This window comes from Selenomonas sp. FC4001 (assembly GCF_000701565.1).
Classification (GTDB): Bacteria; Bacillota; Negativicutes; order Selenomonadales; family Selenomonadaceae; genus Selenomonas_A; species Selenomonas_A ruminantium_B.
This window is the reverse complement of sequence record NZ_KL370793.1, coordinates 355566-413004: the sequence shown is the minus strand read 5'-3', so window position 1 is coordinate 413004 and position 57439 is coordinate 355566. Positions and strand designations below refer to the sequence as shown.

56 protein-coding genes and 2 other annotated features (1 of these 58 running past the window's edge) are annotated in these 57439 nt (G+C 51.7%); of the genes, 46 read left to right on the top strand and 10 right to left on the bottom strand.

Annotation, left to right across the window (positions count from 1 at the left end; all coding sequences use genetic code 11):
• From rny to T320_RS11680, 6 genes are all read left to right on the top strand, one after another.
• Positions 1 to 133 carry the 3' end of a ribonuclease Y gene (gene rny / locus T320_RS11705; RefSeq protein WP_026761171.1) on the top strand. Its footprint begins 1415 nt before the window's first position, so only the last 133 of its 1548 coding nucleotides appear in the window; its start codon lies off the left edge, out of view; it ends in the stop codon at positions 131 to 133.
• A 71-nt stretch (positions 134 to 204) separates the two neighbouring features.
• On the top strand, positions 205 to 747 hold the full coding sequence (locus T320_RS11700; protein ID WP_037356048.1) for a hypothetical protein: 543 nt from the start codon (positions 205 to 207) through the stop codon (positions 745 to 747).
• A gap of 12 nt (positions 748 to 759) precedes the next feature.
• Positions 760 to 1539, top strand: coding sequence for a TIGR00282 family metallophosphoesterase (locus tag T320_RS11695; protein WP_177241795.1), 780 nt, complete (start codon positions 760 to 762; stop codon positions 1537 to 1539).
• Positions 1540 to 1683: 144 nt separating this feature from the next.
• Entirely contained in the window at positions 1684 to 1944 is a 261-nt protein-coding gene (locus T320_RS11690; protein WP_014423788.1) for a stage V sporulation protein S, read from the top strand.
• Between the two features lie 32 nt (positions 1945 to 1976).
• Positions 1977 to 2813 carry a PHP domain-containing protein gene (locus T320_RS11685; protein WP_026761168.1) on the top strand — a complete coding sequence of 279 codons (837 nt, stop codon included), beginning with the start codon at positions 1977 to 1979 and terminating at the stop codon, positions 2811 to 2813.
• 15 nt (positions 2814 to 2828) lie between these two features.
• Entirely contained in the window at positions 2829 to 3662 is an 834-nt protein-coding gene (locus T320_RS11680) for an Asp23/Gls24 family envelope stress response protein (protein WP_037356045.1), read from the top strand.
• Positions 3663 to 3842: 180 nt separating this feature from the next.
• On the opposite strand, the gene T320_RS11675 is transcribed toward T320_RS11680, so the two are convergent.
• Positions 3843 to 5063, bottom strand: coding sequence for an HAD family hydrolase (locus T320_RS11675; RefSeq protein WP_051608752.1), 1221 nt, complete (start codon positions 5061 to 5063; stop codon positions 3843 to 3845).
• 215 nt (positions 5064 to 5278) lie between these two features.
• Between T320_RS11675 and T320_RS11670 the strand changes: the two genes are divergently transcribed.
• Positions 5279 to 6694: an alanine/glycine:cation symporter family protein gene (locus T320_RS11670; protein WP_177241794.1), complete on the top strand. Its 1416-nt coding sequence runs from the start codon at positions 5279 to 5281 to the stop codon at positions 6692 to 6694.
• A gap of 272 nt (positions 6695 to 6966) precedes the next feature.
• On the opposite strand, the gene T320_RS11665 is transcribed toward T320_RS11670, so the two are convergent.
• Positions 6967 to 7503, bottom strand: a complete 537-nt coding sequence (locus T320_RS11665; RefSeq protein ID WP_081824827.1) for an LptA/OstA family protein — start codon at positions 7501 to 7503, stop codon at positions 6967 to 6969.
• Between the two features lie 122 nt (positions 7504 to 7625).
• On the opposite strand from T320_RS11665, the gene T320_RS11660 reads away from it, so the two are divergent.
• From T320_RS11660 to T320_RS11620, 9 genes are all read left to right on the top strand, one after another.
• Entirely contained in the window at positions 7626 to 8642 is a 1017-nt protein-coding gene (locus T320_RS11660; protein ID WP_037356615.1) for a deoxyguanosinetriphosphate triphosphohydrolase, read from the top strand.
• Positions 8643 to 8795: 153 nt separating this feature from the next.
• Positions 8796 to 10598, top strand: coding sequence for a DNA primase (gene dnaG, locus T320_RS11655; protein ID WP_037356612.1), 1803 nt, complete (start codon positions 8796 to 8798; stop codon positions 10596 to 10598).
• A 41-nt stretch (positions 10599 to 10639) separates the two neighbouring features.
• Complete coding sequence (rpoD, locus tag T320_RS11650) at positions 10640 to 11782, top strand: RNA polymerase sigma factor RpoD (protein ID WP_026761162.1); 1143 nt, start codon at positions 10640 to 10642, stop codon at positions 11780 to 11782.
• 69 nt (positions 11783 to 11851) lie between these two features.
• A complete protein-coding gene (locus tag T320_RS11645; protein WP_037356039.1) occupies positions 11852 to 12541 on the top strand; it encodes a tRNA (adenine(22)-N(1))-methyltransferase in 690 nt (229 codons plus the stop codon).
• Positions 12535 to 13338: a Nif3-like dinuclear metal center hexameric protein gene (locus T320_RS11640; protein WP_037356036.1), complete on the top strand. Its 804-nt coding sequence runs from the start codon at positions 12535 to 12537 to the stop codon at positions 13336 to 13338. Before T320_RS11645 ends, T320_RS11640 begins: the two co-directional genes overlap by 7 nt.
• 25 nt (positions 13339 to 13363) lie before the next feature.
• Entirely contained in the window at positions 13364 to 14293 is a 930-nt protein-coding gene (locus T320_RS11635; protein WP_026761159.1) for a YitT family protein, read from the top strand.
• Positions 14294 to 14365: 72 nt separating this feature from the next.
• Positions 14366 to 16840: a leucine--tRNA ligase gene (leuS, locus tag T320_RS11630; protein WP_037356020.1), complete on the top strand. Its 2475-nt coding sequence runs from the start codon at positions 14366 to 14368 to the stop codon at positions 16838 to 16840.
• Between the two features lie 133 nt (positions 16841 to 16973).
• Entirely contained in the window at positions 16974 to 18431 is a 1458-nt protein-coding gene (locus T320_RS11625) for a nicotinate phosphoribosyltransferase (RefSeq protein WP_037356018.1), read from the top strand.
• Positions 18431 to 19285, top strand: a complete 855-nt coding sequence (locus tag T320_RS11620) for a shikimate dehydrogenase (protein WP_037356016.1) — start codon at positions 18431 to 18433, stop codon at positions 19283 to 19285. The genes T320_RS11625 and T320_RS11620 overlap by 1 nt, the downstream gene beginning before the upstream one ends.
• 66 nt (positions 19286 to 19351) lie before the next feature.
• Here T320_RS11620 and T320_RS11615 read toward each other — a convergent pair whose 3' ends face one another.
• Entirely contained in the window at positions 19352 to 20443 is a 1092-nt protein-coding gene (locus tag T320_RS11615; RefSeq protein ID WP_037356014.1) for an HAD family hydrolase, read from the bottom strand.
• Between the two features lie 170 nt (positions 20444 to 20613).
• On the opposite strand from T320_RS11615, the gene T320_RS11610 reads away from it, so the two are divergent.
• The 12 genes from T320_RS11610 to T320_RS11555 all read left to right on the top strand — a co-directional run bounded on the left by T320_RS11610 (position 20614) and on the right by T320_RS11555 (position 30369).
• A complete protein-coding gene (locus T320_RS11610; RefSeq protein WP_037356001.1) occupies positions 20614 to 21618 on the top strand; it encodes an extracellular solute-binding protein in 1005 nt (334 codons plus the stop codon).
• 3 nt (positions 21619 to 21621) lie between these two features.
• A complete protein-coding gene (locus tag T320_RS11605; RefSeq protein ID WP_037355998.1) occupies positions 21622 to 23154 on the top strand; it encodes a sensor histidine kinase in 1533 nt (510 codons plus the stop codon).
• Between the two features lie 5 nt (positions 23155 to 23159).
• Positions 23160 to 23915: a response regulator transcription factor gene (locus T320_RS11600; RefSeq protein ID WP_037355995.1), complete on the top strand. Its 756-nt coding sequence runs from the start codon at positions 23160 to 23162 to the stop codon at positions 23913 to 23915.
• Positions 23916 to 24089: 174 nt separating this feature from the next.
• Positions 24090 to 24641, top strand: coding sequence for a translation initiation factor IF-3 (gene infC / locus T320_RS11595; protein WP_037355992.1), 552 nt, complete (start codon positions 24090 to 24092; stop codon positions 24639 to 24641).
• Between the two features lie 30 nt (positions 24642 to 24671).
• Positions 24672 to 24869 carry a 50S ribosomal protein L35 gene (rpmI, locus tag T320_RS11590; RefSeq protein WP_026761150.1) on the top strand — a complete coding sequence of 66 codons (198 nt, stop codon included), beginning with the start codon at positions 24672 to 24674 and terminating at the stop codon, positions 24867 to 24869.
• A 50-nt stretch (positions 24870 to 24919) separates the two neighbouring features.
• A complete protein-coding gene (gene rplT / locus T320_RS11585; RefSeq protein WP_014424100.1) occupies positions 24920 to 25273 on the top strand; it encodes a 50S ribosomal protein L20 in 354 nt (117 codons plus the stop codon).
• Between the two features lie 169 nt (positions 25274 to 25442).
• Entirely contained in the window at positions 25443 to 25982 is a 540-nt protein-coding gene (locus tag T320_RS11580) for a hypothetical protein (protein ID WP_037355989.1), read from the top strand.
• The gene (locus tag T320_RS11575; protein WP_037355985.1) at positions 25972 to 26385 is read left to right on the top strand and encodes a hypothetical protein; all 414 of its coding nucleotides are present in this window, start codon (positions 25972 to 25974) and stop codon (positions 26383 to 26385) included. The genes T320_RS11580 and T320_RS11575 overlap by 11 nt, the downstream gene beginning before the upstream one ends.
• A 54-nt stretch (positions 26386 to 26439) precedes the next feature.
• The gene (locus tag T320_RS11570) at positions 26440 to 26916 is read left to right on the top strand and encodes an ABC transporter transmembrane domain-containing protein (RefSeq protein ID WP_197019429.1); all 477 of its coding nucleotides are present in this window, start codon (positions 26440 to 26442) and stop codon (positions 26914 to 26916) included.
• A gap of 42 nt (positions 26917 to 26958) precedes the next feature.
• Positions 26959 to 27837, top strand: a complete 879-nt coding sequence (gene galU, locus T320_RS11565) for a UTP--glucose-1-phosphate uridylyltransferase GalU (RefSeq protein WP_037355974.1) — start codon at positions 26959 to 26961, stop codon at positions 27835 to 27837.
• Between the two features lies 1 nt (position 27838).
• Complete coding sequence (locus T320_RS11560) at positions 27839 to 29074, top strand: DUF445 family protein (protein ID WP_037355970.1); 1236 nt, start codon at positions 27839 to 27841, stop codon at positions 29072 to 29074.
• The gene (locus tag T320_RS11555; RefSeq protein ID WP_037355967.1) at positions 29071 to 30369 is read left to right on the top strand and encodes a DUF445 domain-containing protein; all 1299 of its coding nucleotides are present in this window, start codon (positions 29071 to 29073) and stop codon (positions 30367 to 30369) included. The genes T320_RS11560 and T320_RS11555 overlap by 4 nt, the downstream gene beginning before the upstream one ends.
• A 48-nt stretch (positions 30370 to 30417) precedes the next feature.
• Here T320_RS11555 and T320_RS11550 read toward each other — a convergent pair whose 3' ends face one another.
• Positions 30418 to 30624 (bottom strand): hypothetical protein, encoded by a 207-nt coding sequence (locus T320_RS11550; RefSeq protein ID WP_026761146.1) that lies wholly within the window; start codon positions 30622 to 30624, stop codon positions 30418 to 30420.
• Positions 30625 to 30858: 234 nt separating this feature from the next.
• Between T320_RS11550 and T320_RS11545 the strand changes: the two genes are divergently transcribed.
• A complete protein-coding gene (locus T320_RS11545; protein WP_051608747.1) occupies positions 30859 to 31575 on the top strand; it encodes a hypothetical protein in 717 nt (238 codons plus the stop codon).
• A gap of 95 nt (positions 31576 to 31670) precedes the next feature.
• Positions 31671 to 31937 (top strand): hypothetical protein, encoded by a 267-nt coding sequence (locus T320_RS11540; RefSeq protein ID WP_051598614.1) that lies wholly within the window; start codon positions 31671 to 31673, stop codon positions 31935 to 31937.
• Between the two features lie 110 nt (positions 31938 to 32047).
• Here T320_RS11540 and T320_RS11535 read toward each other — a convergent pair whose 3' ends face one another.
• Entirely contained in the window at positions 32048 to 33346 is a 1299-nt protein-coding gene (locus T320_RS11535; protein ID WP_037355964.1) for an aspartate aminotransferase family protein, read from the bottom strand.
• Between the two features lie 27 nt (positions 33347 to 33373).
• Positions 33374 to 35323, bottom strand: coding sequence for a peptidase U32 family protein (locus T320_RS11530; RefSeq protein ID WP_037355961.1), 1950 nt, complete (start codon positions 35321 to 35323; stop codon positions 33374 to 33376).
• Between the two features lie 292 nt (positions 35324 to 35615).
• Here T320_RS11530 and T320_RS11525 point away from each other — a divergent pair, with 292 nt between their 5' ends.
• The 6 genes from T320_RS11525 to T320_RS11500 all read left to right on the top strand — a co-directional run bounded on the left by T320_RS11525 (position 35616) and on the right by T320_RS11500 (position 42246).
• Complete coding sequence (locus T320_RS11525) at positions 35616 to 35798, top strand: hypothetical protein (protein WP_231465898.1); 183 nt, start codon at positions 35616 to 35618, stop codon at positions 35796 to 35798.
• A complete protein-coding gene (locus tag T320_RS11520) occupies positions 35788 to 36360 on the top strand; it encodes a zeta toxin family protein (protein ID WP_037355955.1) in 573 nt (190 codons plus the stop codon). Before T320_RS11525 ends, T320_RS11520 begins: the two co-directional genes overlap by 11 nt.
• Positions 36361 to 36414: 54 nt before the next feature.
• Positions 36415 to 36609, top strand: a binding site (T-box leader).
• A 63-nt stretch (positions 36610 to 36672) separates the two neighbouring features.
• Positions 36673 to 37698 (top strand): phenylalanine--tRNA ligase subunit alpha, encoded by a 1026-nt coding sequence (pheS, locus tag T320_RS11515; protein WP_037355947.1) that lies wholly within the window; start codon positions 36673 to 36675, stop codon positions 37696 to 37698.
• 16 nt (positions 37699 to 37714) lie between these two features.
• Positions 37715 to 40144 carry a phenylalanine--tRNA ligase subunit beta gene (gene pheT / locus T320_RS11510; protein ID WP_037355939.1) on the top strand — a complete coding sequence of 810 codons (2430 nt, stop codon included), beginning with the start codon at positions 37715 to 37717 and terminating at the stop codon, positions 40142 to 40144.
• A 12-nt stretch (positions 40145 to 40156) separates the two neighbouring features.
• Positions 40157 to 40420 carry a cell division protein ZapA gene (locus T320_RS11505; RefSeq protein WP_026761138.1) on the top strand — a complete coding sequence of 88 codons (264 nt, stop codon included), beginning with the start codon at positions 40157 to 40159 and terminating at the stop codon, positions 40418 to 40420.
• A gap of 104 nt (positions 40421 to 40524) precedes the next feature.
• Positions 40525 to 42246: a methyl-accepting chemotaxis protein gene (locus tag T320_RS11500; protein WP_037355936.1), complete on the top strand. Its 1722-nt coding sequence runs from the start codon at positions 40525 to 40527 to the stop codon at positions 42244 to 42246.
• Positions 42247 to 42311: 65 nt separating this feature from the next.
• Here the strand turns inward: T320_RS11500 and T320_RS11495 are convergent, their stop codons facing one another.
• Both T320_RS11495 and T320_RS11490 read right to left on the bottom strand, forming a co-directional pair.
• Positions 42312 to 43547, bottom strand: a complete 1236-nt coding sequence (locus T320_RS11495) for an LL-diaminopimelate aminotransferase (protein ID WP_037355933.1) — start codon at positions 43545 to 43547, stop codon at positions 42312 to 42314.
• A gap of 152 nt (positions 43548 to 43699) precedes the next feature.
• Positions 43700 to 45088 (bottom strand): pyruvate carboxylase subunit B, encoded by a 1389-nt coding sequence (locus tag T320_RS11490; RefSeq protein ID WP_037355930.1) that lies wholly within the window; start codon positions 45086 to 45088, stop codon positions 43700 to 43702.
• Positions 45089 to 45518: 430 nt separating this feature from the next.
• Between T320_RS11490 and T320_RS11485 the strand changes: the two genes are divergently transcribed.
• The 6 genes from T320_RS11485 to T320_RS11460 all read left to right on the top strand — a co-directional run bounded on the left by T320_RS11485 (position 45519) and on the right by T320_RS11460 (position 50815).
• Positions 45519 to 45788 carry an ACT domain-containing protein gene (locus tag T320_RS11485; protein WP_014424149.1) on the top strand — a complete coding sequence of 90 codons (270 nt, stop codon included), beginning with the start codon at positions 45519 to 45521 and terminating at the stop codon, positions 45786 to 45788.
• A gap of 24 nt (positions 45789 to 45812) precedes the next feature.
• On the top strand, positions 45813 to 47174 hold the full coding sequence (locus T320_RS11480; protein ID WP_026761134.1) for a PFL family protein: 1362 nt from the start codon (positions 45813 to 45815) through the stop codon (positions 47172 to 47174).
• Positions 47175 to 47302: 128 nt separating this feature from the next.
• The gene (gene nth, locus T320_RS11475; protein WP_037355925.1) at positions 47303 to 47950 is read left to right on the top strand and encodes an endonuclease III; all 648 of its coding nucleotides are present in this window, start codon (positions 47303 to 47305) and stop codon (positions 47948 to 47950) included.
• 104 nt (positions 47951 to 48054) lie between these two features.
• Positions 48055 to 48507: an N-acetyltransferase gene (locus T320_RS11470; protein ID WP_037355922.1), complete on the top strand. Its 453-nt coding sequence runs from the start codon at positions 48055 to 48057 to the stop codon at positions 48505 to 48507.
• A gap of 93 nt (positions 48508 to 48600) precedes the next feature.
• Positions 48601 to 48844: a binding site (T-box leader), on the top strand.
• 60 nt (positions 48845 to 48904) lie between these two features.
• Positions 48905 to 49918 carry a 3-deoxy-7-phosphoheptulonate synthase gene (gene aroF / locus T320_RS11465; RefSeq protein WP_037355919.1) on the top strand — a complete coding sequence of 338 codons (1014 nt, stop codon included), beginning with the start codon at positions 48905 to 48907 and terminating at the stop codon, positions 49916 to 49918.
• Entirely contained in the window at positions 49919 to 50815 is an 897-nt protein-coding gene (locus tag T320_RS11460; protein WP_026761130.1) for a prephenate dehydrogenase, read from the top strand. It begins immediately after the preceding gene.
• A gap of 105 nt (positions 50816 to 50920) precedes the next feature.
• On the opposite strand, the gene T320_RS11455 is transcribed toward T320_RS11460, so the two are convergent.
• Positions 50921 to 51712: a vWA domain-containing protein gene (locus T320_RS11455; protein WP_051608746.1), complete on the bottom strand. Its 792-nt coding sequence runs from the start codon at positions 51710 to 51712 to the stop codon at positions 50921 to 50923.
• 36 nt (positions 51713 to 51748) lie between these two features.
• Positions 51749 to 52129 carry a PH domain-containing protein gene (locus T320_RS11450; RefSeq protein ID WP_028129775.1) on the bottom strand — a complete coding sequence of 127 codons (381 nt, stop codon included), beginning with the start codon at positions 52127 to 52129 and terminating at the stop codon, positions 51749 to 51751.
• Between the two features lie 430 nt (positions 52130 to 52559).
• Here T320_RS11450 and thrS point away from each other — a divergent pair, with 430 nt between their 5' ends.
• The 4 genes from thrS (at position 52560) to bioD (ending at position 57258) form a co-directional block, all read left to right on the top strand.
• Complete coding sequence (gene thrS, locus T320_RS11445) at positions 52560 to 54479, top strand: threonine--tRNA ligase (protein WP_026761127.1); 1920 nt, start codon at positions 52560 to 52562, stop codon at positions 54477 to 54479.
• Positions 54480 to 54686: 207 nt separating this feature from the next.
• On the top strand, positions 54687 to 55958 hold the full coding sequence (locus T320_RS11440) for an aminotransferase class III-fold pyridoxal phosphate-dependent enzyme (protein ID WP_037355904.1): 1272 nt from the start codon (positions 54687 to 54689) through the stop codon (positions 55956 to 55958).
• A 26-nt stretch (positions 55959 to 55984) separates the two neighbouring features.
• The gene (locus T320_RS11435; protein ID WP_037355901.1) at positions 55985 to 56575 is read left to right on the top strand and encodes a biotin transporter BioY; all 591 of its coding nucleotides are present in this window, start codon (positions 55985 to 55987) and stop codon (positions 56573 to 56575) included.
• Complete coding sequence (gene bioD / locus T320_RS11430) at positions 56572 to 57258, top strand: dethiobiotin synthase (protein WP_037355897.1); 687 nt, start codon at positions 56572 to 56574, stop codon at positions 57256 to 57258. The genes T320_RS11435 and bioD overlap by 4 nt, the downstream gene beginning before the upstream one ends.
• The last annotated feature ends 181 nt before the right edge of the window (positions 57259 to 57439 follow it).

Below are 57439 nucleotides of genomic sequence, written 5' to 3'. Positions count from 1 at the left end.
CAAGGTGGACGATGCTGAAGCAGCAGCTTTGGCTCATAACATTGTCAAGAAAATCGAAGACGAACTCGAATATCCTGGTCAGATTAAGGCCACGATTATCCGTGAGACCCGCGTCGTCGATTATGCAAAATAATGTGAAAGCGCATGTTAGGAGGGTGCAGGGCGTGAGCCTTGCGCCCTCTTCGTACATGAGAGGAATAGACTATGTTAGGATTTAATCTTAGTGGGAAAACTTCCGGCAGCCGCAAGGAAATGAACACCGGGGTACAGCTGCTGGCCTCGATGCTCGTATGTTATCCCGAACTCTATGCCGTGGCCTATGAGCCACAGGATACGGAGATAACTCTGGACTTTGTGGTGAAAAAGAAGATTGCCCATGAGGAAATGGAAGAATTTGCCAATCTGGTGGATAAGAGCGTGCAGACCTATCATGATTTGCATGGCAGCGGCCCCGTGTGGCTGGCGCTGGACGCTGATGTCAACGGCTCCCGCATGACGGTGCATGTGCGCCGCCAGCTGGCCACCATGCTGCGGGGCGAGCTGGATTTATTGGCAGAGCTGTTCTGCGACAAATTCGGTGACGACCTGCAGATTGATGTGCACACATTGGATTCATTGGAGCCGGATTTTTCCAACATGCAGAGCAATGTGCTGGACCAGATGTTTGATATGGCTCAAAGCAGCCGTATCCGCGAAAAGATGATTGGTATGCGGGATAAGGACAAGGTTGTGGTCTACAACCGCTGAGAGGAGTAAAATATGCGCGTAATGCTGACAGGGGACGTTGTGGGCAAGCCCGGCCGCAAGGCGTTTCAGAAATACACGGCCCAGCTCAAGGCCGAAAAGAATATTGACGTGGTCATTGTCAACGGGGAAAACTCGGCCGGAGGCAAGGGCTATACGAGAAAGTCACTGGATGGTCTTTACCATGGCGGGGCAGACATCATCACCTCCGGCAATCATGTCTGGGACAAGAAGGATGTCTTTGAGTTTATCGACCAGGAGCCGTTCCTGATTCGTCCGGCCAACTACCCCGAAGGAACGCCGGGCAAGGGCTACTGCATCTATCCCTTCAAGGCCAAGAACATCGGCGTGGTAAACCTTTCGGGTCGGGCTTTTATGCCGGCACTGGACTGCCCGTTCCAGAAGATTGAGGAAATCCTGCGGGAACTCAACAAGGAATGTGATGTTATCTTCTTGGACTTCCATGCGGAGACCACTTCGGAAAAGATGGCCATGGGTTGGTATCTGGATGGTAGGGTCAACGCCGTAGTAGGCACTCATACCCATATCCAGACGGCAGATGAGCGCATCCTGCCGCAGGGTACGGCCTATATCACCGACTTGGGCATGGTTGGGCCCTGGAATTCCATTCTGGGCGTCAAGACGGAAATCATTCTGCAGAAGTTTACCACGGCTATGCCCTGCAGGTTTGACTTGGAGGAAAGCGGCCCCATGGTGTACTCGGCGCTGATTGTGGACATTGACGACAGTACGAACCGCACCACCAATGTGGAGCGCATCCTGATAAAAGAATAATAACAGGCATTACTTTCAAAGATTTTTTCTCATGGCAGGAATTTTTCCTTATGTGCAGAATACTAACTTAGTATCAGTTAGATATGTCATAGGAAAATGTAGAACATTGTTGCAGTTTTGTTGCAAGAGAGGACGTGTAAAGTCATGGAAATCTTGAAAGTATCTGCCAAATCGAATCCGAATTCAGTAGCTGGTGCATTGGCTGGTGTGCTCCGGGAGCATTCCAGTGCAGAAATGCAGGCCATTGGTGCCGGCGCCCTTAATCAGGCGGTCAAGGCGGTAGCCATTGCCCGCGGTTTTGTGGCTCCTCATGGCATTGACCTCATCTGCATTCCGGCCTTTACCGATATCAATATCGAGGGGGAAGAGCGTACGGCGATTAAGCTTATCGTGGAACCTCGTTGAGTGTCGCTGATTCGGCATAGGAGTGACAATAAATGGCAAGTGATTTGCACATGCACACGACCTTCTCAGACGGAAAACTCACGCCGGAGGAGCTTGTGGCAGCGGCAAAAGCTGCCGGTCTCAAATACATAGCCATCACCGACCACGATACGGTGGACGGGGTGAGCTATCTCTACGAGAACGGAGTATACCCCACGCGGGGGATACATCTAATTCCGGGGATTGAATTCAGTGCCCATCATCCGGTGCATGAAGTTCATATTCTGGGCTATAATGTGGATATTTATTATCCCGATTTGATTGACAAGCTGAATGATGTAACGGAGGCACGCTGGACACGCTTCAGCGATATGGTGGGCAAGCTGCAGGAATTGGGCTATCCCATTACCGAAGCGGAAGTGCTCACCTTGGCTGGTGCCAGTAAATCCATCAGCCGTTCCCATATTGCCCGGATTTTGGTGCGGAAGGGCTTCTTTCCCTCTGTGAGGGATGCCTTTGCGGCGGTGCTCGAAAAGGGTAAGCCGGCTTATGTGCCCCATTATCATCTGGAAGTGGAGGAAATCATTGCGCTCATCAAAGATGCCGGCGGTACGCCGGTGTTGGCCCATCCAAAACTGGTGGGGGATGATGAGCTGGTGCGTGATATCTGTCAGCGCGGCATTGAGGGGATAGAGGTATTCTATCCCCGTCATGATGCTGATGATACGGCCCGTTATTACATGATGGCCAAAGAGTTTAATCTGCTGCCTGCAGGCGGTTCCGATTTTCATGGGTATCCGACCCGCTATCCTTCGGAGGTGGGCGTATTCACCATGGAGGACAAGTGGGCAGAGGCTTTTTATCGTCCTTTAGGCAAGTTTAATAGTTAGTCAGGAGAGCTGTATATGGATGTGATTGCTTTGGTCGGGCCCAGCGGCACCGGCAAAAGTCACCACGCGCTGATTGTGGCGCATAAGCATAAGGCGGACGCCATTATCGATGATGGAATCCTGATTAAGGACGGCAAGATAGTGGGCGGTCATTCCGCGAAGAAAGAACAAAGTAAAATCATGGCGGTACGGCGGGCGATTTTTGTCCTGCCGGGACATGCCGAAGAGGTGCAGGCGGCCATCAAGGAGGCAAAGCCTCACCGCATTTTAATTTTAGGCACTTCGGAGAACATGGTGTTTAAGATTGCCAAGGCTCTGCATTTGCCGCAGATTGCCAAAATCATTCACATTGAGGACGTGGCAACCAAACAGGAAATGGCTCAGGCCCAGTTTCACCGCCTGAAGGAAGGCAAGCATATCATTCCTGTGCCCACCATTGAACTCAAACCGCATTTTTCGGGGTATCTGGTTGACCCCTTGCAGACCCTGTTCAAGCGGTCATCTACCAAGCGTCGCCGTCTGGGCGAAAAGTCCATTGTGCGGCCGGTATTCAGCTATTATGGCAAGCTGTCCATTGACGATATGGCCATCAAGTCCATTGTCGGTGCGGCGTTGAAGAAAATCGAGGCCATTACCAAGGTCGATGGCCTGCAGGTAAAACACCTTATGCAGGGCGACGAGGACCTGGGGCTGAAAATCGTCTGCGGGGTTGTGCTCACGTATGGCAATCATATTCCCACTTTGCTGGCCCAGGCACAGAAGGATGTGCGGGATGCGGTGGAGTTTATGACGGGGATGATTGTGCATGAAGTCAATATTCAGGTGAAAACATTATACGTTAAAGCATAAGTTTACATCGTGGCAGTAAGACGCCCGGTGGCCGATAATTGCTTTCCTTCGCTTAGACAGGCTTGTCAAACGCTACGGAAAGTAATCATCAGCCACCGGGCTGTTTTCATTAGCAATAGTTCTAAAAGCTGCTATATGTTGATTCCAAGGGGAGTTGACATGTCAAATTTGACTTGTCAATCAGCGCAGGGAGTTGACGGTCACCAGTATCAGGGCCAGTCCCTGGCCTGCCAATGCGCCCCAGGCGGGGAGGAAGGGGAGGCCGAAGGGATAGAGGGCTCCGGCGGCGAGCGGGAGCACCAGCGCGAAGGTGACCAGAGAAATCGCGGTGTTGAGCTTGATGCGGGCGATGGTCTGCTGGCCGATTTCCTGCAGGGCGGCAAAATCCCAGAGAAGGCCGCTCTTTAGGAAGATGGCATGAGGATTATGGCGTTGAATCGTTTGGTCAGGCTGCGGCTCCTTTTCGTTCTTCACCGGAGCCAGCTCGATGACGGCGTCTACGGCACTGGCCAGAGAGTCATCGACCTTTTCCCGGTCCACAATGGCTGTACCGGTGCCTCTAGCCTTTAACAGCTGAATTTCCCGCAGCTTGCCTTCGGTGGTCAGCTGACCGTGCGCCGCGCTCATACCAGCTTCCTTGCCAATGGCGGCAGCCGTGCGTTTGTTCTCGCGGGTCAGCATCACGGTCTGGATTTTTTGTCGCTGCAATTTGCGGATGGCCTTTAAGGTATCTTCGGACAGGGCATCGTCAATGGCGATGATGCCGCGGCAGTATTTGCCGTTGGCCACGAAGACGGTACTGTGACCTCGTTGGGTCAGCTGGTCATTTTTGGTGACGAGCTCGGCGCTGATGTCAATGCCTTCCCGTTTGAGCCAGGCAAGGCTGCCCACCCGCAGGGAGTTGCGCCCCACGATGGCTTCCACGCCGCAGCCGGGAATTTCCGTGAAGGTGCTGGCCTCCAACAATTGCAGACCGCGTTGGCTGGCGGTTTCGTAGATGGCTTTGCCCAAAGGATGGCTGGCCTGTTTTTCTGCCGAAGCGGCCAGGGAAAGCAGGGCGTTTTGGCTGACTCCTGCCGGAAAAAGATTGGCCACATAGGGATGGCCTTCGGTGACAACTCCATGACGGGCCAGAATCAGGGTATCAATGTTGCCGATTTCCTGCAGCTGGCTGTCGCTGGCAAGCTCGATGTCCTGCTTCTTCGCCTGCCGGGCTCCGCGTGTATAGGGCAGAATTTTTCCCAGTATGTAGGGCAAGGGCAGGGCAGCGATGAATACCGCCGCGGCTGCGTTGAGCACGAGCATGTCCTCAAGGCCTGTCGTGTGCCAGTAATAGCCGATACCACCCGCGAGGGCGACCGCTGGAAGGAATAAATAAAGATTGCTAAAATTTTTCTTCATAGGCATCTCCTCGTTTTCTTAATTAGGATATTCGTCATCCGAAAAAGTTTTTCCTGTTAAATGTATACATTTATGTAGAAGGGAATTTTTTACCGCGTTTATTTACAACTTAACAAGAGTCGATTATAATACTACACATAGACGTCAACGAAAGACGCTCTTCTGCGTGCTTTACAGCAGAAGAGTTTTCTTATGCTTAAAAGGGATGTGGATTTATGGATTTTGCAACATTAATGGCGGACATTAATAATTTTGTCTGGGGGCCGGTAATGCTGGCTTTGCTGGTGGGAACGGGTATATTTCTGACGGTGCGCCTGCACTTCTTACCTTGGCGCAATCTGGTTTATGCCATTCGCATGATTTTCCGTCATCGGGATGAGCATGAAGGCGATATCTCGCCCTTCCAGTCTCTGATGACAGCTTTGTCAGCTACGGTGGGTACCGGTAATATCGTCGGTGTGGCCACGGCCATGGTACTGGGTGGACCTGGTGCTTTGGTCTGGATGTGGATAAGCGCGGCCTTCGGCCTGTCCACGAAATACGCCGAGTCTGTGCTGGCGGTGAAGTATCGGGAAACCAACTCCGTGGGCGAAATGTCCGGCGGCCCCATGTATGCCATGAAGTACGGCATCAAGAATAAGTTTGCCGGCCGCGCCTTGGCCTTTCTCTTTGCGCTGTTCGTGACACTGGCTTCCTTCGGCATTGGCAACATGACGCAGGCCAATTCCATTGCGGCGGCGCTATCCCATAGTTATGGCGTGCCCAGTTATGTCACCGGTGCTGTGATTATGGTCCTGGCACTGGCTGTTCTCATTCGGGGCATTCGCAGTATTGGTAAGGTGTCCAGCGTGGTCGTTCCCGCAATGGCGGCCTTCTATTTTGTGACAGCTGGCATCGTGATTGTGGTCAATATCGCAGCTGTGCCCGCCGGTATTGTAGAAATGTTCCGCATGGCCTTTTCCTTTGATTCGGTGGCTGGTGGTGTAGGCGGCTCCATTGTGGCTTCCATGCTGACCTCCATGCGCTGGGGTGTGGCCCGCGGCGTGTTCTCCAACGAGGCAGGCTTAGGTTCTGCTCCCATTGCGGCAGCGGCAGCCCGGACCGACCATGCTTCCCGTCAGGGTTACGTTAACATGACGGGCACCTTCTTCGATACGATGATTGTCTGCATGCTGACGGGACTTGTGATTTGTTCCTCCGGTGTGCTGGGCACCATCAATCCGGCCACTGGTGAACTGTTCTCCGGAGCTGAACTCACCATTGCAGCGTTCAGCACGGTGTTTGGTGATTACGGCAAGCTGATTATTTCGATTTCTTTGAGCCTCTTTGCCTTCTCCACCATTCTGGGTTGGGAATACTATGGCGAAAAAGCGCTGGAATATCTGATTAAGAAGCGCCCCGTCATCATGGGGTATCGCATCCTCTTCGGCCTTGTGACTTTCGTGGGTGCTACCACGGCGCTCGAAGTGGTCTGGAACTTCTCCGACACCATGAACGGCCTGATGGCTATCCCGAACCTTATCTGCCTCCTGTGGCTCAACAAGGATATCGCTGATGAATGTTTTGAATTCCAGCGTGAGGTAGTGGTCAAGGAGAAGAAGGGCGAAGTTGTGGATATGAGCTGCGAATAAGTTTTTCTTAGATTACATCGTGGTGCTAAGACGCCCGCCCCGCTGATAATATTTTCCCTTCGCCATAGACAGGCTTGTCAAAAGCTGCGGGAAAACATCATCAGCGGGGCGGGCTTGGTTTTAGCCGTAATATGGAAAAATAAAAATACTCGATATTGACAAAAAAGCCCGGGACAACTATTTCTGGAGCGTTTGACAAGCCTGTCTAAGCGGAAGAAATAGTTGTACCGGGCTTTTCCGTTGCGATGTAAACGAACCTAAAATGGTGCGTACTATCTTACGACGTCGTTTTTATTGAGGTCGAACTCCAAATGGCTGGAGGTATTGCTCTTGCCTTTCTGCACCCAGAGCACATGGCCATCAAAAATCACAATGTGGGTCTGCCAGTTGTAGCGCATGTTGTCACTGTGGATAGCAAGACCGGGGCGTTCGCAGCCGCAGCGGGTGCCGAAGAACCAGGCGGTGCTTTCAGTCAGTTCAGCATACAGGGCATCCCCGGTGAAGGTCAGCTCGCCTTCGTGGATGGCGGTGCCGCCATCTGCCCAGATCTGCAGGGTAGTGGCATTGATTTTTGCGTTATTGGCGGTAATCAGCCGTTCCTGGCATTGGATGCGGACATTGCCGGTGAGTTCGTAGAGTCCATTGTCTTCGTTATACTGGCTGTGGTCAGCGCTGACCACAGGTTGATATTTGCTTTTGGCCATGTCGGCATTGAGGGTGTGCCCGCCTTCTATGTCGTTGGCAGAGCAGAGGGTGAGCAGGCTGAAAAACATACCAATCAACAACAAGGGTATGCGTATACATTTCATAAAATCACTCCCTGTTTTATTTATTGCTTGCTTTTATTTTACCGCAAAATTGTCTGTTTGGCAAAAATTGCTTAAATGGGTTATACTTATAGATAAGATGTGAACATGGAGGTGGCGTGATGATGAACGTGAGAGAGAGAATTGAAGAACAGGAGTATCAAATCCTTTCGCCCTTTGCGGCCAAGAGCCGGGAAGCTAAGCGAAAATATCCCATGGAGGAGTGCGCCTTCCGCACGAAGTTCCAGCGTGACCGGGACAGGATTCTTCATTCCAAATCCTTTCGCCGCCTGAAACATAAAACCCAGGTCTATATCGTGGCCGGTGACCATTACCGCACCCGCATGACCCACAGTCTGGAAGTTTCCCAGATTTCCCGTACCATTGCGCGGGGGCTGCGGCTCAATGAAGATTTGACGGAAGCCATTGCTCTGGGCCATGATGTGGGCCATACGCCCTTCGGCCATGCCGGTGAGTCGGTGATGGATGAGCTTACGGGGCACTTCACCCACAACGAGCAGAGCCTGCGGGTGGTGGAATTCTTGGAGCGTGGCGGTCAGGGCCTCAATCTGACCTATGAGGTCAAGGACGGCATTGTGAACCACACGGGGAAAAATCTGCCCCAGACCTTGGAAGGGCGCATTGTGCGCACGGCAGACCGCATTGCCTATCTCTGTCACGACTATGATGACAGTCTGCGCGCAGGCCTCCTAAAGCCCGGCGATTTGCCGCAGGAGGTTTATGACAAGCTCGGTCACGACACCTCCCAGATGATTACGAGCATGGTCGCGGATATGATTGTCACTTCTCAGGATGCGGATGATATTTTGCAGTCGGCGGTGATCAAGCAGGCGATGGATGTATTCCGCGAATTTATGTTCATGCATATCTATCACTCGGATAAACTTTCCCGCGAGCGTGAGCAGGCTTCCTTTGTGCTGCGGGAGCTTTACCATTACTTTCTGGAGAACTTTGACCAGCTGCCTCAGGAATTCATTAACAGGGAGCCCTGCTGGGGCCGGCAGAAGATTGTCACGGATTACGTGGCGGGGCTTACCGACAGTTATGCAGTGGCCCTGTTTGAAGAAATTTTCATGCCTCCCATGGGCCGTGCCTTAGAAAAAAATAAAAAAGGATATTGACAAACAGAGTAGAATACTATAATGTAAAAGAACTGTATGCAAAAAATGTTATAGTTTATGTAGAAATTTTTGTAAAAAAGAAGGATATCGCAAAAAAGTAGCGAATTGTATACGAGTGTCTTTTATATTAACAACGCAGGTAAGGGGATTTTTATGCACAGAGAGGATATGGATGAATTTGTGGAGCAGGTTACTGCCCAGTCCGACCTCCTGCAAGTTGTGCAAAGCTATGTTCCTTTGAAACGCAAGGGAAACAGGTATTGGGGCTGTTGCCCCTTTCATGGCGAAAAGACCCCTTCTTTTTCTGTGGTTCCCGACAAGGGCTTTTTCTATTGCTTTGGCTGCCACGCCGGAGGAAATGTCTTTAAGTTCATATCCCTGATGGAAAACATTTCCTATTTTGAAGCGATTAAGCTGCAGGCAGAGAAGCTGGGCATTCCTATGCCGCAACGGCAGAAGACGCCCCAGGAAATCGCCAGGGACAGGGAAATTGCAGACTTGCGTAAGGTTAACGAGATGGCCCGGGACTTCTTTCATAACTGCCTGACGCTGACGCGTCTGGGCGAGCCGGGGAAGGCTTATTTTGCAGGCCGGGCCATTTCGGCTGAGACAATTGAAGAATTTAAGCTCGGTTATGCCCCACAGGCTTGGGATAAGTTGTCCACCGCCTTTTTGAAGCGTGGAGTGAAGCAGGAATTTTTACTGGCTGGGGGGCTGGCAGCCGAGCGTCAAAACGGCGGGGGGATCTATGACCGGTTCCGCAACCGTGTCATGATTCCCATTGCCGACGAGCGGGGCCGGGTGGTTGGCTTCGGCGGCCGGGTACTGGATGACAGCACACCCAAGTATCTGAATACACCCGAAACCGTGCTCTTTAATAAGCGGCGCATCCTGTTCGGTTTGGACAGGGCGCACCGAGCCATCAAACAGGCAGGCTATGCCATTGTGGTGGAAGGCTATATGGATGCCATCTCCGTGTTCAGCGCGGGGGTCAAAAATGTCGTGGCATCCCTGGGCACAGCTTTTACGGCAGAGCATTGCAAGCTCTTGCTGCGCTATGCTCCAGCTATCTACTTCTGTTATGACAGTGATGATGCTGGGCAGAAGGCCACCATCCGGGCGCTGTCAATTGTGCAGGGCACCGGAGCTGCGGTGCGGGTCATTGTGGTACCCGATGGCAAGGACCCGGACGAGTATATCCGCAAGCATGGCGCGGAAGCGTTTCAGCAGTTGGTGAAGAAGGCTTTGCCTTTGGTGGAATACCGTTTGCAGTATGTGCTGAAGAATTATGACCATGCCACGCTAGAGGGCAAGGTTAAGGCCCTGCACGCCATGCTGCCGGTGCTTACCGGGATTCGGGAACCGGCGGTGCTGGGCGAGTACATCAAGCGGCTGGCTCAGAGCCTGCTTCTGGATGAAGGCATTGTGCGGGATGAGCTGCGGCGGTTTGGTCATCAACCCCTGCCGGAGGACAGTGGCCCCGCACAGCGTGAACCCATACGGCAGGCTGTGCGGCGTACCGATACTGCCTTGCAGCGGGCAGGCCGGGTGGTTATCCGGCTGGCCTGGCAGGATAGCGGCATATTGCAGCATTTTGCCACGATGGTGCCTTTGGAAAGCATTGGCGACAATTCCCAGCGGGAAATTTTGCTTATCTTGCAGGAGATAGCGGCCCAAGGGCAGAAAATTAATGATGCTGAGATAAATAGCAAACTCAGTGAGGAAGCTGTGGCGGAATTATCCCGGGCCATGGTGGAGGAACTGGGCGTTCTCAGCGAAACCGAAGCGTATGATAACGCATTGCGGGTTTTGCGCAAGGCCTATTTGAACAGGTGCTATATCGAACATTCCCAGCGGGCGGAAAGCCTTGCCCGGGCCGGGGATAGTGCCTATGTGGCAGAACTCAATCAGGCGCAAAAAATAAAAAGTGAAATGGAAGAATTACAGTTTGAATGAATTTGTATCGAACATCGAGGTCGAGGAAAGGGGTATGCTGAATGGCTGAGGCGAAAAAGAGGAAAGTCGCACAGGCTGAGGCTGGAAGTAAAAACCACAGTTCGGAGATTGTGGAAAATCTTTTGTCCAAAGGAAATAAAAACGGTGGTACATTGACATATGGAGAGCTCGTGGAAGCTCTTCAGCAGGAAGACCTGACCCCTGATGAAATTGACCGCATGTATGACACCTTCAGCCAGCAGGGCATTGAAATCGTAGACGATTCCTCTACTACTGATGTAGGGGATGAAGATATTGATGTGGACGACAAGGACACGGAGGAAGTGGAGATTGACCTCTCCGTTCCCGAAGGCATCAGCATTGATGACCCCGTCCGTATGTACCTCAAGGAAATCGGCCGCGTACCTTTGCTCACGGCTGATGAAGAAGTGGCGCTGGCCAAGCGCATGCAGGATGGTGACGAAATCGCCCAGAAGCGTCTGGCGGAAGCCAATCTGCGACTGGTAGTCAGCATCGCCAAGCGTTATGTGGGTCGTGGCATGCTGTTCCTGGATTTGATTCAGGAAGGTAATCTGGGTCTTATCAAGGCCGTAGAAAAATTCGATTACACCAAGGGCTATAAGTTCAGTACCTATGCTACCTGGTGGATTCGTCAGGCCATCACCCGCGCCATTGCGGACCAGGCCCGCACCATCCGTATTCCGGTGCACATGGTGGAAACCATCAACAAGCTGATTCGCGTGTCCCGCCAGCTCCTGCAGCAGCTGGGCCGTGAACCGTCTCCGGAGGAAATCGCCAAGGAGATGGACATCAGCGTGGAACGCGTCCGCGAGATTATGAAAATCGCTCAGGAGCCGGTATCCCTGGAAACGCCAATCGGCGAAGAGGAAGATTCCCATCTGGGCGACTTCATCGAAGACCAGGATGCTCCGGCACCGGCAGATGCAGCTTCCTTCATGCTTCTGAAGGAACAGCTCGAAGAAGTCCTCGATACCTTGACACCGCGTGAGGAAAAAGTCCTGCGCCTGCGTTTCGGCCTTGATGATGGCCGGGCACGGACGCTGGAAGAAGTGGGCCAGAACTTTGGCGTTACCCGTGAGCGTATCCGCCAGATTGAGGCCAAGGCGCTGCGGAAACTTCGTCACCCCAGCCGCAGCCGCAAGCTCAAGGATTTCCTGGACTAAGACCATGAATATCAAGGGTGTAACTTGTGTTGCACCCTTTTCTTATTGCAATGAAAAGGAGGCATCCTTATGCATTTAGATGACAGATTACAGGCGTTGGCTGACTTCGTGCCGGAAGGCAGCCGGGCTGCAGATATCGGCACCGACCATGGTTATTTGGCGGTTGCCCTTTTGCAGCAGGGCAAAGCCGATTTTGTGGTAGCCGGTGACTTGAATCGCGGCCCCTATGAAGCGGCGAAGCGTACCGTCCACGAAAACGCCATCGGCGAAGAACAGATTTCCGTGCGCATAGGTGATGGCCTGAAGGTTCTGCAGCCTGGTGAAGTGGACACCGTCTGCATTGCCGGCATGGGCGGCATTCTGATGAACAACATCCTGGAGGCCAGCCCGGAAATTACAGCAGCGCTTAAAACCTTGGTGCTCCAGCCGATGAATGGTGCCCCGGAACTGCGGGAATGGCTCTATGAACATGACTGGCATATCGTGGACGAAAATCTGGTCATTGATGACGGCCGCATCTATGAAATCATCAAAGCCGAAAAAGGTTCCCGCAGGAAACCGTCGGGCCTGGATTTGCTGGTGGGACCAAAACTTTGGCAGAAGAAGCCGCCACTTTTAAGGCATCATATCGAGGCCCTGCTGTTTCAGCAGCGGCGGATACTCAGCGGTATGGAAAAGAGTGAACGGGCCAAAGGCGATAAGCGCTTCGCCCAGGTGAAACGGCGGGTTAGAGCATTGGAGGAACGGTTGAAATGGTAAAATGCCAGGTGGTTATGGATGCTCTGGAGCGCATTGCGCCCAAGCGGCTGGCCGAGGATTGGGACAATCCGGGCCTGCTCGTTGGCGCATTTAATCAGGATATCCGCAAGATTCTCGTTTGCCTTGATGTCAGCGATAATGTGGTGGAGCAGGCCATTGCGGAAGGCGCCAATATGATTGTGGCCCATCATCCGCTGATTTTCAAAGGCCTCAAAAAAATTCGTACGGATTTGCCCTTGGGGGCGAGACTCCAGCAGCTCTTAAAGCATGATATTGCCGTGGCCGCTGCGCATACGAACCTTGACATTGCCGTGGGCGGTGTCAATGATGTACTGGCAGAGGCCATTGGCCTGAGCAAGCTGTCTACGTTCGTGATAACTTCCCAACAGGAAGATGGCACGGTGGAAAGTCTGGGTCGTTTCGGCAACCTGCCTGCGCCCATGGCAGTGGAAGACTTTGCCAAACAGGTGCGGGAGGCCCTGCCTGCCGAGCATGTGCGGCTGGTTCATGCCGGCGCACGTCCTGTGCGCAAGGTAGCGCTCTGCAGCGGCAGTGGTGCGGAATTCATCCAGAAGGCCGCCTTTATGGGGGCTGATGTCTATGTGACGGGGGATGTGAAGTACCACGAAGCCCAGACGGCTGTGGAACTGGGCATGCATGTGATTGATGCGGGCCATTTTGCCACGGAATTCCCGGTGGTTGAAGTTCTGCGGAAGCGTCTGACCGAGGAACTGGCGGAGTACCAGATGGAGGTTATCGCCGACCAGTCCTCTCAGGATTTCTTTACCGTAATATAAGAAAATAAGTTATAGGAATGAATGTATGTTGAGAAATGAATTTGCAAAACAGGCCAAGCGCTACCTGCAGATTACCCTGGGCGCGCTGATTGTCTGTTTGGGTTTCAATCTCTTTATCATCCCGGCCCATCTGTTGACTGGGGGCCTCAGTGGTATTGCGCTGATTATCTACTATCTGACCGATTTGCCTGTCGGTATGCAGAATATCGTCTACAACCTGCCGATTCTGTATCTGGCCTATCGGGTCTTTGGCCGTCTTTACGCCTGGGATACTGTTGTAGGCACGGTGGTGCTCTCGATTATTCTCGATGCCACGCACTTTATGGTGGATTGGAATGTCACCCAGGATGGCATGCTCAACGCCATCTTCGGCGGCGTGATGGCCGGTATCGGCTTCGGTATCATCTTCCGTGCTAACGCCAACACCGGCGGCCTCGATGTGCTGGGCGCCGTAGCCAAGAAGTTTTACTCCCTGGACATGGGAACCTGCATCTTTGTGATGAACTTCGTCATCGTCATGGCCTCGGCTTGGATGTTCAATATGGATGAAGCTCTTTACACGCTCGTGTCCATCTATGTGACGGCGGAGCTTACCAATCGCGTGGCCGCAGGCCTTAATCGCGAAAAGTCCATCTTTATCGTGTCTCCGGCAGCTGAGCAAATCTGTCAGGAAATCATGGAAAACGTTCATCGCGGCGTGACCTATCTCGAAGGCAAGGGCGGCTTTGCCCGGGAGCATAAGGAAGTCCTGTTCATTGTGGTGCGGCTGACACAGGTCAGCCGGGTCAAGGCCATTGTGGACCATTACGACCCGCAGGCCTTTATGATTGTCTCCGATACCTCTGAAGTGTCCGGCAAGGGCTTTACGCTGGCCTGCGAGACTTATCAGGATGCGCGGGCTAGATGGTTGGAGGAACAGGAAAGACAAAAGGAAATTGAGAGTGGACAACTCTAAGCATAGGTTGCGATTTTTGTAATATTGCGCTATAATACATCTAATTGTGAAACAACTTAGGAGGAGATTGCTTTGGATAAATACTCACCCCAGGAGATAGAAAAAAAATGGCAGGATAAATGGGAAAAGGATGCTGCCTTTAAGACGGAGATGGACGAAAATCGCCCGAAATATTACGCGCTGGAGATGTTCCCGTACCCCTCGGGCAATTTGCATATGGGCCATGTCCGTAACTACTCCATCGGTGATGTTATGGCCCGCTACAAGACCATGGAAGGTTTCAACGTGCTCCATCCCATGGGCTTTGACTCCTTTGGTATGCCGGCCGAAAATGCCGCCATCAAGAACAATGTAAAACCCTCGGACTGGACGTTCTCCAATATCGAAAACATGAAGCGCCAGCAGCGCTCCATGGGCCTGTCCTACGATTGGGACAGAGAAGCCATCACCTGCACCCCGGAATACTATAAGTGGACGCAGTGGCTCTTTGAACTCTTCTACAAGAAAGGGCTGGCTTACAAGAAAAAGGCTTCCGTTAACTGGTGCGACACCTGCGGTACGGTACTGGCCAACGAGCAGGTTATCGACGGCAAGTGCTGGCGCTGCGATTCCGAAGTACAGAAAAAAGACCTCTCCCAGTGGTTCCTCAAAATCACGGACTATGCCGATGTGCTCCTGAAAGACCTCGATAAGCTCAAAGGCTGGCCGGAACGTGTTAAGACCATGCAGGACAACTGGATTGGCCGCAGCGAAGGCCTCGAATTCGAGATGCCTGTAGAGGGCATGGATGAAAAACTCTCCGTCTACACGACTCGTCCCGATACGGCTTATGGTATCACCTTCGTGGCCCTGGCTGCTGAAAATCCGCTCGTGGAAAAAATCTGCGAGAACAACCCGAAAGCCGCTGAAATCAAGGCATTCTGCGACAAGGTTCGCAACCAGTCCGAAATGGAACGTACCTCTAGCGAATCGGAAAAAGAAGGTATCTTCACGGGCGTTTATGCTATCAATCCGTTCAACGGCAACAAGGCACAGCTTTGGGTGACCAACTATGTACTGGCTGACTATGGTACGGGCGCCGTTATGGGTGTGCCCTCCGGCGACCAGCGCGACTGGATGTTTGCCAAGAAGTATGACCTGCCGATTATCCTGACTTTGCAGCCGAAGGACAAGGAACTCAAACTCGAGGAAATGGACGCTGCCTACACGGATAAGGATGGCGTACTGGTCAACTCCGGTAAGTTCACGGGCATGGAAATCCACAAGGCCATGAGCGGTATCATTGATGAAGCCGAAGCACAGGGCTTTGGTAAGCGCAAGGTCAACTACCGTCTGCGCGATTGGCTGATTTCCCGTCAGCGTTATTGGGGCGCACCGATTCCGGTTATCCACTGCCCGCACTGCGGCGAAGTGCTCGTACCGGAAGAAGATTTGCCGGTAAGACTGCCGGAAGATGTTTCCTTCGACAGCGGCGCTCTGTCTCCGCTCGCTACGAGCGAAGCATTCGTCAACTGCAAGTGCCCGAAGTGCGGTGCCGATGCCAAGCGCGAAACGGATACCATGGATACCTTTATCTGCTCCTCGTGGTATTACCTGCGCTACACCGACCCGAAAAACGATAAAGCACCCTTTGCCAAGGATAAAGTCAACTACTGGGCACCCGTTGACCAGTATATCGGCGGTATCGAGCATGCTATCCTGCATCTCCTGTACTCCCGTTTCTTCACGAAAGTTCTCCATGATGCCGGCCTCGTAGACTTTGACGAACCGTTTGCCAACCTGCTCACGCAGGGCATGGTCCTGAAAGACGGCTCCAAGATGAGTAAGTCCAAGGGCAACGTGGTTTCGCCGGAAGAAATCATCGGCAAATACGGTGCGGATACGGCAAGACTCTTTATCCTCTTTGCCGCTCCGGTTGACCGTGACCTTGAATGGAGCGACCAGGGCGTAGAAGGTGCGTTCCGCTTCCTGGGCCGTGTATGGCGTATTCTCGACCACTTCGAAGATATGGTCAAGGCCGGCAAGGACAACTATGATGTGTCCGCGCTGACCAAGGAAGAAAAAGAACTGCGCCGCGTGCTCCATGTAACCATCAAGAAAGTTACGGAAGACATCCGCGACCGCTTCATGTTCAATACGGCGATTTCCTCCATTATGGAACTTGTTAATGCTGCGTATGCCTTCCAGGATAAGGAACTCAACGCCGGCCTGGCTAGAGAGTTTGCCGCAGCACTTATCAAGATGCTCGCTCCCTTTGCGCCGCATATCACCGAGGAACTCTGGCATAACCTCTTCGGCGAAGGCAGTGTTCATCAGCAGCAGTGGCCGAAGTTCGAAGAAGAAGCCACGAAACTTGCGGAAATCGAAATCGTCCTGCAGATTAACGGCAAGGTAAGAGACCGCATCACCCTGCCGGCTGACATTGACAAGACGGCCATGGAAGCAGCTGTCAAGGAACTGCCCCGGGCAAAAGAACTCACCGAAGGCAAGACCATCGTCAAGGTTATCTGCGTACCCAAGAAATTGGTAAATATCGTTGTGAAATAAGCGTTAGAAAAGCACATGTTCCTTTGCGCGAGGAACATGTGCTTTTTGCTTTTGCTTACCTGGTCTTAAAATGGTATAATACAATGGTATGATTTAATAGATAACGGCTTTGCCGCATACTGGAGGTGTCCTTTTGACACAGTTTGATAAACGCAATATAACCATGATGATGGATTTTTATGAAATGACCATGGCCAATGGTTATTTTCAGGACCACGATAAAGATGTACAGGTGGCCTTTGATGTATTCTACCGGGCCAATCCGGACAAGGGGGGCTTTGCCATCTTTGCCGGGCTGGAGCAGGTCATTGAGTATGTGGAGAACATGGAGTTCTCCAAGGAAGATGTAGAGTATTTCCGTCAGCAGAAAATGTTTTCGGAAGAGTTCTTGAACTATCTGGAAAAATTCCACTTCAGCGGGGATATCTATGCCATGCCCGAAGGCACGATTATGTATCCCAATGAGCCCTGCATTACGGTCGTAGCGCCGCTGATTGATGCCCAGCTGGTGGAGACGGCCATTCTGGCACAGGTTAACCATCAGTCCTTGATTGCGACCAAGGCCCGCCGTATTGTCAAGGCAGCGCAGGGCCGGGCTGTGTCGGACTTCGGTGCCCGCCGTGCCCATAACATGGATGCGGCAACGTATGGTGCCCGTGCTGCCTATATCGGCGGCGTAGTGGGAACGGCTACGGTATCTGCCGGTCAGATGTTTAACATTCCCATCTCCGGCACAATGGCGCATAGCTGGGTGATGTTCTACGGGGATGAGTTCACGGCCTTCAAGACCTATGCAGAAACCTATCCGGATGCTACGGTGCTCTTGGTGGATACTTACGATGTCATTCACTCCGGCATTCCCAATGCCATCCGCGTGGCCCATGAGATTTTAGAGCCCATGGGCAAGCGTCTCAAGGGCATCCGTATTGACTCCGGTGACCTGGCGTATCTCTCCAAGAAAGTCCGCAAGATGCTCGATGCGGCAGGACTTGAGGACTGCATGATTGTCGTGTCCAACAGCCTCGATGAATTCACCGTGGCTTCCCTGCTGAATCAAGGTGCCTGCATTGACAGTTTCGGCATCGGCGAGCGCCTGATTACGGCCAAGTCCGAGCCAGTGTTTGGTGCAGTCTATAAGCTCGCGGCAGTCGGCGAAAACGGTGAGTTTGCGCCGCGCATCAAGGTTTCGGAAAACGTGGAGAAGATTACGAATCCGGGACTGAAGGATTTGTACCGTGTTTATGATGCTGACGGCAAGGCAGTGGCGGATATGATGGCCATCTGTGGTGAGCCGATTGACATGAGCGAGCCTTTCCGCTATGTGGACCCGCAGAAACCCTGGAAGAATCGCACCTTTGAAAACTGCACGCTCAAAAACCTGCGCAAGCTCTATGTGCGTCAGGGCAAGCGTGTAGAAGAACTGCCAAATCTCGATGAAATCCGCGACTATGTAAAGGCACAGCTTGACGGCGAGATTTGGGAAGAGGAGCAGCGCTTTGAAAATCCGCACCGTCATTATCTCGATATGACACCGGATTATTATGAGCTCAAGATGGAACTTCTGTCCAAAACCCGTGAGGAGCATGCCTGATGATTACCGGAACCACCCAGAACTTAGGCGTTATCGGCTGGCCTATCGCCCATTCCCTGTCGCCCGTACTGCAGAATGCAGCGATTGACAAGTCAAATATTGACTATAATTATACAGCCCTGCCGGTGCAGCCGGAGGATTTGCCTGCGGCGGTGGCCGGACTTAAAGCCCTGCATTATCGGGGCTGGAATGTGACCATTCCCCACAAGTCCGCCATTATGCCCTTGCTGGACGAGATTGACGAGGCGGCGAAGATTATCGGGGCTGTCAATACCGTGGTCAACGATAATGGCAAATTGACGGGGTATAATACGGACTGTCTGGGCTTTATGGGGGCACTCGTTTCCCGTAAAATTGACATGTCAAATAAGCTGGCCGTGCTCTTAGGGGCAGGCGGCGCGGCCCGTGCCGTTATCTGGGGGCTTATCAAGGCCGGTGCGGGCGAAGTGGTGCTCGGCGTGCGCAATCCTGCCAAGGCCCAGCCGTTGGCAGACGAGTTTTCCTCTTATGGTAAGGTGACGGTCTGCCATTGGGAAGAGGCTGCTTTTGCTGAGAAACTGCAAGCCGCAGACCTTCTGGTCAACACCACGCCATTGGGTATGACGCCCAAGGTAGAGGAATGTCCGCCGGTTGACTGGTCAAAAGTCAAAGACGATGCTTTTGTCTATGACATCATTTATACGCCGGCAGAGACCCGCTTCCTGCGGGAAGCCCGTGAGCATGGCCATAAGACGGTGAACGGCGAGGAAATGCTGGCCGGGCAGGGAGCTGCGGCGCTGAAAATGTGGACTGGCATTGAGCCGGACCTGAGCTGCATGCAGGAAGCCCTGCGTCAGGCGTTGACGGATAAATGATTTTATAATAAAAGAGGATGTGAACGAAGTGATTTCGCCACATCCTCTTTTCATTGGGGAAGTTTTTTATTTCGAACGTTTTACGTTGTCGCCATAGATGGTTTTGAAGTCGTCCTTCATGGAGATGGAAGTCCAGCCGTGCTTTTGCGCGGAGGCTTTCATCTTGTCTGCTTTGGCCTTGTTGCCCAGCTCGCGTTCCGTATCGTCGCAGAGCAGGGTGAAGGCAGCAGCCTTGTATTTGTTGTCCGTGATGGTGTAGTCGAACATGCTGGCATCACCGGAGCTGTTGCCGAAGGCCAGGACCGGTTTCTTGCCGATTTCGCGGTGAATGAGGACAACCTTGTTGCTCTTGACATTGATGCCGACGAGTTTGTCGCCTCGTACCAGTTTGTCGCCAGGCGTATACTGATAGAAGTCAGCCCGAACATTTTCCGGCTGCTTTTCCATGCGGTAGCTGTGGTCAGAGCCAATCACATGATTGGGCTGGATGGGCATGATGTCCTGGACCAAGGTGCGGACGGTATCACGTTCGCAGCCGGACACAACATAGACGGTGAAGTTATGCTTGTCCAGATAGGAAACCACTTCGGCCATGGGCAGATAGAAGGCTTCACCGGTCTTGAGGTTGGTGAGGCCCTGAACATTACTGCTCTTCATGTACTTATCCACGTAAGCCTGATAAGCTTCCGGCGTCATGCCGGCAAAGATTTTCGGGAAAATCTGGTTGTTCTTCAGCTCATCCATTTCGTCGGTGACTTTGTGATTGGCAATGGCGGTGGCAAACTCCTGCGCCAGTTTCTTTTCTTCGGCAGAGGGCGTATAAGTCGGGTCGTTCTGCATGCGGTGGAGGCAGAGCATCCAGTCGAAGTAGAAGGGCGCCGTTTCGCACATCAGAGTGCCGTCACAGTCAAAGACGGCAATGCGGTCTTCAACCGGAATGTAGTTGGGGCTCTTCTTGTTGGTGACATCCTGCACATATTCAATGAGCTGTTTCTTAGCCGGTGCGTTGTCACTCCAATATTTGAAGTCTTTGGCCTTTTCTACATGGATGGCGGCGATTTCGCTGCGGGTGGCAGCGTCTGCATGATAAGCAAATCCCCAGCTCATGGAAGCGGCCAGCGCGCAGGCCAGAATTTTTTTCTTGCTCAGTTTCATCATTTTTCATCAATCCCCTTTGGCTTTTTGCAATGATTACGTATTGATTATAACGGTTTACTCTTGCTTTTACAATCGTGAAAAACGGATAATTATCCTAGATTTTGAACAGTTGGGCTGGATTGGTATCATCCGGGAGGAGTTTATGGTACTATAGGGGAGGAGGCTGGGATATGCGAAAAATAATTTGTTATATAATGATATTATGCTGCGCTCTGTGGGCTGGCGGCTGCGGGCAAGCAGCGGATGAAGCAGGAGAGGAACTGGTGGTGTATTCACCGCATCCCCAAAGTTTTATCCAGCCATTGGTGGATGAATTCGAGGGGCAGACAGGGATTTCTGTGCGGATTGTGACCGGAGGAACCGGAGAACTGTTGGAGCGGATTGCGCAGGAACAGCCCGGTCAGGCCGATGTCCTCTGGGGCGGTTCCATTTCCAAAGTGTCAGAGAAGCGGGCTTTATTTGCGGTCTATCATTCTCCCGAGGAGGAGATGCTTTTGCCGCAGTTCCGCAACGAAGATGGCCGGATGACTCCTTTTACGAATGTGCCCAGCGTACTGCTGGTGAATACCAATCTGCTGGGGAATATGGAAATCCGCGGCTATAAGGATTTGCTCAACAAGTCCTTGTCCGGGCGCATTGCCTTTGCAGATCCCGCGGCGTCATCTTCTTCCTATGCCCATTTGCTGAATATGCTGGCGGTCATGGGGAAGGAGGAGCCGGAAGATGGCTGGAAGTACATCCGCAAGTTCTGCCGGAATCTGAACGGCCGCCTGCTGGCGGACAGTCAGGAGGTCAGCGAAGCGGTGGCCAAAGGAAAATGTGTGGCGGGCTGCACCTTTGAGGAAGCGGCGCTTTATGAAACTGCCCAGGGACGGCCGGTGAAGATTGTCTACATGCAGGAAGGTGTGGTCAGTGAGCCGGACGGTATCTACATCTTAAAGAATGCCCGCCATGAGCAGGCGGCGCGGGCTTTTGTGGATTTTATGCTGAGCCGCAGGACCCAGCAGTATATTGTAAACCATCTCCGCCGCCGCAGTGTGCGGCAGGATGTGGCGGTACCTGCGGGCGGCCCGGAGCTGTTATCCATTGGTGAGCAGGCGGGCTGGGAAGTGCAGGGAGAACTGCTGGCCAGATTCCGGCAGTATTACGAAGCGGTGTCAGAAGGACGGGAATAATAGATGTATAACTTTCAGGATGAACTGCGGCGGGCGCTGCTGAAATATGCGCTGCTGCCGGCAATTTTGCTGGCCTTTATCAGTCTGCTCTTAATCGTCTACAGCTGGCATCATTACGTGCTGACGGGAAATTATACGGCCCGTCAGGGGGCTGCCGAGCGCATTGAGCGCATGCTGGTGGACAGTGATGAAATCATGAAGCAGCTGGAAAACCGCATCAATGCCAGTACGCTACCTTTAACGGGACAGGTGCAGGACGTCGAAGCCCGGGCAGCACTCTATGGTGTGGTTTATGAAACGGTCAATCAGAGCAGCCTGCCGCTGGAATTTTATCTGACGGATGCGGATGGCAATTTGCTCTTGGGCAGCCGCAGGCTATTGCCCCTGCCATTGCAGGATAGGAACTGGGGCTTTATGGAGCGCTTGCGGCAAAGGCAGGAGCCGGTGGCAGAATTTGTGCGCATGGGGGAGCGCCAGCAGGATTTTGTCCGGGGCAAGGCCCTCTATAAGAACAATGAATTGCAAGGCTATCTCCTGCTGGCTATTGCCGGAGAAAATATGCTGGCGCAGGGGCAAAAGCCGGGCATCAAGCTGGCGGTGACGGATGCATATTACAATCAGGCAGCTGCCCAGGGAAGTGTGCCGGTGGACGGTCAGGGAAAACTGCTGCCACTGGTCTGTGGACTAAATGGTGGTCTGGCGGAAGTGGAGCAGGAGGTCTACTATGTGACGCAGAGCCATCTGCCCTATGGCGTGCGGGTGCTCGCCATCACGCCGGTGCGCAGCCTGCTCGTGCGCTACTTTATGGGCGGTATGCTGCTGCTCATCCTGCTGGCGGTGCTACTGCCGGTCATCTTTTGGAGTGTGCAGCGGGAGAGCCGCCTGCGGGCCCAGACGGTGGAAAAACTAACCTCGAAAGCAGAGATGCGGGAGCTTGTGTCCCAGTTCAATCCGCATTTTCTGTTTAATACGCTGGAAAACATCAAGTATATGGTTAAGCTGAACCCGGCAGCGGCGGTGAAGATGGTGATGGCTTTGTCGGCTTTGCTGCGCTACAGCATCAATAATTCCGTCCAGCAGGTGCGCCTGGCTGATGACTTGGATTACGTTCACCGCTATTTGGAAATTCAGCAGTACCGTTTTGGCAAGCGGCTGGATTTTACCGAGGAGATTGACTCGGAGGTCTGGGAGGCAGAGATACCCAAACTGCTATTCCAGCCGATATTGGAAAATGCCATAAAGTATGGCGCCGATAAAAGTGGGATAAAGCATGTCCACCTGTCTATTTCCCGGCAGGGTGAAAATCTGCAGGTTGCTGTCTGTGATAAGGGGCCGGGCTTTTCGCCAGAGGCCTTGGCCGATTGGCAGCGGATGCTGCAGATGGAGGAAAACATTACGGAGCATACAGGGCTCTTTAACATTCACCGCCGGATACAGCTGCTCTATGGCCGGGATTATGGGGTAAGCATCCGAGAGGAGGCAGGGCAGAACTGCGTGACCATCTGCCTGCCATACCAACGGGCAAAAGGAGAGTAGGATTCATGTTGCGCATTGTGATTGTAGAAGACGAGGACATCATCCGGCAGGGAATTATCGCCACCTTTGACTGGGAAGCGGTAGGCGCCGAAGTCGTGGGGGAGGCTGCTGACGGCGCCGAGGCTCTGCCGCTCATTCGCAGCCTGCACCCCGATGTACTGCTCACGGATATCCGCATGCCCAATATGGATGGGCTGGAACTGGCCAGAACACTTCAGGAGGAAAATATCCTGCCCAAGCTGGTGTACCTTACGAGTTTTGCTGATTTTGATTATGTGCGGGAGGCCCTGCGCCTGCAGGCTGCGGATTATCTTTTGAAGCCTGTGGATGACGAGGAACTGGCAAGATTGCTGCAAAAACTTGGCGGCAGCGAGGCGGCGGAAGATAATCTGCCCTTTGCCGAGGAACTGTCCGCGGCAAAGGAGAGCCGGAATCCCTATGTGCAGGCGGTTTTGCAGGCTGTGGTGGAAAACTACCAGCAGCATATCAGTTTGGAGCAGATAGCCACAGACCAGCTGGTTTCACTAAGCTATATTTCCCGCAAGTTGAAGGAAGAAACCGGCCAGACTTTTGGCACACTTCTGGCCAAGTACCGTTTGCAGCAGGCCGTGAAGCTCCTGCGGGCGGGCACCTGGCGGGTATATGAGGTGGCGGAGCAGACGGGCTTTGGCGATTACAAGAATTTCTGTCAGGTATTCCGCCGTTATCTGGATACCACACCTTCGGCCGTTATTCAGGAAAGTATTGGAAAAAATATTTGACAGCCGGGAAATTCTATGCTAAACTATCAAAGTCGTGAACAAGAAGAAGCCACCGCTTCTCACCTGCTGATTCGGTCAGTCGGGTTTATAGCATTGAGTTTTTAGAGGTGGCTTTGTGCCGCCTCTTTCTTGTTTAGATAAGAGATGTAGACTTTAAGCAGGAGGTGTTTTACTATTAGCAGAGAATCCTTACGCATCAATGAGGAAATTCGCATCCGTGAAGTGCGCGTGACCAGCGCCGAAGGCGAACAGCTGGGCATCATGGCTACCCGGGACGCACTGCGCATGGCTGAGGAACAGCATCTTGACCTCGTCGAGATTGCCCCGAAGGCTAAGCCGCCGGTCTGCCGCATCATGGACTTCGGTAAGTACCGTTATGAGCAGCAGAAGCGCGAAAAGGAAGCGAAGAAGAAGCAGAAGGTCATTAACATCAAAGAAGTGAAGCTTCGCCCCAATATTGAACAACACGATTTTGACGTCAAGTTGAAGAATGCACTTCGTTTCGTAGAGGAAGGGAACAAAGTCAAAGTGACGATTATGTTCCGTGGCCGTGAGCTCTCCCATCCGGAACTGGGCAAAACTGTCCTGGGCCGTGTGGCAGAAGCACTGGGCGACCGTGTTTCCATTGAACGCAATGCCAAACTTGAAGGAAAAAATATGACGATGATTGTTGCACCGAAAGTGCAGAAAGCATCGAAGCCCAAACAGCCTGCACAGGAATCCTGATGCAATGGCTAATTTAAGGAGGAAAATGTAATGCCAAAGATTAAGACTCGCAGAGCAGCAGCTAAACGCTTTACCGCAACTGGTAGTGGTGAATTCAAACGTAACAAGGCTTTCAAGAGCCACATTCTGGAGAAGAAGTCTCCGAAGCGCAAGCGCAACCTGCGCAAGGCAGCTCTCGTTACCGCTGCTGATTTCGGCCGCGTAAAGAACATGCTTCCCTACGCATAAGCTAAACCGTAATTTTATCGTTTAATTTGATTTTTTAGGAGGATGAAACCATGCCAAGAGTAAAAGTAGGCGTGACTGCACATAGACGTCATAAGAAAATCCTGAAACTCGCTAAGGGTTACAAAGGTTCCAAGAGCAAACAGTTTAAGAAAGCTAACGAGACCGTAATGAAGGCTCTCTACTACGCTCGTCGTGACCGTCGTGCGAAGAAGGGCAACTTCCGTCGTCTCTGGATTGCTCGTATCAACGCTGCTGCACGTGTAAACGGCATTTCCTACAGCCGTCTCGTTTGCGGCCTGACCAAGGCTGGCGTTGAAGTTAACCGCAAGATGCTGGCAGACCTCGCCATCTCCGATGAGAAGGCTTTCGCTCAGCTCGTTGCTGTTGCTAAAGAAAACCTCTAATTTAAGAGTTTTATAAGCAGTATAAAGGTCGGCAGATTCGTCTGCCGGCCTTTTTCTGCTATCTTTAGACTTGTATATATTTCAATGGAAGTTAAAAGTATTTAATCAAATTTTAATAAGACCCTTAATTTCTTCTAAAAAAACTGCGCTATGATATGAATAGAAGATATTGGTAGAACTTTCTGCTTACGTAGATGATGATTACTCCCACGAGCAGGAAGAGAATTATGCTAACTACGAAGTGGGACGGAAAAATGCCGAGGAAAGATTTCAAAATTTACGTGACATTTCTAATGCCTGGGAAAAGAATACTTTTACCAATGTAGCAGATATTGCAATATCCAGTCAACATATATTTACATCGGAGACGGTTACGCCTTTTGCAAAAGCAAACATAAATACAGTAGCGGAAGGTGTAGCTTATGGCTTAAAGAGTTCAAAAACGGTAGCGAAAACAAGTGTCGTGGGGCTGACATTTGCTGCAGCAGATACTTATGATGATGTAACAAATGAGAATTTTACAGCTGTACAAAAGGCAGAAGCTGTAGGTATAGACTTGGCGGGCGCGGCTGCTGGTATAGTCGTTGGTGCTATACTGGCACCCGCATCGTTGCCTGTTGGAATAGTGGGAGGTATTGTTGCAGGTTTTATAATTGACCAAAAGACAAATCAATTCAAGGAAAAGGCGGGGTTAAAAAATGAAAATTAATTATAAATCATTTATTATTTGTATGATTGGTCTATCGCTGGGAAAATTATTGAATCGCTCCATGGGAGATAGCGATATGTTATTAGTGGTTATGGGAACAGTTTGTATCCTTTTAGCGGTCTATTATTATTGGAAAAAGCAACATCAGGAATGTATTGTACTGATGCTGACCTTTGCAATTGCATGTTTTATTCCGGTGACCGTAGGACAGTATTCCGATGATGTATATTATTTATCTAGTATAGGCAGTATTTTTGTTATGATGATGGGGCTTAATGCTTTTGTTGTGATGCAAAGCAGGCGGGAACAGAATGTGGGGAAAAAGAAATTTATGAGAATCGTAGTCGGTGTAAATACATTAGTTATGTTGTGTTTTTGTGCGATAGGTTTATACGTTTTTTGAGGAGTGATGAAAGGTAATATGCAATTTCTTCATAATCAAAACTTACGCTGGGTTATGAGTACGATTTTCTACTATAAACGGTATTTTCTGGAAGTGGTGGTGGCGGCAGGGATATTTCAGCTATTGGCGATTGTCATGCCCGTGGTGACACAGGTTATCTTTGATAAGGTACTGGTCAATAAGGGAGTGGTGACTTTGGATGTACTGGCTCTGGGGCTTCTGGTGGTCATCCTGTTTCAGTTCTTTATGGATAGCAGTAAGCGTATTTTGTTTGCACATATGGTGAGCAAGATTGAGTTGTTATTGGGGACACGCCTAATGCGACAGATTTTGCAGTTGCCATTGGATTTTTTTCAGCGGCGGCGGATAGGCAATATCATGATGAAGTTCTATGCATTGGATAATATCCGGCAGTTTCTGACAAAGACGATAATCGGTGCGGGATTAGATTTGCTTTTTACTGTTGCGTTCTTTGCTGTTATGCTCCCTTTCTCATGGAGATGTAGCAGGAATTCGCAAATTTGTGTATAATATTTATAATTAAGGAAATTTATGTAGTAAGGGGATTTAGCAATGCAGAAGATCAAAAAGGCCGTAATTCCGGCAGCAGGTTACGGGACGAGATTTTTGCCCGCTACCAAGGCAACGCCTAAGGAGATGCTGCCGATTGTAGATAAGCCGACCATCCAATACATCGTGGAGGAGGCCAAGGCCAGCGGCATTGAAGATATTCTGATTATCAGCGGTCATGGTAAGCGCGCCATCGAGGACCATTTCGACAGTGCTCCGGCATTGGAGATGGCTTTGCAGGAAAAGGGCAAGGAGGATTTGCTGGCAATCGTGAGAGAAACGGCGGACATCAATATCCATTACATCCGTCAGCGCTATATGCGGGGGCTGGGGGATGCCATTCTCTGTGCCCGCTCCTTTATGGGAAATGAGCCCTTTGCGGTGCTGCTGGGTGATGATGTGGTTTACAATCCTGCTAAGCCGGCGCTGGCACAGCTCATTGATATTTACGAAGCTACCGGCGGTTCGGTGTTGGGCTGCCAGAATGTGCCCCAGGAAAAGGTTTCGGCTTATGGTATCGTAGCGGGCACGCAGACGGATAACAGCCGTCTGATGCGCGTAGCGGACATGGTGGAAAAGCCGGCCTTGGAAGAAGCGCCCAGCCGGATGGCCGTATTGGGCCGCTATATCATCAAGCCCCAGATTTTTGATATTCTGGAGAAGACCCAGCCGGGCAAGGGCGGCGAGATTCAGCTTACGGATGCCTTGAAGGTGTTGGCTCGTCAGGATGCGGTCTACGCCTATGATTTTGAAGGTCAGCGCTATGATGTGGGGGATAAGCTGGGCTTTTTGAAAGCCACGGTGGAATTTGCCTTGCGCCGGGAGGACTTGGGGGCAAGCTTCCAGTCCTATCTGAAGGAACTTATAGGGAAAATGAATTGACATGCAGAAAAAAAATAAAGCCAATCTGGCCTTAGGGCTCAGTGCGGCAGGTTTTCTGGGCACCTTTGCCCTGCCGGAGAGTTTTGTGGCCGGCATGGTGCATCATGGCTTTTTGGCGGCAACGATTGGCGGTCTGGCAGATTGGTTTGCCGTGACCGCCATTTTTCGTAAGCCCTTGGGCATTGCCTATCGTACGGACATCCTGCGGCGCAACCGCAGCCGTATCATGGAAGCCCTTGTGGTCTATGCCAGTGAAGACCTGCTGAGCACGGAAAATATTATGAGTGTGCTGGAAAAACAGAATACTGCCCAGTTGCTGGCAGAATACTTTATCCATCGTGGGGGCCGGGAGCGGGTTCATCAGGTGGTAAGAGGTGTGCTGTTGAAGGCCGTTAACGATTTGGACTCCTGCCGCATAGCTGAGGAATTGGCGCCTGCGATTCATCAGGGGCTGAGTTCCTTTGCCTTTGAGGATATTTTGCCGGAAATCCTGCACCTCCTGACGAAAAAGGAGCATACGGAGCAGTTGGTGAACAGCCTGGCCGCCATCAGTGGTCAGGTCATTGACTCGCCTGCCCTGCGGCAGGCCTTGCTGGCTCATATCCGCGTGCTGCGGGAAAGCTATGAGAAGGATTCGGCAGGCCGGGCCTTTGTATTGGCTTCCATGGGGTTGACGGATGAAAAGATTCTCACCATGCTCGTGACGCGGGTCAAGGCAAGACTCGCCCAGCTTCAGCAGCATGGCGTGACGGCAGGCAGTGATTTGCATACCGGGCTTGTGACCATGCTCTACAGCCTCAGTCAGGATGAACGGCTGCGGGATTTGCTGCGGGACAAGAAGGAAAAGCTCTTGGAGCAGGTGGATTTGACCAGCATGATAGCCCGTTGGCTCGAAGAGAATATCAAGGGGGAAAATCCCTTTTGGCTGCCACATGTGCAGGCTTATGTGGACGGCCTCATCGATAAGTTTATCGGCTCGGCGCAGTGGCAGGCAAAATTTGACCGCTCCGTCAAGGACTTCCTGCGGGATGAATTGACCAAGCATCATGGGCTGATTCCGGGCATTATCCGCGAGCGGCTGGACGAATTCTCGGATGATGAACTGGTGACTTTTGTGGAGGACAAGGTACAGGATGATCTGCAGATGATTCGTATCAATGGCTCGGTAGTGGGGGCACTGGTGGGCATGGGCCTCTATGTGCTCATTACCCTGACAGAAAGGATGTGGGGCCTGTGAAGCGTGGCTTAAACAAGGCGGATAAAACCCTGCTGATTGTCTTTGGACTGTTCCTGCTGGCGTTGTATCTCCATCTGCGTTATCCTTACAGTCTGGTTAGTGACGCGCTGCTCTTTGCCAGCGAGGCGGCTTTGGTCGGGGGCATTGCTGACTGGTTCGCCGTGACGGCTTTATTCCGCAAGCCGTTGGGCTTTCCCTATCACACGGCGATTCTGCCCCGGCGGCGGGATGCCTTTATCAAAGCATCTGTTACGCTGGTGCAGAAGGAGTTTTTCTCCAAGCGCAAGATTTTCCGCCATTTGGAGCGGCTGCATATTATGCCCATGCTGTTGGGTTGGCTAAGGGAACCGGCTAACGAAGCCCGGCTGATTGGCCAGCTCGTGGATTATGTACGGGATTTTCTGATGCAGCAGTCCAAAGCGCAGGCTGGCGTTATCGCTTCGAAGATGCGGGAAGCTCTGGCGAAAGTCGAGCCGGAGGATTTCTTTGCTCTCTGGGGAAAATGGCTGCAGAAGACTGGCAAGGATAAGGAGTTTGTCCAGCGGATAGCTGCTTATTGGCGCGCACAGGCCTCTACGGCTGCCGCCCGCCAGCAAATCAAGGCCCTGCTTGAAGCCTATGAGGAGGAAAAGACCGGCGAGAATGTCTTTGCGCAGCTGCTGGCTGGCTTTGCTCAGGCTGTGGATTTGATTAACTACGAGGAGGCTGCCGAACTGATTCAACGGCAGCTGCTGGCCATGCTGGACGAGCTGGGCACACAGGATTCTCCCTTGCAGCAGGAGATGCTGGCCCTCTTCTACGAAAAGGCGGCAGAGCTCAATCGGGAGCCGCAGTTCCATCAGCTGACACATGAATTAAAGGACAGCCTGCTCAAGGATTTGCCTTTGGAAACGGCAGTGGTGGAGATGTTTGACCATCTGCGCCTGCACTTTCTGGAGGATAAGGCGCGGGATGTGGACCCGCTGGCAGAGCACCTGCCGGCCCTGCGTTCCCGGCTGGAGGAACTTATTCGTGAAGAATACAGGCGTATGCTGTATCTGGTGGAAAATGATGAGCTGCTCCACGAGACTGTGGATAGCTTCCTCTTCGACCTGCTGGGGCGTTCCGCTCTGCATGCCCAGACCCTGGTGGGGGTTATCGTCACCGATGTACTCTCACGGCTCACCGATGAGCAGCTCAATCATCTGGTCTATGACAAGGTCGAACCGGATTTGCTCTGGATACGCATGAACGGTTCTATTGTGGGGGCGGGCATTGGTCTGCTGCTCTTTGCCTGTCTGCAGATAACGATGTGAAGAAAAAGAAAAATTCCCGGCAACCATCTGTTGCCGGGAATTTTTTGCTTATTTCTTCAGTGCTTCCTTGAGAATTTCCGTCAGAGCTTTCTGGGAAATGCGCATCATGTCGCCGAGGAGAGCGTTGTAAAGGTCGCCGCCATCGCAAACACCGCGTCCGTTTTCCGTGACGAAGAACTTCTTGGGATGTTCCTCTGCCTGATAAGCCTCGTTGAGTTTATCCTGAACGAGTTTCTCGATTTCCTGATCTGTCATCGAATACACCTCTTTCCATAATTATCACATAACATATAATACTACATGTGCGGCGATTTTTCCTCTTTTTTTCGCAAAGAAAATAAAATATATTTATCATCAGCATTATTTCAGCTTAATTTCAGCGATTTTTTACGAAAAATTAATGGTAATCTAAAGCAACTATAAGAATCATGCGATATAGTATAAGCAGGATAACGAAATAGGTTCTAATGTTGAATGGAGGTATATATTATGCGTAAGAAAATGTTAGCTGGTATTGTGGCTGGCGCTCTGATGGTTGGTACGGGCTTTGGTCTGCTGAGCGGTCAGGCTCAGGCAGCGGAGACGGTGGCCAAGGGTGGCGAACGCCAAAATCCTCCGCATATGATGCAGGGGCATAAGGGCGGCCAGCATCCCATGATGAACATGAATGCTGACGATGTGGCCAAAAGATTGCATGAGGCTTTTGGTGTCAGCGAAGCAGAGGTGAAAGAGGCCGTCAATAACAAGCGGGATTTCCAGGACATCGGCCAGGCGGCGATGCTGTCCAAGATTTCCGGCAAATCCTTTAAGGATGTGCTGGCCATGAAGACGGCAGACAAGCGCTGGCCGGATGTGGGCAAAGCTCTGGGGGTTACGCCGGAGCAGTTCCGCAAGCAGATGAACGAGATGACGGCTGACCGTATGGCTAAGTGGGGCGATATTGACAAGGCTAAGGCTTTGGCGCTTCTTAACAACGGCTATCGGGCTCAGGATATCAGCATGGCTGCCAAGATTGCCAAACTCAGCGGCAAGGATTTGCAGGCGGTTCTGGATATGAAGAAAATTAACAACCGCTGGAGCGATATCGCCAAGAAATTGGGCGTAGACGCGAGCAAACTGCGTCCGGATTTCAAAAAGGGCGGCCAGCATGGTGGCCCGCAGGGAGGACCGCCTCCTGTTGAAGCAGCTTTCGGTGCCGAGGGCTAAAGGTTTTTGACGGCGGTTCATGGTCAATAGAGGATTTTCCCGATAAAGGGCGAATATGCTTCTTTAAGAAGATATTTGCAGAAAGGAAGACCGCTATGATTATCACGGACAACGAAACGGTAAATGCTGCTGAAGATTTGATCCGCCGCCACAAGGAACAGCGTCCGGAAAAGCCCAGAACGGTGCAGGCCATACTGGCCCGCTACAATCAGGCCATCAGCCAGTACCAGGATTTGATGCAGGCGCAGGTGGACAACCGGGAACAGCGCGTGATGCTGTATTCGGAAATCAAGACCTTGGGTTGGTGTCTGGGCCGCGAAGAGGCAAAAATCGTCAAAGAAATCAATACACCAGTTAAATAGTGCTGTATAGTAAACCGCCCGCCCCGCGGGGGATATCTTTCTTGCGCGCAAGCTTGTCAAACGCTGCAGGAAGATATACCCCGCGGGGCGGGCTTTGTTGTTTTATTGCTTTAGAGATTCTTTTCGGTTAAGACCATGTCCAGGGCGTTCAGTACGTCGTTGACATTTTCTTCCGTAATCACCAAAGGCGGCTGGAAGGCCATGACGTTGCGGTCTACGCCGTTCTTGCCGATGATAAAGCCGCGGTCTTTGAGGACTTCGAGTACATCATCAAGAATTTCCGGTGCCGGGTTGCCGTCCGCATGGATGAATTCTGCGCCATCCATCAGGCCGAGGCCGCGTACATCGCCGATAACGGGATGTTTCTTTTGGAGCTCACGCAGGCCGCTTCTAAGTTGCTCACCGCGTGCCTGAGCATTTTCCATAAGCTGGTGTTCTTCGATATAGTTGAGAACTGCCATGGCCGTCGTGGAGGATACCGGGTTGCCGCCGAGCGTCGAAGCACCGGGACGGGTGTAGGTGTCAGCAATCTTGGCCGTGGAGATAAAGGCGGAAATTGGTGCGCCGTTGCCTAGGGCTTTTGCCATGCACATGATATCGGGCACGACATCGTAATTTTCAATGGCAAACATCTTGCCGCTGCGGGCAAAGCCTGTCTGCACTTCATCGATAATCAGCAGGGTGTTGTACTGGTCAAGGATTTCTTTGACGCGCTTGAAGTAGCCCTTGGGCGGCACTACGCAGCCGGCATTGCCCTGAATGGTTTCGGCGATAAAGGCGCCGGGGTGGCCAGAGGTTGAGGATTTAATCAAATCCTCAATGGCATTGGCGCAGGCGTAATCGCATTCCGGGAACTTCTTATTCATGGGGCAGCGGTAGCAGTTCGGGTTGGGAGCAAAGTGAATGCCGCCAACGGGATTGGGGTCGGTGCGCCACATAGTAAGGCCCGTTACGCTCATGCCGAGCTTGGTACGGCCATGCAGGCCGTGGCGCAGAGCAATGATTTCGCTGTTGCCCGTGTAGACGGAAGCCAACAGGAGGGCACCTTCCGTGGCTTCGGAGCCCGTGGAGCAGAAGAAGGACTTCTGAAGGTCGCCTGGTGTAACCTCAGCGAGTTTTTCGGCGAGGTTTACGAAGTTTTCCGTGAGATAGATGTTGCAGACATGTTGCAACTCATCTATCTGGGCTTTCATTTTTTCAAGGATTTCCGGATTGCAGTGGCCGCAGTTCATAACGGACACGCCGGCGTACATATCCAGATATTTCTTGCCCGTGCTGTCCCAGAGGTACTGCATGGAACCTTTGACCATCTGAGCCGGTTCCTTGTAGAAATGACCTAAGCAGGGCATGATGTATTTTTTCTTCTTTTCGATAATGGCCTCAGGGCCGATAAATTTTTTGCTTTCCATATTTCCCTCTCCTAAAAAATAAATAGGTTAGATGGAGTTGCGGCTCCGGCGGAAACGGTAGGTGCCAAGACCCAATTCGCGCGGGCCTTTTTTGAGCGTTTCGAGGTCGTCGGCGTGGAAGGCCTCTTTGCCTGCCGCAAGATTATCCAAAGCCGTGCGGTAGATGCGGGTGACCATGCCGGCAAATTCCGGTGCGTAGTCCTGCGCCTCAATGCGGTAAGCGCCCAAGCCGTTAAACTTAGAAAGGTACGGATAGAGGCAGAGGTCCTTGGCAAAGTAGATATGGTTGCGGCCAAACTGGTCAACGCGCAGGGAATGCTTTTCACCGGCCTTGTCGAGCAGGGCATAACGGCGGTCAAGCACTTCGGGATTGTTGAGCTCGTTGAAGAACGGCAGGCTCATGCCCGGAATATTGTGGTCGCAAATCATGGACTCATAGGAGCCGTGGACAACAACTTCGATGGGCAGCTCGGAGCTTTCGACGATTTCGCGCAGCTGCTCAAACGAGAGCTCGTAGGAAGCTGTACCCATGGTCAGGCCATTTTCCTTGAGGAACTTGGTGGCCAGATGGTTGAAGAGGTTGAAGGAAACATCAGCTTGCACCGGTAAATCCGTCAGGCGCTTGGCCAGCTTCAACGAGCCAAGGTTGCTGACCATGATGCCGTCGGCCTTGAGTTCACGCTGTCTCAGAGCTGTAAAGAACTGTTCCAGTTCGCCACATTCCCGGCGCATGGTCGTGCGCGGCGTGTTGATGATGATTTTGGCACGGCCCTTGTTGTAGGCGATGACTTCGGCAAAATCTTTGAGGCTCCAAGGCTTGTTGGGGCGGAAGGTTTCGCCACCGACATAGACGATATCGGCACCATTGTCAATAACGGCGCAGGCTGCACCGACGGTGTTGACACGGACGCTTAATGTGCGGTGGTCAGGATTTGACTTGTCAATATCGCGTTCCTGCTTTAGAATTTCGTCCTGGAAACCGGCTTCCTTGACTGCATCGCTGAAGAAGCGCGGTTCACGCGTGCCGTCAAAGCCGATGTCCTTTTTATCCGGGGAACCGAAGGCAAAGGTGGTCGTAAAGTCGCGGGCACGGTTCTCGTAGAGGCTCTTCCAGCCTTCTTCATCCGGCTGCCAGCCCGTGGGGTCAGCGATATAGGCATCAATGGCCTTGCGGTAGGTGCTGACAATGCGGCGGATAAAGGGAGCGGGGCGCATACGGCCTTCGATTTTGAAGGAGAACACACCAGCCTGAATGAGTTGGGGAATATGGCGGTACATGCACATATCCTTGAGCGCCAGCTTGTAGGCACCATCGCTGTCCTGGTCGAGCACTTCGCCCGTCTTTTCATCAATCAGCTGATAGGCCCAGCGGCAGGGTTTCAGGCAGCGGCCACGGTTGCCGCTCTGGCCAAAGACCACGCCACTATGAATGCACTGGCCGCTTTCGCTGATGCACATATCGCCGTGCATGAAGTATTCTACTTCAATGCCCGTGCGTTCACGGAACAGGGAGAGCTCGGAGAGCGTCATCTCGCGGCCGACAACGACGCGGGTAATGCCGTATTCCTTGAGTTTTTCGATAGCGTGCTCGTTATGGGTATTCATCATAACGGAGGTGTGCACCGGAATCTTGATGCCCATTTCGTGAATGAGTTCAAGTACCGCAAAGTCCTGCACGAGGATAGCGTCCGGACGGATTTCGTTGAGGTAGGTGAGGTATTCACGCAGAGCGGGAATTTCCTCGTCACTGATCAGGTTGTTGAGCGTGATGTAGAGCTTAACGCCATGCTCATGGGTGTAGGCAATGGCCTTTTTGAGCATTTCATCATCAAAGTTGAAGTCCCCTTCGTGCATGCGCATATTGAAATGCTTGCCGCCGAGGTAGCAGGCATCAGCACCGGATTCCACACCAGCCACCAGGGCGTCCCAGGTGCCGGCAGGTGCCAGCAGTTCTACGGATTTACGATTTAATAACATCTAAAAACAAACTCCTTTTGGATATGATTTTTTATTATATAGTCCCAATCTATAAGTATAACAGAGATTGCAGGGGCTATCAATATTTCCGAGTCAGTGAATTAGACATAGATCATGGATTTTGCTATAATTGTGATAATTCACAGAATAGACAGCCGTAAATGGGAAAAGGTCCAAAGTGGAATATTAGATCTCAGTACATAAAAATATTGAATTTAGCGGCAGAAATGCTATGATAGAAGTAAAGGGACTCATTGATGTAATGTAGCTATACTGAGAGGAGATGGCACTGATGAACGAGTTAGATTCAATGTGTGGTATCACGGACGAAGAAATGACCCGTCGTTTTGTAGAGGCCGTGCGAATCGAAAATGAGATAAAGAAAATAAAAGGTGTTCCTATAGCTGGCTTTGATATGGAGCGCCAACTTCCTTATATAGAATATGCAGATGGACGGCGTGAATATGAAAAGTGAAAAAAATCCACTGCCGGAAATTATAGTCTTTGCTGGGCCAAATGGTAGCGGCAAGAGTACCATTACGAAATTGGCGAAGGTCATTGAACCATATATAAATGCTGATGATATAAAGAGGGCTTCACAGTGTACCGATTTAGAGGCTGCTGTAAAAGCGGAAGAATTAAGAGAAAAGTTTGTGTCATTAAAAAAAGGATTTACTTTTGAAACAGTGCTCTCTACGGATAGAAATTTACGCTTACTACAGCGTGCTAAGGAAAAAGGTTTTTTTATTCGCTGTATATATGTGCTTACAGCAAATCCTGCGGTTAATGTGGCCAGGGTAAAAACAAGAGTGGCAAATGGTGGACATGATGTGCCAAGAGAAAAGATTTTTTCTCGCTACACAAGGGCCTTGTCATTATTGCCTCAACTGATAAAAGTTTGTGATGTGTTGCATGTTTATGATAATACCAATACTCCATTTAGAATATTTAAGAAGAGAAAAGACGAATATTTCCATTGGGAAAATGAGTTTTGGTCTATGGAACAAATTGAAAAACTGACGGATGTATGGTTTTGAAATTTGCGGGGAAAAACATTGCATTCCCGCTGCCTTTATGCTACAATTCTATGTATTGTGGCGATGAACAAGAAGAGTAAACTTCGCGGGCATTTTTAGAGAGTCTCCGCTGCTGGGATGGAGATAATGCCGGATTTTGAAAGTTCGCTTGGGAGCTTTTCGGAGGAAATGCCGGACGTGTGCTTCGCGTTAAGAAGATGCAAGTGATAAATCAGGGTGGTACCGCGAAATTCAGCCTTCGCCCCTCGTGCACATGTTGTGCGGGGGCGAGGGCTTTTATAGTTTGCTTTTCATAAGGCAGGAGGTAAATAAATGGAAGAAAAGATTTCGGAGCTGAAGGCAGCTGCCGTAGCTGAAGTCAAAGCCGCAAGCGATATGACGGCGCTTAACGATATCCGTGTGAAGTATTTGGGCAAGAAGGGCGAGTTCACTGCCATTTTGCGTGGCATGGGCAGCCTGTCCGCTGAGGAACGCCCGAAAGTCGGCAAGATTGTCAACGTAGCCAAAGCAGAAGTGGAAGAGGCCATCAATGCGCAGGCTGGTGAGCTTAAAGCCAAGGAACTTTCCGCAAGACTTGCCAGTGAAAAGATTGACGTTACTCTGCCGGGCCGCAATGTGCCGCAGGGCCATCTGCATCCGCTGACGCTGACGATGCAGCGTATTAAAGATATTTTCGTACATATGGGCTTCAGCGTAGAAGAAGGCCCGGAAATCGAGCGCGACTACTTCAACTTTGAAGCACTGAACCTGCCGAAAGATCATCCGGCACGCGATATGCAGGATTCCTTCTACATCACGGACGAAATCCTCATGCGTTCCCAGACGTCGCCGGTACAGGCCCGCACGATGCAGTCTAACGAGCCGAACAAGCCGATTCGCATGATTGCGCCGGGCCGCGTTTATCGCCGCGACGAATACGATGCGACGCATTCGCCGATGTTCACGCAGGTGGAAGGCCTTGTTATCGACAAGGGCATCAGCTTTGCTGACCTCAAGGGTACACTCGAACTTTTCCTGCATCAGATTTTCAACGAAAATGTAGGTGTGCGTTTCCGTCCGAGCTTCTTCCCGTTCACGGAACCTTCCGCCGAAGTGGATATCTCCTGCGTGATGTGTCATGGTGAAGGCTGCAAGGTCTGCAAGGGCACGGGCTGGCTCGAAATCCTGGGCGCCGGCATGGTGCATCCCCATGTGCTGGAAATGAGCGGCTATGACCCGAAGGTGGTCAGCGGTTTTGCTTTCGGTCTGGGCGTGGAACGTATCGCTATGCTGTCCTACGGCATTGATGACCTGCGTCTGTTCTACGATAATGACGTGCGTTTCTTGCAGCAGTTCTGATTAGGGAGGGTTACATATGCAGGTTTCCATTAAATGGTTAAACGATTATATAAAGTTCAACGAAACGGCTGAAGAATTGGCCGACAAATACACAATGTCCGGTGTCCCCGTGGAAAATGTCATCCGCGCGGACGAAGGCCTTGATAAAGTCGTGACGGGCCGTATCGAAAAGCTCGAAGCTCATCCGGATTCCGATCATCTGCAGATTTGCCAGATGAATGTGGGCGAAAAGGAACTCATTCAGATTATCACGGGTGCCCAGAATGTGGCTGAAGGTCAGGTTGTGCCGGTGGCTATGGTCGGTGCGCATCTGCCCAACGGTCTGCACATCAAGAAGGGTAAGCTGCGCGGCCTGCCGTCTAATGGTATGCTGTGTTCCGCGGAAGAACTCAAGATGGACCTCACCAAGCTGACGGAAGAAGAAAAGAACGGCATTTACATCCTGCCTGCTGATACGCCGGTTGGTGTACCCGCCAAAGATGTGCTCGGCCTTGATGATGTCGTGCTCGAATTTGAATTGACAGCTAACCGTGCCGATTGCTTCAGTGTTGTCGGCCTTGTGCGTGAAGCTGCAGTGCTCACAGGCAACGAACCGCATTATCCGGAAATCACGGTTAAGGAAGATGACGAAGCCAAGGCTGCCGATATGATTAAGATTGGCATTGAAAGCGACCTCTGCGACCGTTTTGCTGCCCGCGTAATTAAGAACGTCAAGGTTGGCCCGTCTCCGGAATGGATGCAGCAGCGTCTTGAAGGTGCTGGTATCCGTGCCATCAACAATGTGGTTGATGTGACGAACTTTGTCATGGTGGAACTGGGCCAGCCCATGCACGCCTATGACTATGATGAAATCGCCGGCCACAGCCTGACGGCCCGTCTGGCCAAAGAGGGTGAAAACCTCCATACTTTGGACGACAGCTCCCGCATTGCCAAGGGGACGGAACTCGTCATTGCTGACAGCGAAAAGCCGGCTGGTCTTGCCGGTGTAATGGGCGGCCTCGAATCCGAAGTAACGGAAAAGACCACGACCATCGTGCTTGAAGCGGCCTCCTTCAACGGGGCCAGCATCCGCCGCACTTCCCGTGCCTGCGGTCTGCATTCCGAGGCTTCGGGGCGTTTTGAACGCGGCGTGGATGTGACGGCTATTCCCCGCGCGCTTGACCGCGCCTGCCAGCTCCTGCAGGAAATGGGTGCCTGCACGGTAACGCAGGGCATGGTAGATGTATATCCGAAGCAGAAAGAGCAGACGGAAATCCATTATACGGCTGAGCAGATTAATGCCCGTCTAGGTACGCAGCTCAGTGCTGCCAAGATGATGGAAATCCTCACGAGTCTTGGCTTTGCCGTACGGACGGAAGGCGAAGGCTTTGTGGCTAAGGTTCCCACTTGGCGCAATGACTGCACCTGCATGGAAGACCTCTCTGAGGAAGTTTCCCGCATCTACGGCTTTGACAACATCGCTCCGACCCTGCCCTGGGGCGCTGTAATGCAGGGCAAGCAGAGCCCGCGTCAGGACTTCATCGACAAGATTAAGGAAATCCTTGTCGGCCTTGGTATGACGGAGGAGCTGTCCTTCAGCTTCACCAATACCGATTTGCTGGATAAGATGCTGGTGCCGGCTGACAGCGAACTGCGCAAGGCTGTGCCCATCATGAACCCGCTGACGGACGACTATCCGCTCGTGCGCACGAGCCTTTTGACCTCCATCATGGAAAACGCTGTGCGCAACTTCTCCCGCAAGAATATGGATTTGCGCCTCTTTGATGTAGCTCCCGTATTCTTCCCGAAACAGCTGCCCGTAACGGAACAGCCGGAAGAAGTCGTAAAACTCGTTGGTCTGATGACGGGCCGCCGCAATACGGTGGGCTGGAATCAGACGAATGACATGATTGACTTCTACGATATGAAGGGTCTGGTGGAAGAACTGCTCGCCAGCCTCTCCATCTCCAAGTACACCGTGGAAGCCGGCGAGCACTTCGCCCTGCATCCGGGCAAGACCGCACTCTTCAAGAAGGGCCGTGAAGTCATCGCTACCCTGGGTGAGTTGCATCCGCAGGCTGCAGAAAACTTCGGCATCAAGCAGAAGGTTTATCTCTTTGAGATGGATGTGGAAGTGCTCATGAAGTATACGGCCAAGAACTTCCACTTCGACAGCCTGCCCAAGTTCCCGGCAACTTCCCGCGACTTGGCTATCGTGGTGGATACGGATGCCGAAGCTGGCAAGATTGAACAGGTTATCACGAAGAACGGCGGCAAGCACTTTAAGTCCGTAACACTCTTTGACGTGTACACCGGCGAACATGTAGCCGAAGGCAAGAAGAGTCTGGCCTTCAACCTCCAGTTCCAGTCCAAGGACAAGACGCTGACCGATGAGGAAGCCGATACGGCCTTCAATAATATCCTCAAAGCCGTGGAAAAACAGTTCGGTGCCGAATTGCGTGCATAAGCAGGTGATCGTATGGCAGAAGAAAAAAACAACCGCCCCGCTGAGCGCGTGGTGGTAGAGATTTACGGCAACAGCTATCCGCTGAAAACCGACGACCCGCAGCATATGAAGATGCTGGCGGCCGCAGTGGACAAGAAGATGAAAGCTATGTCCCGCTCGGTGCGCAGCTTTGATGAGCGCAAGATTGCCGTGCTCACCACTTTGCAAATCGCAGAGGAATATTATAAGCTCAAGAAGGACTACGACGAACTTGTAGACCTTCTGGATGAAAAATAACTGAATAATAGCAGGAAAATTTCCTTTGCTCACGAATATAACCCGTAAAGATATAGTTATTAACTTTACGGGTTATATTTTTACTTCAAAGGAGTGGGTAAAGAATGGGGTTCATTAAAAACCTGCGGGTAGCCTATAAGATGCTGATACTAGCAGCATTTGCCGTAATCGGTATGCTGGTTATCGGTTATCAGGGCTATTCCACGGCGAAAAAAGCTCAGGTCGATATGGAAGAGATGTATTCCAGCTCGGTCAAATCCATCGGTTATCTTAGCGATATGCGCTATGGTACACGCTATGCGCAGGGCATGATGATTATCATGACTACGGTAAAGGATGACCCACAGCGCATGCAGAATTTAGACAAGAAATTCCAGGAAGGTCTGCAATTTGTGGATGATGGAATCAAAAACTATGAAGCTATACCAGGTAAGCCGGACACGATTAAGAAAGAACTTGAATCGTATAAAAGTGCCTGGGCAGCGCTGCGAAAAAATCTGAACGATGCGGTAAAACTTTGTCAGGCCGGCCAGCTGCAAGAAGGCAGGGAGCTCTATAATCGTGAAGGGGCCAAATTGCTGGACCAGATGCGCCCGCATATCAATAAGATGACGGAACTGGAAAACAGCCATGCGGAAGAACTCAATACGCAGAATGATGCGGACACGGAAGCTGCTATCCGCAATATGATTATTCAGCTTTTGCTGGGGCTGATTATTATGGTTGCCGTAGCCATGTGGATTACCCGCGAAATGGTTAACCCTGTTCAGGCTATGATGCGTTCCCTGGAACGTCTGCGTGGTGGTGATTTCAGCGACCATCCCCGTACGATTATCCGTGGTGATGAATTCGGTGAAATGGCCGATAAAGTTGCAGAAGTGCGTATGACCTTGAATAAGCTCATGCGCAGTACCAGTGCTACTGCCGAACAGCTGGCGGCTTCCTCCGAAGAACTTACGGCCAGCTCCCAGCAGTCGGCACAGGCTTCGGAACAGGTGGCACAGTCTGTCACCAACGCAGCCGGTGCTGTAGCGGAACAGCAGGTAGATGTCACCGGTGCCATGGATTCCATTGAGAATGCCGTGCAGGCTATCGAGCGGCTGAGCCGTACCGCCAATATGGTTTCGGAACATGCCAACACCAGCAATAAGGCGGCAGTGGAAGGCAATGATGCGGTGAAACTGGCCGTTAACCAGATTAACAGTGTGGCGCAGATTGTCAATAGCTCCGCCGAGACCGTCGATAAGCTGGGGCAGAGTTCCCAGGAAATCGGCCAGATTGTGGAGACGATTTCTTCTATTGCCGAACAGACCAATCTGCTGGCCTTGAATGCAGCTATTGAAGCAGCCCGTGCTGGTGAACATGGCCGTGGCTTTGCCGTAGTTGCTGATGAAGTCCGCAAGCTTGCAGAGGCTTCCCAGGAAGCAGCCAAGCAGATTACCGGTCTTATCAGCGGGATTCAGTCGGAAACCGCCGAGGCTGTTTCCTCCATGCAAAAGGGCAGTGCCGCAGTGAAAGAAGGCACTGCATCCGTTGAACAGCTTCGCGATACCTTTAAGAGCATTTACGATGCCGCTTTAGGAGTTGCTAAACAGGCTGAAGAAATGACCAAGGAACTGCATGTCGTGGAACAGGATACCCAGAATATCAAGGAAAAATCCAGCGGTATTCTGCAGAAGGGCGGTATGGTGGCTTCGGAAATGGAAAGCGTTTCCGCTGCTTCCGAAGAGCAGTCTGCTTCCGCTGCTGAGATTGCCGATGCCAGCACGGCCTTGGCAAATCTGGCGCAGGATTTGCAGAATTCCCTGCGGAAATTCAAATTCTAAAACTTTACAGGCAAATAAAAAGTGGAGGGCTCAGAGCTCTCCACTTTTGTATGTCGATTTTACAATCAGATATGCAGGTTATTCTTGATGCGTTCCACAGCCCGCAACGTGTTTTCACGGTCACCGAAGGCGGTGAGACGGAAGTAGCCTTCGCCGCAGGGGCCGAAGCCGGCACCCGGGGTGCCCACGATGTTGACTTCAGTCAGGAGTTTGTCGAAGAAGTCCCAGGAAGGCATGTTGTCCGGCGTTTTGAGCCAGATATAGGGGGCGTTGATGCCGCCGTAGGCTTCGATACCGGCCGCCTGCAGGCCTTCGCGGATGATGCGGGCATTTTCCATGTAGTAGGCAATGGTTTCCTTGACCTGTTTTTGGCCTTCCTCCGTGTAGATGGCTGCAGCGCCGCGCTGAACGATGTAAGCGGTGCCGTTGAATTTGGTAGTATGGCGGCGGTTCCAAAGTTTGTTGAATTCCACCAGACTGCCGTCAGCGGCACGGCCTTTGACGGTCTTGGGGATGATGGTGTAGCCGCAGCGGGTACCCGTGAAGCCTGCAGTCTTGGAGAAGGAACGGAATTCGATGGCTACATCCTTGGCTCCTTCAATTTCATAGATGGAGCGGGGCACATCCTCTTCCGTGATATAGGCGGCATAAGCTGCATCAAAGAGGATGACGGACTGATTTTCGCGGGCGTAGTCCACCCATTTCTTCAATTCTGCGCGGGAAAGGGTCGTGCCGGTAGGATTGTTGGGGCAGCAGAGGTAAATCATGTCCACGCGTTCCGCAGGCAGTTCCGGTGCGAAGTCGTTGCTGGCATCACAGGGCAGGTAGGTGACGCCTGTAAAGTGGCCATCCTCCTGGAGTGTGCCCGTACGGCCTGCCATAACATTGGTGTCCAGATAGACCGGATAAACCGGGTCGGTGATAGCGACCTTGTTATCGGTGCCGAAGATTTCCTGAATGTTGCCGCAGTCGCTCTTGGAGCCGTCGCTGATGAAGATTTCGTCACTGGCAATCTCAATGCCGCGGGCCTTGTAGTTGTGCTCGATGATGGCATCGGTGAGGAAACTGTAGCCCTGTTCGGGGCCGTAACCGCGGAAGGTATCGGCGCTGGCCAGTTCATCTACAGCTTTGTGCATGGCCTCGATGCAGGCAGGGGGCAGAGGTTGGGTCACATCGCCAATGCCCAGGCGAATGATGTCTGCTTCAGGATGTGCTTCCTTAAAGGCTGCCACCCGGCGGGCGATTTCGGCAAAGAGATAGCTGCCAGGGAGTTTCAGGTAGTTGTCATTGATTGTAGCCATATAAACCTCCAAAAGAATTATTCTCAATATAACTTTTGGGTATATTATACCATGTTTCTATAACAAATCAATAGGGAGAAAAAGAAAAGATGACTACGCACAGCGAAGCGTAGCCATCTTTGACTTAGTGATATTCAGGTGGGCGAAGCAGGTCAGGAACGTTTGTAAGCCGTTACCTTCTGATAATGTTTCTGGAAGAATTCTTCTGCAACCTGCGGGAACAGAGCGTAGGAGAGGACATCTTCTTCGGAAGGATTGAGATAGCCTTTTTCCTTGAGTTCTGCTTCAAATTCTGCGAAGGTCTTAGCCTTTGCATCTTCGATGGAGCAGTCTTCGATGATGTCTTCCGGAGCAATGCCCAGCGTCTTGGTCAGGAAGTCGCGGTCGATAGCAACCGGCGTACGGCCGAATTTGCCGCGGGCCAGGTCTTTGAATTCCTTCGGTACCATCTTGTAGCGTTCGCCGCTCATGACATTGAAGGTTGCCATGGTGCCGACAATCTGAGAGGACGGCGTAACAAGAGGCGGATAGCCCAGGTCTTTGCGAACGCGAGGCATTTCATCCAAGAGGTCCTGATACTTGTCTTCCATGCCGGCTTCCTTGAGCTGGTTAGCCAGATTGGAGAGCATACCGCCCGGAATCTGGAAGTCCAGTACGTTGGGGTTGATATCGAAATAACCCTTGAGGTTGAATTCGTTGATAACGCGTTTCTTAACTTCGAGGAAGTGTTTGGAAATCGGCGTGAGTTTCTGAACGTCAATGCCGGTATCATATTCCGTGCCTTCGAGAGCGCGAACCATGGTTTCCGTGCAGGGCTGGGAAGTGTCAGAGGAGAAGGGAGCCAAAGCCGTGTCGATGATGTCAACGCCAGCTTCAATAGCTTTGAGATAAGTAGCATGGCCGAAACCGGAGGTGCAGTGAGTGTGCAGTTCCACAGGAATGTCCAGAGCAGCTTTGAGCTTCTTAACCAGGTCTTCTGCTACATACGGTTTCAAAAGACCGGACATATCCTTGATGCAGACGGAATGGCAGCCCATATCCTGCAGTTCTTTGGCCAGTTCTACGAACTTTTCATTGGTATGAACCGGGCTGATGGTGTATACGAGGCAACCCTGTACTTCCGGTTTTTCCGGGCAAGCCAGTGCAGCTTCAATGGCAACTTTCAGATTGCGCACATCGTTGAGGGCATCGAAGATACGGAATACACCAACGCCATGGGCGGAAGCGTGACGGACAAATTTTTCTACCACGTCATTGGAGTAGTGGTTATAGCCAAGAAGATTCTGGCCGCGCAGCAGCATCTGAATCGGGGTATTGAGGTTAGCTTTCAGGGTGTCCAGTCGTTCCCAGGGGTCTTCGTTCAGGAAACGCAGGCAGGTATCAAAAGTAGCACCGCCCCATGCTTCCAATGCTTTGTAGCCTACGGAATCCAAGGCTTTGAGCTGGGGAAGCATGTCTTCAATGCGCATGCGGGTAGCACACAGAGACTGATGACCGTCACGCAGAACGGTTTCCATGATTTTGACAGGTTTCTTTGCCATAACTAACACTCTCCTCTAAATTATTAACGCATAAACAATGATTATGCGTACTAACTCGTGACGAGCTGGAAAAACGAAATAAAAAAGCCTGGCAGAACGGCGTAAATACTAGGTTTTTGGAGCATCACAAGATTTAACATCACAAGCATAGTATAGGTGCTAATTATTGCTTTGTCAATGTAAAGCGTGATTTTTTTCTCAAACTATAACTAATTGGAATAATAGATGGAGATTATCGTAAAATGTATACAATTTAGGCATGGTTGAATTGACAGGAACAGGCGTTAAAGTTTTTTTTATGAGCTATTGGTTTTTGGTGCAGACACTGATATAATTGGAAATGTAGTTTTATGAGTTTGTTTGTGTTGACACATTGTTCTATATTTACACAATGTGCAGGTGAATTTGGAATTGAAGGAGAAATGTGTAAATGAAACTTGTAGTAACCGTTGTAGGCAAAGACCGTGTAGGCATTATCGCCATGGTTAGCCAGATTCTCGCCGAGAACAATGTCAACATTCTGTCTATCAATCAGAACATCCTGGATGGCTACTTTAATATGATTCTGATTGCGGAAATCAGCAGCAGCAAGATTAAGCTGGTGGATCTGCAGAAGAAGCTCAAGGAAAGCGGTCAGGAAATCAACGTGGATATCAAGGCGCAGCATGCCGATATCTTCAATGTAATGCACAACATCTGATGTGACCTTTAGGAGGATAAGTTTTTGATTAGCATAGACAATATCATTGAAACAAATGAGATGATTACCGAGAACAAACTGGATGTGCGTACCATTACCATGGGCATTTCCCTGCGGGATTGTGCGCATCCGAATATGGACCAGTTTTGCCGCAATGTGTATGACAAGATTACCAAGTCGGCGGAGTTCCTCGTAAAGACAGGTGAGGATATTGAAGCGGAATACGGTATCCCCATCATCCATAAGCGCGTGTCCGTTACGCCGATTGCCATTGCAGCGGATGCTTGCAAGACGGATTCCTATGTGCCGGTGGCAGAAGCCATGGACAGGGCCGCCAAGGAAATCGGTGTCAACTTCATCGGTGGTTTTTCTGCTCTGGTGGAAAAGGGCTTTACCAACGGTGACCGCATTCTGATTAACTCGATTCCGCAGGCACTGGCAACGACGGATGTCGTCTGTTCGTCTGTAAATCTTGGTTCCACCAAGACTGGTATTAATATGGACTGCGTCCGGGAAATGGGCGAGGTCATCAAGCGTACGGCAGAACTTACCCGCGATAATGATGCGTTGGGCTGTGCCAAACTCGTAGTTTTCTGTAATGCTCCCGGGGATAATCCTTTTATGGCTGGTGCCTTCCATGGTGTCAGCGAAGCGGACAAAGTCGTAAGTGTCGGCGTCAGCGGCCCCGGTGTGGTCAAGCATGCTCTGGAAGCCAAGAAAGGTGCTGACTTTACGGAGATTGCCGAAACCATTAAAAAGACGGCTTTCAAGATTACCCGCGTAGGCCAGCTGGTGGCCCGCGAAGCGTCCAAGCGTCTGGGTGTACCCTTCGGCATCATTGACCTGTCGTTGGCACCGACGCCGGCCGTAGGCGACAGTGTGGCCCGTATTATCGAAGAAATGGGCATTGAAAGCTGCGGCGCGCCGGGCACGACGGCGGCTCTGGCACTCCTTAATGACGCGGTGAAGAAGGGCGGCCTGATGGCTTCTTCTCATGTCGGCGGCCTCTCTGGTGCCTTCATTCCGGTAAGTGAAGATGAAGGCATGATTAACGCCATCAAGACCGGCAGTCTGTCCTTGGAAAAACTCGAAGCCATGACCTGCGTCTGCTCTGTAGGCCTTGATATGATTGCGATTGAAGGCGACACGAGTGCGGCAACGATTTCCGGCATTATCGCTGATGAAGCGGCTATCGGTATGATTAACAACAAAACCACGGCGGTACGTGTTATCCCTGTGCCGGGCAAGAAAGTCGGAGACATGGTAGAATTTGGTGGCCTTTTGGGCTACTGCCCCATTGTACCGGTACGCAACCAGTACAGCTCGGATGCCTTTATCGCCCGCGGCGGCCGTATCCCGGCGCCGATTCGGAGCTTGACGAACTAAAAACCAGCCTTCTCCTATGGAGAAGGTGCCCCGTTAGGGGCGGATGAGGTATAGCGAAAGACCGACCTCATCCGAGCGCTGCGCGCCCACCTTCCCCAGAGGGGAAGGCTTATGTATAGGAGAGCATTATGCGTGTTACGAAAAAAATTAAGGAAGAACAGATACGCATTTTAGGGGAAATCTATAAGGATACCAAGCCGGCTTTGATTTTCCGCAATCCCTTTGAACTCTTGATTGCGGTGATTTTGTCAGCCCAATGTACCGATAAGCGCGTAAACGTGACAACGGCCCGGCTGTTTCAGAAAGCGGCCACGCCGGAAGCCATTCTCTCGTTGGGATTGGCGGCTTTGGAGGAAGAAATCCGGGACTGCGGTCTCTTTCGCAACAAGGCCAAGAATATCATGGCGACTTGTCAGATTCTTTGCGAGCAGTATGGCGGGGAAGTTCCTGCCGATTTTGAAAAACTGCAGGAACTTCCTGGTGTGGGCCGCAAGACGGCCAATGTGGTCATGAGTGTGGGCTTTAATGCCCCGGCCATTGCGGTGGATACGCATGTGTTCCGGGTCAGCAACCGGCTGAAGCTGGCGGCAGGGGATACGCCCTTAGCGGTGGAGCAGGGCCTGATGAAGGCCATCCCCAAGGATAAATGGTCCGCAGCCCATCATTGGCTGATTTGGCATGGACGGAATATCTGCAAAGCCCGCAAGCCGTTGTGCGGCAAGTGCCCTTTAGCAGATGTGTGCCCAACAGCAATAGATTTTCAGCCTTCCCCTTGAGGGGGCGACGAAGTCGCGGGAGTCCGGTGGAATCCCGGGGGCAGTGGGCGCGAAGCGCTCGGATGAGGTGGAAATACCTAATATAGAGCAAGTGAGATGAGAGCATGATTTACCGGAAAGCAAAATTTGAAGATGTGGAAGCCATTTATGAACTGGTGGCCGATTACGCTGGACAGGGGGTAATGCTGGCCCGTTCCCGCAATACGCTCTATGAAACCCTGCGGGATATGGTGGTAGCCGTGGATGAGGATGGCAGTATCGCCGGTGTGGGCGGGCTCCATATAATCTGGGACAGGCTGGCGGAGGTGCGCACCATGGCGGTAGCGCCGGACAAGCGCCGCCGGGGCATTGGTGCTGAGATTGTGCGCCGTCTGATAGAAGATGGCGAAGTCTTAGGTATTGAAAAGTATTTTACCCTGACTTATCAGCCGGAGTTTTTTAAGGCTTTAGGCTTTGAGGTCATCAATAAGGAAGAGCTTCCGCATAAAGTTTGGAAGGAATGTATCGACTGCCCCAAATTCCCCAACTGTGATGAAATCGCCATGGTAAAAGTCTGAAGAAAAAGTTTTTCTGTGGTGGAAATACTGTATGATTTTACAAATTACGGTTGACAATATGCTTGCAAACTGCTATAGTATCAAGCAACAAGAGTAAATGCAGAGACGGAGAGAAGTAAGAGGCAGAAGTCTTACAGAGAGCGGCGGGCTGGTGTAACGCCGCAGATGGAACCTTTGAAATACACTCCTGAGCAGCCGGTTGAACAACTGATGTACAGATTAGTAGGCCGCGCCGGAATGCCACCGTTATCAGAGGCTAGGATATGTATGTATCCGAATAGAGAGGCTTGCATCAGCAAGCAGGGTGGTACCACGGGTATAACAGCTCGTCCCTGTGAGGGGGCGGGCTTTTTCTATTTGAACTTTGACTTTATTATGTTATTATGGAGGAATGAACATGATTATCGTAATGAGCCCCAGTGCTACAAAAGAAAATTTAGAAAAAGTCATCAAAAAAGTGGAATCCGCTGGACTTAGAACCCATATATCAGAAGGCGAGGAAGTAACCATCGTAGGTGTGATTGGCGATCAGAAGAAAATCGCAAACTTGGAAATGAATATGATGGAGGGCGTGGAAAAGACCGTCCGCATCACGGAAAAATATAAATTGGTCAGCCGCAATTTCCATCCGGAAGATACCATCGTGGACGTGGACGGCGTGAAGGTCGGCGGCAAGCAGATTGTGGTTATGGCAGGTCCTTGCTCAGTGGAAAGCATCGAACAGCTAAGAGAAGCTGCCAAGGCCGTGAAAGCTGGCGGTGCGCAGTTCCTGCGCGGCGGTGCCTTTAAGCCCCGTACCAGCCCCTATGATTTTCAGGGCCTTGCCGAAGACGGCCTCAAGATGCTCCGTCAGGTAGCGGACGAAGAAGGCCTCAAGGTCGTGACGGAAATTGTGGACAAGGACGATTTGGAACTGGTGGGCAAATACGCTGACCTCTATCAGGTCGGCGCCCGCAATATGCAGAACTTCCAGCTCTTGAAGGCTTTGGGTAAGGCCAATAAGCCTGTCATGCTCAAGCGCGGCTTGTCCGCTACCATCAGCGAATGGCTCAATGCTGCCGAGTACATTATGGCGGGCGGCAATGAGCAGGTCATTCTCTGCGAGCGTGGTATCCGTACGTATGAAACTTTTACGCGTAATACCCTTGACCTCAGTGCGGTAGCCGCCGTCAAGGAACTTTCCCACCTGCCCATCATCGTGGACCCGAGCCATGGCACGGGCCGCTGGCAGATGGTTCAGCCCATGGCCCGCGCGGCTGTGGCTGCCGGCTGTGACGGCCTTATCATCGAAGTACATCCTCATCCGGAGGTGGCGCTTTCCGATGGCGACCAGAGCTTGACGCCGAAGAATTTCAACTGCCTGATGGAGGACCTGGGCAAAATTGCGGCGGTAATGGAGCGCACTGTATAAATGGCACGGGAAAAAACAACGCTGGCCATTATCGGTGTAGGCCTCATCGGCGGTTCTTTGGGGCTGTGCCTGAAGGACAAGCTCGGCGATGATATCTACATCACCGGCCTGTGCCGCAGCCAGGCCTCCATGGACAAGGCTATGGAACTCGGAGCTGTGGACTTTGCCTCACCGGACGTAAAAGCCGTTGTGGAGCAGGCGGATATCATCTTTTTGAGTCCGCCGGTGCTACAAATCGTGCCCATGGTGGAAAAGATACTGCCCTATCTGAAAAAAGGCGCGATTATCACCGACGCCGGCAGTACTAAGCAGTATATCTGGGAGCACCTGCAAAAGATTCTGCCCCCGGATATCTACTACATCGCCGGCCACCCCATGACCGGCCGGGAAAAAAGCGGCGTAACCGCAGCGAAAAAAGACTTGTTCGTGGGCAAGGCCTATGTCATCGTGGAGGACACAGGCGCACCGCCTGAGGCGCATGCAAAGCTTATGGCGCTGTTAAAGCATACCGGCGCCAACTTTACAACGCTCGATATCGCCAAACATGACCGCTGTGCCTCCGTTATCAGCCACGTGCCCCATGTAGCGGCGGCAGCGCTGGTAACACTCCTCAACCAGTCCGGCGGTGATATGGAGTCCTGTATCAAACTCATTGGCGGCGGTTTCAAGGATACCACCCGTATCGCCTCGTCCAATGCCGATATGTGGGCAGATATCTGTATGACCAACGGCAAGGCCATTGCCGCCAACCTCAGGACCTTGCAGGAAATTATCGGCAGCGTGATTACAGCCTGCGAAAATCAGGACAGACAGGCCGTCTACGACTACTTCACAGCCTCCAAGAAACGCCGTGACGCCCTGCTCGAAAACGCCCAAAACAAATTCGACCCGAACTAACTGCATATAAAAACCTAAAGGCAGTGACAAGATGCGCAAGCATTTTGTCACTGCCTTTTGCTATGAAAATTTTGTCAGTAAGCGATGGGGAGATGTTTAAAGGATTTACTGTGGCTGTTCGCCGGCTTGTTTCCAACTTTCGCCGACGCTGCCTTTGTCGCGCATTTCGCTGGCGGCGGCGTCCATGCGGGAGAAGGATTGTCTTACGCCGCCGGCGTCGTGTTTGTAATTCACGGCATGGTCAGCGCCGATACCTAGGGCTGCAGACTCAGATACCGAGTCGATATTGGCCCCCATGAAGATGAAATTCCAGTTATATTCTTTAGAGGCCGTATCAATCATGGCTTTTACGTCAGTTTTGGTGTATTCTACACTGTTGTTTTCTTTGCCATCGGTCATAATGAGGAACAGCACGCGCCGCTTGGCTGGGCAGATGCCGTTCTGATTCATTTTATTCATGGTGCCGGTGATGGTGCGGCCGACAGCGTCAAGCAGGGCCGTCATGCCACGGGGGTAGTAATTTTTATTGGTCAGTTCCGGCACTTTTTGGATATCTTTGGCGTCCACGATTTTTTCGTATCTGTCATCGAAAAGGACGGTGGTAACTTCGGCGCGTCCTTTTTTCTGTTTCTGTTTTTCTATGAAAGTGTTATAGCCGCCGATTGTATCTTCGGCTACCTTGCGCATTGAGCCGGAACGGTCAAGAATGCAGATTATCTGCACGGGTTCGGCAGAGGTAAGAATACATTTAGATGTATGCTCATGCTGCAGGAACAGCGGCTGTTGTACTTCTGTGGACGGTTTTTCTACCGGTTTATCCGTTGGCAGTTCCCGGGCAAAGCACAGGCTGGTACTCATGACGAGCACCGCTGCCAGTGATATTAAAGTTTTATACACGTGAATCAGCTCCTGTTTTTTATCCGTTCTTTTTGCTTATTTGCCGACGCATTCTGCCAGCAGGGCTTGTACGCGGTAGACGTCGGCGTCCTTGCTGAAGGTGTAGACCAGTGGTTCAGCACCAAGACCGGCTACCCAGATTTTGAGCTCCGCCTCCAGGTCAAAGTGCCCGGTGGATTCTACGGCGAAGTGGCGGATACTCTTGTAGGGAATGGAGTGGTAGTCGACTTTTTTGCCGGTAGCACCCTGTATATCCACCAGTATCAGCCTGTAGTCAGTGAAGATAAGCAGGTCACGCACCCATTGGTAAGCCTGGATTACTTGTTCACTCTTGCCCAATAGTTTGCCGTAGTCTTTTTTTACATCTTCGATATCCGTTTCCGCCGCATTGCCGATTAGTCCGCTGATAATACTCATTTTTACTGCCTCCTTTAGATTTATGCTATACTTATTCAACTTTGGCAGCTCATAACCCTGCCATGGCAAGTGAAAAGGGCAGGGGAATTTTTTACAGGGGAATTTGATGTTATCCCTTGACATGTCAACTTGGGCAACCTATAATATGTCTATCAGTTAAAGGCAAAGACAAAGACATGACAGTGAGGAAACGGCTCTTAGAGAGGAACCTGTATGGTGCAAGGGTTCTGGGTTAGTTGTTGCTGTTACCACTTTGGAGCTGCTGGCAGGAACGTGGGCTGGGCCCATCAGTATTGGCAGACGGTTACGCTATCGTTACAAGCGCTGAGTGGCCATGGGCATAGTCTGTGGCAATCAGGGTGGAACCACGAGGTTATAGCTTCGTCCCTATTCAGGGACGAAGTTTTTTTAGTTTTAGGAGGGAAATACAATGCTGAAGATTACGTTGAAGGACGGTGCTCTGCGCGAGGTTGAGGCCGGCACGAGCATTTTGGATTTTGTAAAACAGGTCAGCAACAGCCTGGCCAAGAAGGTACTGGCTGCTAAGGTTGACGGCGAAACGAAGGACCTGACGGCTGTTCTTAATAAGGACTGCACGGTAGAGTTTCTGACGTTTGAAGAGGCTGACGGCCGCTGGGCACTGCGTCATACGGCTTCTCATATTCTGGCACAGGCTGTAAAACGCCTCTACAAGGAAGACAATGTAAAGCTGGCTATCGGCCCGGCTATTGACAATGGTTTCTACTACGATATCGATATGGACCGCCAGCTCAGCGAAGCTGACCTCAAGGATATCGAAAAGGAAATGAAGAAAATCGTCAAGGAAAACCTCAAGCTCGAACGCAAAGAGGTCAGCCGTGCTGATGCTCTCAAGATGTTTGAGGAAATGGGCGAAAGCTACAAGGTGGAACTCATCAACGACCTGCCGGAAGATGCGCTGATTACGCTCTATACGCAGGGCGAATTCACCGACCTCTGCGCTGGCCCTCATGTATTATCCACGGGCAAGGTTAAGGCCTTGAAGCTCCAGAGCGTAGCTGGTGCTTACTGGCGCGGCAGCGAGAAGAACAAGATGCTGCAGCGCATCTATGGTACGGCCTTTGAAAAGCAGGCTGACCTCGACGAATACCTGCATATGCTCGAAGAAGCAGCTAAGCGCGACCACCGCAAACTGGGCAAGGAACTTGACCTGTTCAGCCTGCACGAAGAAGGCCCGGGCTTTCCGTTCTTCCATCCGAACGGCATGGTCGTCCGCAACGAACTCATCAACTACTGGCGCGAAGTACATCGCCGTTATGGCTATCAGGAAATCAAGACGCCGATGATCATGAACCGCAAGCTCTGGGAGACTTCCGGTCACTGGGATCATTATAAAGAAAACATGTACTTCACGAAGATTGACGATGAAGATTATGCAGTAAAACCCATGAACTGCCCGGGCGGTATGCTGGTGTATAAATCCCATCAGCACAGCTATCGTGACCTGCCACTGCGTATGGGCGAGCTTGGTCTTGTTCATCGCCACGAGCTCTCCGGTGCGCTCCACGGCTTGTTCCGTGTCCGCAACTTCACGCAGGATGATGCGCATCTCTTCATCACGCCGGCACAGATTGAGGACGAAATCCAGCATACGATTGACCTCTTTGATGAAGTTTACAGCACGTTCGGTCTGAAGTACACGGCAGAACTCTCCACGCGTCCGGAGGACTCCATGGGTTCTGACGAAATCTGGGAAAATGCTACAAATGCTCTGCGTAATGCTTTGGAACACCGCGGCCTCAAGTATGTCATCAACGAAGGTGACGGCGCGTTCTACGGTCCGAAGATTGACTTCCATCTGCGCGATTCCATTGGCCGTACGTGGCAGTGCGGTACGATTCAGCTCGATATGCTGATGCCGGAAAAATTCGACCTGACGTATGTGGGCGAAGACGGCGAAAAGCATCGTCCGGTTATGCTGCATCGCGTGGTTTACGGCTCCATTGAACGCTTTATCGGCATCCTCATTGAAAACTACGCCGGTGCGTTCCCGACTTGGCTGGCTCCGGTTCAGGTTCGTATCCTGCCGATTACGGACAAGCATGCTGATTACGCTTACGAGCTCAAGAAGAAAATGTTTGACCTCGGCCTGCGTGTTGAAGTGGATGACCGCAACGAAAAGACGGGCTACAAAATCCGTGAAAGCCAGGTCAAGAAGACCCCGTACACGCTGGTTGTCGGTGACCAGGAAATGGCTGACGGTACGGCAGCTGTCCGCAAACGTGGCGTGAAGGACAGCGAAACCATGAAGGTTGACGACTTCATTAAATACGTTCAGGAAAAAATCGCCAGCAAGAGCGAAGAATTCTAATTTCATAGCGCCTTAAAGAAAGCAGGCTTGACATGTCAATTTTTGACATGTCAGGCCTGTTTTGCGTAATTATCATAGTTTTGGTTAACTTATTACAAAATACAGGTTGACAATGAGGGCGGAGAGGAGTATCGTGTTAACCGTGATGATTGGGAAAGGAGCTATGACGATGCAAAAAAATACGAAGTCAAAAGGGAGGTACTGCCAATGATTTGGTACCCCTACGAACAGATGAAGACCATGAAAGCACCTTACGAAATTGTCGATGCAGAAGGCCCTTATCTTTACACGAAGGATGCGAAGCTGTTGGATTCGATTTCCTCCTGGTGGAGTGTAATCTATGGTTACCATCAGCCCAAGATTACGGAAGCCATCTGCCAGCAGGCCAATAAATTTTCCCATGTGATGCTGGGCGGCCTTACCCATAAGCCTGCGCAGGAATTGTCCGAAAAACTGGCCGCCTGGCTGCCGGGGGATTTGGATTACTGCTTTTTCTCCGATTCGGGCAGTGTGGCGGTAGAAGTCGCGCTGAAAATGGCCCTGCAGTATTATGTAAATCGGGGAGAGACAAGTCATAAGCGGGTGTTGGCGCTGGAACATGCTCATCATGGAGATACCAGCGTAGATAATCAGGAGGTGCGGCGCACTAAGGTACTGGCCTTGGAACATGCCTATCATGGAGACACCTTCAAAACCATGGCGGTAGGAGATGATGAGGACTATCACTTCGTCCTGCAGGTCTATGGCAAGAATCCCTATGTCATTCATATCCCCACGGAGATTGCTGCGCTGGAGGAAGCCTTTGCCCGTTATCAGGATGAGCTGAACTGCTTTATCGTGGAACCTCTGCTGCAGGGGGCTGGCGGTATGCGGATGTACGATATGGCCTTCCTCAAACGGGCACGGGAGCTTTGTGATAAGTACGGAGTCCTGCTGATTTTCGATGAGGTGGCAACAGGTTTTGGCCGGACGGGGCATCGCTTTGTGGCAGATGAGGTGCTGCCGGATATTCTGGTGTTGGGCAAGGGGCTTACCGGCGGTCATATCGGTCATGCGGTTACTGTGGCCAACAAGAAGGTCTTTACGGCGTTCTATGACGATGCACCGGAAAAAGCGCTGATGCATGGCCCGACCTTTATGGGGAATGCTCTGGCATGTGCTGCGGCCAAGGCCTCGATTGAACTGTTTGATGAGCTCGATGTCATGGCAAGGGTTGCGCATATCGAAGAGATTACACGGCGGGAACTTGAGGGCTTTACCGACCCGCGTATCCGCGAAGTCCGCATCATGGGCGGTTGTGCCTGCATTGAAGTATATGATGCCAAGACTTTGGCAGGCTATCAGCAGTTTGCCTATGAGCGGGGTGTCTTTGCGCGGCCCTTCCTGAATTATCTCTATTCCATGGTACCCTATATCCTTACGGATGATGAACTTGTCCATATCTTTGCGGTCATGAAGGAATGGTTCCGGCGCGGGTAAGCGGGGCTTTTAGGAGGAAAATGTCAATGAAACATCTTACGGTTCGTGAAATTGTGCTATGTGGTTTGTTTATCGCCCTGATTACGGCGGGGACTTTTATTCGCATTCCGGTGGGAACGGATGTCTATACGCTGCAATTCCTGTTCACCTTGCTGGCAGGGCTGGTGCTCGGCGCCCGTTTGGGAGCGGTGGCGGTAGCGGCTTATGTACTGCTGGGGCTGCTGGGCGTACCGGTCTTTGCTTCCGGCGGCGGCCCGGCCTATGTGCTGCAGCCCACCTTTGGCTATCTGCTGGCGTTTATTCTGCAGGCCTGGTTTGGCGGTTATTATGCCCGCCATGGGACGGCAGTATCCTATGGGCGGCTGCTGTTGGCCAATTTAGGCGGCATGGTTATCGTCTACATGATTGGCATAGCCTGGTTTTATCTGGTTTCCAATTATGTAATTGCTGCGCCGATTCCCCTCTGGACGGCTATACTTTACTGCGGCATCCTGCAGGCACCGCCGGATTTTCTGCTGTGTCTGGCGGCAGCGGGAATTGGTTTGCGCTGCTATCGGAGCGGTGTCTGGATAGTGGAGGAAAAGCACACTGCCCTGCATAAGGAGGTGTGCGCATGAGCCGGAATCTTTTTGTCACAGGTACGGGCACTGAGATAGGCAAGACCTATGTGGCAGGGCTTATCGTGAAGATGCTGCATGATGCCGGGATGGATGTGGCTTATTACAAGGCCGCTATGAGCGGCAATGAGCGTCGGCCAGACGGCACGCTGATTCCCGGGGATGCCCTGTTTGTTAAGGAATTTGCCGGGATTTCCCAGAGTCTTGAGAGCATGTGCCCCTATGTTTATGAACATGCGGTATCTCCGCATCTTGCGTCACGTATCGAAGGCAATCCTGTGCGCATGGCCGTGGTGGAAGAAAAATTCCAGGCGCTTAGCCGGGAGCATGATTATGTAGTGGTGGAGGGCAGCGGCGGCATTACCTGCCCCATTGGCTATGATGAAGAACGCATCCAGCTAGAGGATATCGTCAGCAGTTTGCACCTGCCCAGCGTCATGGTGGCAGACGCCGGACTCGGAACCATCAACGGTGTGGTCCTTACCCATGCCTATATGGAGCAAAAGGAACTGCCGCTGAAAGGAATCCTCTTCAATCATTTCCATGAAGGGGATGTGATGGAAGAGGACAATCGGTGCATGTGTGAGGAAATGACCGGACTGCCGGTCCTGGGGTGCATTGCCAAAGGAGATAAAGTTATCACAGGACTTACGGCAGAAGAATTGGCTGCATTGTTTGAATGAATCGCAGCTTGTAGGTTAATTCGTTAGTTCGTGCGCAGGGTATCCCGTCCATGCGTTGTTAGGGGCGAACGGGGAGTAATTTTTCTGTTTTCCGCTAAACGACCCCTTCGTACAAGTTACAAGAACATCGATGTGCTTGCTGCTTGTCACCGCGAAAATGCCGTTTTATACGAACATCGCT

What these genes read in the sequence shown, in the direction of transcription:
- T320_RS11700 (WP_037356048.1), top strand. Translation starts at nt 205, where the DNA reads ATGTTAGGATTTAATCTTAGTGGGAAAACTTCCGGCAGCCGCAAGGAA.
- T320_RS11695 (WP_177241795.1), top strand. Translation starts at nt 760, where the DNA reads ATGCGCGTAATGCTGACAGGGGACGTTGTGGGCAAGCCCGGCCGCAAG.
- T320_RS11690 (WP_014423788.1), top strand. Translation starts at nt 1,684, where the DNA reads ATGGAAATCTTGAAAGTATCTGCCAAATCGAATCCGAATTCAGTAGCT.
- T320_RS11685 (WP_026761168.1), top strand. Translation starts at nt 1,977, where the DNA reads ATGGCAAGTGATTTGCACATGCACACGACCTTCTCAGACGGAAAACTC.
- T320_RS11680 (WP_037356045.1), top strand. Translation starts at nt 2,829, where the DNA reads ATGGATGTGATTGCTTTGGTCGGGCCCAGCGGCACCGGCAAAAGTCAC.
- T320_RS11675 (WP_051608752.1), bottom strand. Translation starts at nt 5,063, where the DNA reads ATGAAGAAAAATTTTAGCAATCTTTATTTATTCCTTCCAGCGGTCGCC.
- T320_RS11670 (WP_177241794.1), top strand. Translation starts at nt 5,279, where the DNA reads ATGGATTTTGCAACATTAATGGCGGACATTAATAATTTTGTCTGGGGG.
- T320_RS11665 (WP_081824827.1), bottom strand. Translation starts at nt 7,503, where the DNA reads ATGAAATGTATACGCATACCCTTGTTGTTGATTGGTATGTTTTTCAGC.
- T320_RS11660 (WP_037356615.1), top strand. Translation starts at nt 7,626, where the DNA reads ATGAACGTGAGAGAGAGAATTGAAGAACAGGAGTATCAAATCCTTTCG.
- dnaG (WP_037356612.1), top strand. Translation starts at nt 8,796, where the DNA reads ATGCACAGAGAGGATATGGATGAATTTGTGGAGCAGGTTACTGCCCAG.
- rpoD (WP_026761162.1), top strand. Translation starts at nt 10,640, where the DNA reads ATGGCTGAGGCGAAAAAGAGGAAAGTCGCACAGGCTGAGGCTGGAAGT.
- T320_RS11645 (WP_037356039.1), top strand. Translation starts at nt 11,852, where the DNA reads ATGCATTTAGATGACAGATTACAGGCGTTGGCTGACTTCGTGCCGGAA.
- T320_RS11640 (WP_037356036.1), top strand. Translation starts at nt 12,535, where the DNA reads ATGGTAAAATGCCAGGTGGTTATGGATGCTCTGGAGCGCATTGCGCCC.
- T320_RS11635 (WP_026761159.1), top strand. Translation starts at nt 13,364, where the DNA reads ATGTTGAGAAATGAATTTGCAAAACAGGCCAAGCGCTACCTGCAGATT.
- T320_RS11620 (WP_037356016.1), top strand. Translation starts at nt 18,431, where the DNA reads ATGATTACCGGAACCACCCAGAACTTAGGCGTTATCGGCTGGCCTATC.
- T320_RS11615 (WP_037356014.1), bottom strand. Translation starts at nt 20,443, where the DNA reads ATGATGAAACTGAGCAAGAAAAAAATTCTGGCCTGCGCGCTGGCCGCT.
- T320_RS11610 (WP_037356001.1), top strand. Translation starts at nt 20,614, where the DNA reads ATGCGAAAAATAATTTGTTATATAATGATATTATGCTGCGCTCTGTGG.
- T320_RS11605 (WP_037355998.1), top strand. Translation starts at nt 21,622, where the DNA reads ATGTATAACTTTCAGGATGAACTGCGGCGGGCGCTGCTGAAATATGCG.
- T320_RS11600 (WP_037355995.1), top strand. Translation starts at nt 23,160, where the DNA reads ATGTTGCGCATTGTGATTGTAGAAGACGAGGACATCATCCGGCAGGGA.
- rpmI (WP_026761150.1), top strand. Translation starts at nt 24,672, where the DNA reads ATGCCAAAGATTAAGACTCGCAGAGCAGCAGCTAAACGCTTTACCGCA.
- rplT (WP_014424100.1), top strand. Translation starts at nt 24,920, where the DNA reads ATGCCAAGAGTAAAAGTAGGCGTGACTGCACATAGACGTCATAAGAAA.
- T320_RS11575 (WP_037355985.1), top strand. Translation starts at nt 25,972, where the DNA reads ATGAAAATTAATTATAAATCATTTATTATTTGTATGATTGGTCTATCG.
- T320_RS11570 (WP_197019429.1), top strand. Translation starts at nt 26,440, where the DNA reads ATGAGTACGATTTTCTACTATAAACGGTATTTTCTGGAAGTGGTGGTG.
- galU (WP_037355974.1), top strand. Translation starts at nt 26,959, where the DNA reads ATGCAGAAGATCAAAAAGGCCGTAATTCCGGCAGCAGGTTACGGGACG.
- T320_RS11560 (WP_037355970.1), top strand. Translation starts at nt 27,839, where the DNA reads ATGCAGAAAAAAAATAAAGCCAATCTGGCCTTAGGGCTCAGTGCGGCA.
- T320_RS11550 (WP_026761146.1), bottom strand. Translation starts at nt 30,624, where the DNA reads ATGACAGATCAGGAAATCGAGAAACTCGTTCAGGATAAACTCAACGAG.
- T320_RS11545 (WP_051608747.1), top strand. Translation starts at nt 30,859, where the DNA reads ATGCGTAAGAAAATGTTAGCTGGTATTGTGGCTGGCGCTCTGATGGTT.
- T320_RS11540 (WP_051598614.1), top strand. Translation starts at nt 31,671, where the DNA reads ATGATTATCACGGACAACGAAACGGTAAATGCTGCTGAAGATTTGATC.
- T320_RS11535 (WP_037355964.1), bottom strand. Translation starts at nt 33,346, where the DNA reads ATGGAAAGCAAAAAATTTATCGGCCCTGAGGCCATTATCGAAAAGAAG.
- T320_RS11530 (WP_037355961.1), bottom strand. Translation starts at nt 35,323, where the DNA reads ATGTTATTAAATCGTAAATCCGTAGAACTGCTGGCACCTGCCGGCACC.
- T320_RS11525 (WP_231465898.1), top strand. Translation starts at nt 35,616, where the DNA reads ATGAACGAGTTAGATTCAATGTGTGGTATCACGGACGAAGAAATGACC.
- T320_RS11520 (WP_037355955.1), top strand. Translation starts at nt 35,788, where the DNA reads ATGAAAAGTGAAAAAAATCCACTGCCGGAAATTATAGTCTTTGCTGGG.
- pheS (WP_037355947.1), top strand. Translation starts at nt 36,673, where the DNA reads ATGGAAGAAAAGATTTCGGAGCTGAAGGCAGCTGCCGTAGCTGAAGTC.
- pheT (WP_037355939.1), top strand. Translation starts at nt 37,715, where the DNA reads ATGCAGGTTTCCATTAAATGGTTAAACGATTATATAAAGTTCAACGAA.
- T320_RS11505 (WP_026761138.1), top strand. Translation starts at nt 40,157, where the DNA reads ATGGCAGAAGAAAAAAACAACCGCCCCGCTGAGCGCGTGGTGGTAGAG.
- T320_RS11500 (WP_037355936.1), top strand. Translation starts at nt 40,525, where the DNA reads ATGGGGTTCATTAAAAACCTGCGGGTAGCCTATAAGATGCTGATACTA.
- T320_RS11495 (WP_037355933.1), bottom strand. Translation starts at nt 43,547, where the DNA reads ATGGCTACAATCAATGACAACTACCTGAAACTCCCTGGCAGCTATCTC.
- T320_RS11490 (WP_037355930.1), bottom strand. Translation starts at nt 45,088, where the DNA reads ATGGCAAAGAAACCTGTCAAAATCATGGAAACCGTTCTGCGTGACGGT.
- T320_RS11485 (WP_014424149.1), top strand. Translation starts at nt 45,519, where the DNA reads ATGAAACTTGTAGTAACCGTTGTAGGCAAAGACCGTGTAGGCATTATC.
- nth (WP_037355925.1), top strand. Translation starts at nt 47,303, where the DNA reads ATGCGTGTTACGAAAAAAATTAAGGAAGAACAGATACGCATTTTAGGG.
- T320_RS11470 (WP_037355922.1), top strand. Translation starts at nt 48,055, where the DNA reads ATGATTTACCGGAAAGCAAAATTTGAAGATGTGGAAGCCATTTATGAA.
- aroF (WP_037355919.1), top strand. Translation starts at nt 48,905, where the DNA reads ATGATTATCGTAATGAGCCCCAGTGCTACAAAAGAAAATTTAGAAAAA.
- T320_RS11460 (WP_026761130.1), top strand. Translation starts at nt 49,919, where the DNA reads ATGGCACGGGAAAAAACAACGCTGGCCATTATCGGTGTAGGCCTCATC.
- T320_RS11450 (WP_028129775.1), bottom strand. Translation starts at nt 52,129, where the DNA reads ATGAGTATTATCAGCGGACTAATCGGCAATGCGGCGGAAACGGATATC.
- thrS (WP_026761127.1), top strand. Translation starts at nt 52,560, where the DNA reads ATGCTGAAGATTACGTTGAAGGACGGTGCTCTGCGCGAGGTTGAGGCC.
- T320_RS11440 (WP_037355904.1), top strand. Translation starts at nt 54,687, where the DNA reads ATGATTTGGTACCCCTACGAACAGATGAAGACCATGAAAGCACCTTAC.
- T320_RS11435 (WP_037355901.1), top strand. Translation starts at nt 55,985, where the DNA reads ATGAAACATCTTACGGTTCGTGAAATTGTGCTATGTGGTTTGTTTATC.
- bioD (WP_037355897.1), top strand. Translation starts at nt 56,572, where the DNA reads ATGAGCCGGAATCTTTTTGTCACAGGTACGGGCACTGAGATAGGCAAG.